Source organism: Streptomyces akebiae (genome assembly GCF_019599145.1).
GTDB classification, from domain to species: Bacteria; Actinomycetota; Actinomycetes; order Streptomycetales; family Streptomycetaceae; genus Streptomyces; species Streptomyces akebiae.
In genome coordinates this window covers 2,577,885-2,635,013 of sequence record NZ_CP080647.1, presented here as the reverse complement: position 1 = coordinate 2,635,013, position 57,129 = coordinate 2,577,885, and the positions used below count along the sequence as shown (strand labels likewise).

The following is a 57,129-nucleotide window of genomic DNA, read 5'->3' as shown; positions in this document are numbered from 1 at the left end:
ACCGCGAGTACATCCCGGCGAGCACCCCGTTCACCCACACCGCGTGCTCGGGCGCGAACGGCGCGTCCGCCGGCAGCACGGGCACCCCCCGCACCCCTGATCCGAGCCCGGCGAGGAACCCGGTGAGGTACTGCCGTTCCTGGGCGGAGAGGACGGGCGGTGGCGAGGGTTCGAGACCGAACGGGTTGGCACCCGGGGCGACCGCGGTCGGCACGGTCACCGACGCGGGCCCAGGAGGCGCCACCGGTACGGGGACCGCCGTCGGGGTGGGCACCGGCGCGGACGTCCCCGTGGGCTCGCTGTCGACGGGCGCCGGAACCCTCGCCGGCGCCGCGACCTTCGCCAGGGACACCGCGCACACCTTCAACTCCGGCTGGAACGACAGCGGATCCACCGCGTCGCTCGTCACCGCGTTGATGCTCAGGTACTCCCCGAACAGGTCGTTCCAGTGGAACGGCGCGAACACGCACCCGGGCATCACACGGTCGGAGACCACCGCCGGAAGGACGGCCCGACCCCGCCGCGAGGCGACCTCCACCGAGTCCCCGTCCCGCACGCCCAGTTCACCCGCGTCCTGCGGATGCACCTCCACGAACGGCCCGGGGTTCAGCCTGTTGAGCTTGGCGACCTTGCCCGTCTTCGTCAGCGTGTGCCACTGGTGCTGCAACCGCCCGGTGTTGAGCACGAACGGATAGTCGTCGTCCGGCATCTCGGCGGCCGGCAGGTGCGGCCGCGCGTGGAACACGGCCCGGCCACTGGCCGTCGGGAAGAGCAGCCCCCGGCCGGCCGGACCAGCACCGCCCGCACCGTCGCCGTCCGCCGCGCCGTCACCGCTCGCGTCACCGTTCCCCACCACGTAGCGGATCGGATTGCGCGCCGGCCCGTCCTCCGAAGCCGCGGGCCACTGCACGGACCCCGACCGCAGCCGGTCGTACGTCACGCCACGCAGGTCCCACCCGGTCTTCGGGTTCCACGCCTGCTTGATCTCCTCGAAGACCTGCTCGGCGCTGTCGTACGTGAAGCCCTTCTCGAAGCCCATCTCCCGGGCGACGGCCGCGATGATCCGCCAGTCGGCCATCGCCTCGCCCGGCGGGTCGGCGGCGGGCACGGCCAGCGTGAGGTTGCGCTCGCTGTTGACGAGGACGCCCTCGGACTCGGTCCACAGCGCGCCGGGCAGCACGACATCGGCGTACGCGTTGGTCTCGGTGTCCGCGAAGACGTCCTGGGTGACGACGAACTCGGCCGCTTCGAGCCCTTCGATGACGGTCCTGCGGTTGGCGACCGAGGCGACCGGGTTGGTGCAGATGATCCAGCAGGCCTTGATCTCCCCGTCGGCCATCTTCTGGAACATCTCGACCGTGCCCTTGCCGACACCGTCCGCGCGCAGTGAATCCGGCTCCAGCCCCCACAGTTCCTCGACGAACGCCCGCTCCTCGTCCACGAGCACGGACCGCTGACCGGGCAGTCCGGGCCCCATGTAGCCCATCTCGCGCCCGCCCATCGCGTTGGGCTGGCCGGTGAGCGAGAACGGGCCGCTGCCGGGGCGGCAGATCGCGCCGGTCGCCAGATGCAGATTGACGAGCGCGTTGGTGTTCCAGGTGCCGTGCGTGGACTGGTTGAGCCCCATGGTCCAGCAGCTCGTCCACTCGGCGGCCTCGCCGATCAGCCGGGCGGCCTCGCGGATGTCGTCCGCCGGGATGCCGGTGATCTCGGCGACGGCGTCCGGCGCGTAGTCGGCGAGGAAGTCGGGCATCGCCTCCCAGCCCTCGGTGTGGGCGGCGATGAAGTCGGGGTCGGTGTGCCCGTCCGCGTGCAGCAGGTGCAGCAGCCCGTTGAGGAGGGCGAGGTCCGTGCCCGGGCGTATCCGCAGGAAGAGGTCGGCCTTCTCGGCCGTCGCCGTGCGGCGTGGATCGACGACGATCAGTTTCGCGCCCGCCTTGACCCGGTCCATCATCCGGAGGAACAGGATGGGGTGGCAGTCCGCCATGTTGGAGCCGATGACGAGGAAGACGTCCGCCCTGTCGAGATCCTCGTAGGAGCCGGGCGGCCCGTCGGCGCCCAGCGACAGTTTGTAGCCGGTGCCGGCGCTCGCCATGCACAGCCGGGAGTTCGACTCGATCTGGTTGGTGCGGATGAAGCCCTTGGCCAGCTTGTTCGCGAGGTACTGGGCCTCCAGGCTCATCTGGCCGGAGACGTAGAACGCGAACGCGTCGGGTCCGTGCTCGTCGATGATCGCGCGCAGCCGCCGGGCGGTCTCGGCGATCGCGTCGGAGACGGGCGCGGGGACCGGTTCGTCGCCCCGGTCGTCGCGCACGAGGGCGGTGGTGAGGCGGCCGGGTGCGGCGAGCATGTCGGCGGTGGTCGCGCCCTTGGTGCAGAGGCGACCGAAGTTCGCCGGGTGGGACTTGTCGCCGGACGCCTTCAGGACCGTGCGTCGGCCGTCGGGACCCATCCCGACGTCCAGCAGCATGCCGCAGCCGACACCGCAGTACGAGCACACGGTCCGCACCTGGCTCGTGGTGCTCTGCGGGCCCTGTGCGGCCACGGGCGGCCCCTCTCTGTCGGCGTCCGGGGTGTCCGGTCGGTCGTCCGTTCGGCGGGCCGGTCGGTAGTCCGGTCGGTCCACCGGTCGCTGTCGGTGTGGCGGCCGGCGCTGTCCGGCGTGACCGCCCCTCGCTCTCCGGCGCGGTGGCCGGTCGCCCTCCGGTACGGCCGCCGGTCGGCTTCCGCTCAGTCTCCGGATCACCGCCCGGCAGGCTCGATCGTACGAATTGCCCGTTACGCCTGTGTCACATGATCTGATCATGAGGCGTTACGCCCGCCACACACGGCCGCGCAAGGGGCTGTGAGGGCGGGTTTCGGCCGTCGTCCGGAACGCAGGGGTCGCGGTCCGTGTCGCTGTTGGGCCGAACGGGTGACCATGCGTAAGAATTGGCCGATGCAGTCATTCAGTGCGAGCCAGGGGGAGGGCCGGTGAACAGGGTGAACAGCCACGATGTCACCGACGAACAGTGGGAGGGGCTCGCCCAGGTCGTGCCGTTGCGGGGCCGGGACGCATGGCCTTCCGCGGTCGGCCACCGGACCATACCGGAAGCCGAGACGGAGGCCCGACGCCGCTTCGTGGTGCTGCGCGTCAACGTCTTCGCGGACGCCCGCGAGGTCGCGGAGACGCTGATGGCGGGCGTTCCGGTGCTGTTGGACCTGTCGGGCGCGGAGGCCGACACCGCCAAGCGGGTGCTCGATTTCAGCACCGGCGTCGTCTTCGGCCTGGCGTCCGGAATGCACCGGGTCGACCGGAACGTGTTCCTTCTCACGCCACCGGGAACCGAGGTGCGGGGGCTGATGGAAGGCGCCGGGGTCCCCGGGGTGTGACGCGAGGCGTGCGGCGGTCCTGACTCTGGTGCCGGCGCTCCGGCGCTCCGGCGCTTCGGCGGGCCTTGGTCCAGGCGCGGCCGGGGAAGCCGGTTCCGGGCGCGCCGTGGGAGCGGGGCGCTTCCACGGCGGCGGGGCGCCCTCGTCCCGGGCGGGGCGCTCCCTCGATCGTAGGAAGATCCACTCGACGGAACGGTTTGCCTGAGGTGTGGGCCCCTAGTGTCCGCATATGACCGTGTCATCCCTGTCGCCGGTGGTGCCCGGCGTGGACGCCGGGGCGCGTCCGGAGCGGCCGAGCATCACCGAACTGCGGCTCTCCGCCTTCGCCGGGCACCGGAACACCTTCCTCCCGCTCGGCCCGCTGACCCTCCTCGCCGGGCGCAGCGGCAGCGGCAAGACCACCGCGCTCAGGGCGTACGAGGCGCTGGCCGTGCTCGGGGGCGGCGCCCGCCTCGACGAGGCGTTCCCCGACCCGCTGGGCTGCGTCCCCGAACGGGCCCGCCCCGACGCCCAGCGGCGCCGGGGCTTCCGCATCGGCTGCACGGCCGACGGCCCCGAAGGGCCCGTGCACCTCGATGTCGCCGTCCAGGCCGAGCCCGAACTCCGTGTGGTGGGCGAGCGGTTGACGTGCGGTGGGCTCACCCTGCTGGAGACGGCGCTCGTCGACCCGAGCCGCCCCGTGGTCCAGGCCGCCTGGCACACGGCCGGCTCCTCGCCGGTCACCCGCGGGCCCCTGCCCGACGACCGCCTCGGCACCGCGCTGCTCCCGCTCCGTGTCGCCGGCAAGACGGACGGACAGCGCCGGGTCCTCGCCGCCGCCGAGCAGATGGTGGTGGCCCTCCGCTCGGTCTACGCCTGTGACCCCCGCCCCGGCCGGATGCGCGCCGCCGTGCCGCGCGGCTCCGGCCGGCTGCTGCGGGGCTGCGACAACCTCGCCGACGTGCTGTGGCGTACGCGGACGGAGTGCGGCCGGCGGCACGCGCTGCTCGTCGGTGCCGTGCGCGACGGCTGCGCGGGGCCGGTCCTCGATCTGCTCGCCGAGCCGGTGAGGGACGGCGCGGTACGGGCGGTGCTGGACCGGGGGGACGGCGTGCGGACGGCCCTGGGCCTGCTCGGGGACGGCGAGTTGAGGTACCTCGCGCTGGCACTCGTGCTGTTCACCGGTCCCGGCGTGCTGGAGATCGACCAGGTCGCGGAGGTACCGGCGGCACTCCAGACGCTGACGGTCCTCGCCGACGGCTTCGACCGGGCGCTCGACCCCCGGCAGGCGGGGGAGTTGGTGCGGCTGGCGGCCCGGATGTGCGAGCGGGGGCACATCCGGCTCGTCGGCGCGGTGAGCGACGCCGCCTGGGCCGCCGGAGTGGCGGGGGCGACGGTGGTAGACCTGAACCGTGAAAGATCCTGAATCCGAGACGGGGCGAGGCCCTGGGCCCGAAGCCGTGCGAGAACCTGGACCCGCGACCGGGGCGGGTGCAGGACCCGCGACCGGGCCAGGCGCCGGATCCGCACCCCGACCCGCGACCGGGCCAGGTGCCGGACCCGAGCGGAAGCCTGATGTGGCGGCACTGCAGCGGCGGCTCGCCGAGTTCGCCGCCGCCCGCGACTGGCAGCCGTACCACACGCCCAAGAACCTGGTCTCCGCGCTGAGCGTCGAGGCGTCCGAACTGGTCGAGATCTTCCAGTGGTTGACGCCGGAGGAGTCGGCGCGGGTGATGTCGGACCCCGGTACCGCCCACCGCGTCACGGACGAGGTCGCCGACGTGCTCGCCTATCTGCTCCAGCTCTGTGAGGTGTTGGGGATCGATCCGTTGTCAGCGCTGGATGCGAAGATCGACCGCAACGAACGGAGATTTCCGGCGCCGGGGCAACCCTGAGGACGCTCGACACCGAGCACCCCCGTCCGGTTGTCACTCTCCGGAGTTGAAAGGTTGTCCATAGCCGACTTGTTATCCACAGATTTCGGGCTTCCTCTGGCTTTCTGTCTCAGTGGCCCTCACTGTGGGTAATGAACAGGCAGGAGTTCGGGCGGACGTGTGAGAGCGCGTCGGGGAAAGTCGGGGACAGCGCATGGATGCGGTGCGGCTCATCTTCGCGAGCAGGCGCGCTCTGGCGGGCAGCGTCGAGGGACCTCAGATCATGGCGGAGGCGTGGCAGTCCTATGCCCTCGCCCAGGCGATCGGGAGCCGCCTCGCGGTTTCGGGACCTCCCGAACTGCGCGGTGAGGCACTGGGGTTGACCGAGCTGGCCGGCAGCGGCTGCGGCATACTCGGCGCCCCGCCGCTCGGCGTGGGCGATTTACGCGCCGCCCAGCTCACCGAGTTGGGCGACGCCCACGAGTCGCTGCTGCGGCTCGGGGGCCTGCTGGGCGAGGTCGGCATCGCGCTCGTGGGTCTGGCGAGCGGAGCGGACGACGAGGCGACGTACTGGCAGTGCATGGAGGCGATCGACGCGGCGGACGAGGCGCGGGACCGGGTGCTGGAAATGCTGCGGCGCCTGGCCGTGAGAGACCAGGTGCTGTCGGAGAGAGACGCGGCGGCGGGGTGAGCCGTTCGGGAAGGGGCACCCCCTAGCTGTTCAGGGGCGCGGGGAACTGCGCGACCGCCCCCACCCACCCGCAGTCGAACAACGCAGCTCAGCGGCGGAAGAGGGGACGCGGCCCCCGAACACGGCGAGCGCCCGGCCGGGAAGGCGTGGCCGGGCGTCGGGTTCGCGGCTCGGAGAAGGTCAGGCGGGGTCGCTCTCCTCCGCGGCGGCGGCACGCGGCGCGGAGAACTCCGCGTCGAGCTGGGACAGGTCCGCGTTCAGGGCAGCCATCAGCTCCTCCATCTGCTGGAGCAGACCCTTTGGCTGCGCAGGCACGGCAGCCTGCTCCGGCACGGCTTCCTGGGACATGTGACGGCCTCCTCGGCCCTCGCCCCCTGAGGGGCACGTGGTGCGGGCGTCCCGGCAGCGGCCGCCGGCGACGGGTGCCGGGCGGTCCGGCTCCTCCCGAGCAACGATCACCGTTCCGGCCGGTCACTGACCCCGTCCGTCGCGGGAGCCGGGTTGACGGAATTTCACCCGACCGTGGCCCCAAGGCACTGGTGGGACCGGTGCCGTTGACCGGGGGGTCAGCGTGCAGGATGGAGGCATGGATCTTCGCATCTTCACCGAGCCCCAGCAGGGGGCGACCTATGACACCCTCCTCACCGTCGCCAAGGCCACCGAGGACCTCGGCTTCGACGCCTTCTTCCGCTCCGACCACTACCTCCGCATGGGTTCGTCGGACGGCCTGCCGGGACCCACCGACGCCTGGATCACCCTGGCCGGACTCGCCCGCGAGACCAAGCGCATCCGCCTCGGCACCCTGATGACTGCAGGAACCTTCCGCCTGCCGGGTGTGCTCGCCATCCAGGTCGCGCAGATCGACCAGATGTCCGGCGGCCGTGTCGAACTCGGCCTGGGCGCGGGTTGGTTCGAGGAGGAGCACAAGGCGTACGGCATCCCGTTCCCCAAGGAGAAGTTCGGCCGCCTGGAGGAGCAGCTGGCCATCGTCACCGGCCTGTGGGCCACCGAGGTCGGCAAGACGTTCTCGTACGAGGGCACCCACTACCAGCTGACCGACTCGCCCGCGCTGCCCAAGCCCGCGCAGGCCAAGCTGCCCGTCCTCGTCGGCGGCCACGGCGCGGTCCGCACCCCGCGGCTCGCCGCGCGGTACGCCGACGAGTTCAACATGCCGTTCGCGTCGATCGAGGACAGCGAGGTCCAGTTCGGCCGGGTCCGCAAGGCCGCCGAGGAGGCCGGCCGCAAGGGCGACGACCTCGTGTACTCGAACGCCCTGGTCGTCTGTGTGGGCAAGGACGACGCCGAGGTCGCCCGGCGCGCCGCCGCGATCGGCCGTGAGGTCGACGAGCTCAAGGCCAACGGCCTCGCCGGCTCCCCGGCCGAGGTCGTCGACAAGCTCGGCCGCTACCAGGCCATCGGCTCCCAGCGCGTCTACCTCCAGGTCCTCGACCTCGACGACCTGGACCACCTGGAGCTGATCTCCGGCCAGGTGCAGTCCCAGCTGTCGTAGACGCGGGATTCCGTCTCGCGCCCCGGAGGCGCGGGACGGTGCCGCCCGCGGCGGTCACAGCCGGGCCCCGGCCCCGGGGCCCGTTCCGATAACCGAAGCGTCTGGTTGTTGTGCAAAACGTTTTGGATATCTAGCTTGTGCCGCATGAGCGACGGAACGCCCCCTTCCGTCACCCGCCGCCGCCTCCTGGTGCGTGGCTGTGACGTGCTGCGCGTCCCGGTGGAGGGCGAGTGCGAGGTCCTGCCCGGGCGGGACATCGTGGTGGCGGACGGCGTCATCGTGGACGTACGGCCGACGGAGGCGCAGCGGCCGCTGGAGCCGGGCACGGAGGTCGTCGACGGGCGGGGGATGCTGGCCCTGCCCGGGTTGGTGAACGCGCACACGCACAGCCCGATGGTGCTGATGCGGGGCGCGGCCGAGGACGTCACGGTCGAGGGGTGGTTCAACGACCGCGTGTGGCCGATGGAGTCCAATCTGACCGCCGACGACGTGCGGGCCGGTGCGCTGCTGGCCTGTGCGGAGATGATCCGGTCGGGCGTCACCACCTTCGCGGACCACTACTTCTTCCCCGACCGCATCGCCGAGGCGGTGGCCGAGACCGGGCTGCGGGCCGACATCGCGCCCACCTACTTCAGCAGCGGTGGCGCGTCGGCGCTGGAGGCCGGCGTCGCGTTCGCCGAGGCCTGGCACGGCGGGTCCGACGGCCGGGTGACCGTCTCGCTCGGGCCGCACGCGCCGTACACCGTCGACGACCAGGACCTGCGGACCCTGGCCGACCACGCCCGGCGGCTCGGGGTGCGGATGCACATCCACGCCGCCGAGCACCTGGAGCAGACGGAGTCCAGCCTGGAGCGGCGTGGGATCACCCCCGTCCGGGTGCTGCACGACACCGGTGTCCTGGACGCGGGCGCCCTCATCGCGCACGGGTGCGGGATCGTCGAAGGGGATCTGCCGCTGCTGGCCGAGTACGCGGACAGGACCGCCGTGGCCTGCTGCCCCAAGGTGTATCTCAAGCACGCGCTGTCCCCGCTGACGCCGGTCCGCGACCTGCTGGGCGCCGGGATCACGGTGGCCGTCGGCACGGACGGGGCCGCCGGGCACAACACCCTCGACGTGTGGGAGGCGCTCCGGCTGGTGGCGCTCACGCAGAAGCAGGCGGTGCGGGACGCGACCTGGATGACGGTGTCCGACACCCTGCGGACGGCCGTGCGGGGCGGGGCCCGGGCCCTGGGGCTCCACGACCGGATCGGTGCGCTGGAGCCGGGCATGCGCGCCGACATCGTCCTCACCGACCTGTCCGGCCCACACTGCCGTCCACTGCACGACGCGCGTGCCGCGCTCGTCTACAGCGCCCGCGCCAGTGACGTCCGCACGGTGGTCGTCGACGGGCGGGTGCTGATGCGTGACGGACGGCTCCTCACCGTCGACGAGCCCGCGCTGCTCGCCGAGGCCGACGCGCGCGTGGCGCGGATCCTCGACACCTCCCACGGGAGGGCGGTGCAGCACTATGACCCGTGACACCGCCCATGACCGGTCCGCCGTGCGCCGGGCCGCCTCCATCAAGGACGTGGCCGCGGCGGCCGGGGTCAGCCCCACCACCGTCTCGCACGTGCTGAGCGGGAACCGTCCCGTCAACGAACAGACCGCCGCCCGGGTGCGGAGCGTCGTCAACCGGCTGGGGTACGTGCCGGCGTCGCTGGCCCGCAGCCTCCAGGCCGGTGCCACCTCCGTGATCGGCCTGCTGATCCCGGACATCAGCAACACCTTCTTCGCCGAGCTGGCCAAGGGCGCCGAGGACGCCGCCCACGACCTCGGGTACGGGCTGATCCTGTGCAACACCGAGTTCGACGCCGACCGCGAGGACCGCTACCTCGGCATGATCCGCAGCCGGTTCATCGACGGCATGGTGTACGCCTCCGGGTCGCCCCCGTCCCGGCGGCGGCTGGAGGCGCTGATGGGCAAGTTCCCCATCGCGCTCGCCGACGAGGAGGTGGAGGGCCTGAGCGGGGCGCTCATCGCCAGCGCCGACCACGAGGCGGGCGGGCGGCTGGTCGGCGAGCATCTGCGGGCGCTCGGCCACCGCCGGGCCCTGATGCTGACCGGCCCACGCGACCTGCGAAGCGGGGCGGCCCGCGCGCACGGCTTCCGCCAGGCCTTCCACGGCGATGTCGTCGAGCGGACGGGTGACTTCAAGGAGGAGTCCGGACACCGCCTCGTCGTCGAACTGCTCGACGACGGCGGGCTCGCGGACCGCACCGCCGTGTTCGCGGCCAACGACCTGATGGCGTTCGGCGCGCTCGCCGCGCTGCGGGAGGCCGGGCTGTCCGTGCCGGAGGACGTCTCCGTCGTCGGCTTTGACGACATCCGGGCCGCCTCGCTGATCAACCCGCCGCTGACCACCGTCCACCAGCCCGCCTACGACGTCGGGCGCACGGCCACCGCGCAACTCCTCCAGTACGTCTCCCGGGGCGAGGTCCCGCCCGCGTCCCGGCACACCCTCCCCGTGGAGCTGAAGGTGCGGGGGAGCACGGCGCCGCCCGCCGCCCGCTGAACCACGCCCACCGCGACCGGCCCCCTCACGATCGCGCCCACCACGAGCCACCCACCAAGAGCACACCCACCACGATCACGGTCGCCGCGACGCGCGGTCATGTCCCTGTGCCCCGAGACGCCCGGACGTGCCCCGAGGTGCCCGGACGTGCCCCGAGGTGCCCGGACACGGCTCCGAACACCTCCCGATCCCCCCGAGAGAAAGGCGGTTCGCCCATGCCAAGAGTCCTCGTCGTCGGCGAGTCCTGGTTCACGTACACCGTCCATCAGAAGGGCTTCGACGCCTTCCACACCGCCGAGTACACCGAGGGCGGTGGCGTCTTCCTCGACGCGCTGCGCTCACGCGGTCACGAGGTGACGTACGTGCCCGCGCACGAGATACCCACCCGGGTCCCGGACACCCCCGACGGCCTCGACGTGTTCGACGTCGTGGTCATCAGCGATGTCGGCGCGAACAGCTTCCAACTGCCGCCGGAGACCTTCAACCGGTCCGAGCCCGCGCCCGACCGCTCGGAGCTGGTGCGGGACTTCGTCGAGCGTGGCGGAGGTGTGCTGATGATCGGCGGCTATCTGACCTTCAGCGGCATCGACGCCCGTGCACGCTGGGGGCGTACGCCACTGGCCGCCGCCCTGCCGGTGACGATGCTCGACCGCGACGACCGGGTGGAGCTGACGGCCGGGGCCGTCCCCGAGGTGGTGGGCCCGCACCCGGTCGTCTCCGGACTCGACCGGACCTGGCCCGCGCTCCTCGGCCTCAACGAGGTCGCCGTACGACCGGACGCCGCGCTGCTCGCCGAGTGCGCCGGACATCCGCTGCTGGTGGTCGGCGGCCACGGAAGCGGCCGCTCGGCCGCCTTCACCTCCGACGTCGCGCCGCACTGGGCCCCGCCCCCGTTCCTGGAATGGGACGGCTACCCCGAACTGTGGGACCGCCTCGTCCGCTGGCTCGCGGGGGAGGAGCTGTGACGGCCGCCGAGGCCGCAGCGGAACCCGTCGGCGATCCCGGGGCCCTCGGCGATCCCGGGGCCGTCGGCACTCCCGCGACCGTCGGTACGTCCGCGACCGTCGGTACGTCCGCGACCGTCGGCACCCCCCACATCTCCGCCGCCCCGGGCGACTTCGCGCCGCTCGTGCTGATGCCCGGTGACCCGCGGCGGGCCCGGCGGATCGCCGAGACGGTGCTCGAGGACGCGCGGCTCGTCACCGAGGTGCGCGGCGTCCTCGGCTACACCGGCACGTACAGGGGCGTGCCGATGTCGGTGCTCGCCTCCGGCATGGGCATCCCGTCGGTGTCGATCTACGCGACGGAGTTGTTCCGGCACTACGGGGTCCGGCGGATCGTCCGGGTCGGCACGGCGGGCGCGCTGTCCACCTCGGTCGCCCTCCGGGACGTCGTCATCGCCTCCGCCGCGCACACCGACTCCAGCGTCAGCCGCCTCCTGGTGGACGGCGTGACCCTGTCCCTCGCCGCGTCCTACCGGTCGTTGCGCGCGGCCGTCGACGCGGCGGGCACCGTCGAACGGGAGGACCGGCACGGCCCGGACGCACCGCGAGGACGGGCCGGCTCCGGCGGCGGCTCCGGTGGCGGCTCCGGCGGCTCGGAACGCCCGGCCGTGCACATCGGCCCGGTGTTCTCCAGCGACCACTTCTACCTGGACCGGCCCGCGGTCCTCGACGCCCTCGAACGCCGGGGCACCCTCGCCGTCGAGATGGAGGCGGCCGGGCTGTACGCCGTGGCCGCGGCGGAGGGCGGCGAGGCGCTCGCCGTACTGACCGTGTCGGACCACGTCCGCACCGGCGAGGCCCTGTCCGCCGCGGACCGGGAGACCGGTTTCGACCGGGCCGTTCGCATCGCCGCGGCCGCACTGCTGCCCGACGGCTGAAATTCCCCTGGAAGAAATCAAACAGAAACCGTTCGACGTAGCCAAAACGTTTTGCACTTCTTACTGTCGCTGTCAGCGCGGAAAGCGAAAGCAGGGAAAATGATCAGGAGGTCGAGGATGATGAGAAGTTACGGACCGGGAGCCGCTGTCGCGGTGGCGGGAATGCTCGTGCTGAGCGCGTGCGGGGGATCGGGCTCGGACGATTCCGGGGCCGCGTCCTCCGGAAAGACCCGGATCAAATTGGTGGTCAATGGCGGGCTCGGCGACAAGTCGTTCTTCGACTCCGCGTACGAGGGGCTGAAGCGTGCCGAGAGCGAGCTCGACTACGAGTTGAAGGTGGTGGAACTGGGGCAGGACCGAACCAAGTGGGAGCCGGGATTCGAGGACGCGGCGGCGGCCGACGACTACGACATCCTCGCGGCCGGCACCTTCGACGTCACCGACTACATCGGTGAACTCGCCCCGCAGTATCCGGACAAGAAGTTCTGGGTGTTCGACTCCGCTGTCGACTACACCGGCAAGAACGGCTGTTCCAACAAGTGCGAGAACGTCTACTCGGTGACGTTCAAGCAGAACGAGGGCGGATATCTGGCCGGATTCCTCGCCGAGAAGCTGGTCGCGGAGAAAGCCCTCAAGGGCGCCGAATCCCTGAACAAGGTCGGCGTCGTCGGAGGCGTGAAGATCCCCGTCATCGAGGACTTCATCGTCGGATTCAAGGCCGGATTCAAGGCGGCGGGCGGGAAGAACTCCGACGTCCTCACCCAGTACGTCGGGGGCGACAAGCCCTTCGGCGACCCCGCCAAGGGCAAGGAGATCTCCACCGCGATGTACGGGCAGGGCGCCGCCCTCGTCTGGCCGGTCGCCGGGCTCTCCGGACTCGGCACCTTCGAGTCGGCCGCGAACGCCGGCCGCTACACCTTCGGCGTCGACTCCGACCAGTACCGGACCCTCACCGACAACGCCCAGAAGAACACCGTCGTCACCTCGATCCTCAAGAACGTCGGCAACGCCCTCTACCAGGCCGCCGAGGACGACAAGAAGGACGCCGTGAAGTACGGCGCGGTGGAGAGCGTCGGTCTCGCCGAGGACGCGGTCGGTTACGTCGACGACACCCACTTCCAGGAGATCGTGCCGGAGAAGATCCGCACCGAGCTGCAGGAGGCGGCCGACCGCGTGAAGTCCGGTTCCCTCACGGTCCCCAGCGCCTTCTGACCCCCGAACCCACCCCGAACGGCCTTGAGATGAACGAGTCATGGGACCCGGCCGGGCCCGCCGTCGCCACCCGCGCGGTCACCAAGACCTACGCCAACGGCGTCCGCGCGGTCCGGGGCGTCGACCTCGACGTACCGGCCGGCGAGATCCGCGCGGTCGTCGGCGAGAACGGCGCCGGCAAGTCCACGCTGATGAAGCTGTTCTACGGTCTGGAGCAGCCCACGTCCGGCGAGATCCTGATCGGCGGTCGGCCCCGCGTCCTGCGCGGCCCGGCAGCCGCGATCGCGCTCGGCGTGGGCATGGTCCACCAGAACCTGATGCTGGTGCCGTCCTTCACCGTCGCCCAGAACGTCGTCCTCGGCGTCGAGCCCGGCCGACGGGGTCTGGTCGACGCCAAGGCGGCCGTCGAGGCCACCGCCCGGCTCGCCGAGGAGGCCGGCCTCGCCGTCGACCCACTGGCCCGCATCGACGAGGTCTCGGTCGGCATGCGCCAGCGCGCCGAGATCCTCAAGGCGCTCCACCGCCGCGCCCGGACCCTGATCCTGGACGAGCCCACCGCCGTCCTCACCCCCCAGGAGACGGAGGACCTCTTCGCCGCCGTGCGACGCCTGCGCGACGGCGGGATGACCGTGCTGTTCATCTCCCACAAGCTGCGCGAGGTGCGGGAGATCAGCGACCGGGTGAGCGTGATGCGGGCCGGCGCCCTCGTCGGGACCGTCGCCACCGCGGACACCTCCGAGCGCGCACTCGCCGCGATGATGGTCGGCCGCGAGATGTCCCTCGACGTGGACCGGGCCCCGGCCCGGCGCGCCGGGACCACGCTGCGGGTGCGGGACCTGGGATACGCCGCCCCGACCGGTCGGTCCCTGCACGGCCTCGACTTCGATGTCGCCGCCGGCGAGATCGTCGGCGTGGCCGGCATCGAGGGCAACGGGCAGACCGAACTCGCCGAGATCCTCGCCGGGTTGCGCCGGCCGAGCACGGGGACCGTACGGGTCGGCGACACCGACACCGCCGGGCTGGACGTCGCGGGACACCGCCGGGCCGGCATCGGGTACGTCCCCGAGGACCGCCTCCACGACGGGGCCGCGCTCGACGAGTCCATCGCCGACAACCTCGTCGTCGACCGGCACGACCGCCCGCCCCTCGCCCGCCGCGGCGTGCTGCGCCCGGCAGCCGTGCGCGCCCACGCCGAGCGACTCGTCCAGGACTACGCGATCCGCACCCCCGACCCGTCCGTCCCGGTGCGCGCACTGTCCGGCGGCAACATGCAGAAGGTCGTCGTCGCCCGCGAACTCTCGGCCGGACCGAGGCTTCTGATCGCCTCCCAGGTCACGCGCGGCGTGGACATCGGCGCCATGCGCTTCATGTACGAGCGGCTGGTCGCCGCCCGCGACGGGGGCGCCGCGGTCCTCCTCATCTCCGCCGACCTCACCGAACTCCTCGCCCTCTCCGACCGGTTGCTCGTCCTCAGGGACGGCCGGCTCGTCGGCCGCTTCGACGACACGAGGGACCTCACGGAGAAGCGGGTCGGCCTCTACATGCTCGGCGTCGAGCACCACGCACGGGAACGGTTGAGAACCGGGTTGGACGACGACGGTTCCGGCGACTCGGGGAAGGCGGCGGCCTCGTGACCAGCACCCTCATCGAGAGCGAGGACCGCAGGGAGTACCGGACCACCCGGCGCCGCGGCCTCGTCGTCGACCTCAGCATGACCCTGGCGACCATCCTGGCCGCCCTCGTCATCGGCTTCCTCGTGATGCTCGCCACCGGCAAGGACCCGGTCGCCGCCTACGAGGCCCTGCTCACCGGCCCGTTGGAACGCTCCTTCCGCGTCGGCCGCTGGCTGGAGGACGCGACCACGCTCACCCTGCTCGGTCTGTCGGTGGCCATTCCCTTCCGGGCCCGGCAGATCAGCCTGGGCGCCGAGAGCCAGCTGTACGCGGGCGCCCTGGCGGCGGCCACGGTCGCGATCTTCCTGCCGCTGCCGCCCGTCGCCGCCGTGATCGTCCCGCTGGTCGCCGCGGCGGCGGCAGGGGCCGGCATGGGCTTCGTACCCGGGTCGATGAAGGCACGGCTCGGCGCCAACGAGATCGTCGCGACGCTGATGCTCAACGCCATCGTCGTCCGCGTCTACGACTACCTGGTGAACGGCCCGTTGAAGGAGTCCGGCAGCAGCGCCGTCCACTCGGAGCGCATCCAGCCGGACTCAGCCCTCACCCCGCTCAGCGAATGGCTCGGCATTCCCCTCGGCCGCGCCAACGTCGGCTTCCTGGTGATGCTGCTCACCGCCGTCGCCCTGTGGCTGCTCATCACCCGCACCCCGCTCGGCTACCGCATCCGGATGACCGGATCCAATCCGCACTTCGCCGAGTACGGCGGCATCCGGGTGCCCCGCGCCATCGAGTGGAGCTTCGTCATCGGCGGGGCCGTCGCGGGCCTGGCCGGAGCACATCTCGTGCAGGGCGTGTACGGGCGCCTCGAACCCGGGCTCGCCGGGAGCCTCGCCTTCGAGGGGATCGTGGTGGCGCTGCTCGCCCGGAACAACCCGCTGGTCGTCGTGGTCGCCGGCCTCTTCTACTCCTACCTGCGTGCCGGGGGAGACATCATGGAACAGCAGACGGACGTGGGCACGGAGATCGTCGTCGTGATCCAGGCGGTCATCGTCCTGCTGGTCACCGCCCAGGCCCTCCCGGACCTCCTCAAACGCCGCCTCGCACGCAGGCAGGCCGACACCTCGCGAGAGCAGGCGGGCGCCGCGCACGGGAAGGCGGGCACCCGATGAACTCCGTCCTCGACGTCGTCCTCAGCAGCGCCTTCCTCGCGGCCGTGCTGCGCGTGGCGACCCCCTACCTGCTCGCCGCCATGGGCGGACTCGTCGCCGAACGCGCCGGCATCAGCAACATCGCCCTGGAGGGCCAGATGCTGAGCGCCGCCTGCACGGGCGCGCTCGTCGCCGGCTACAGCGGATCGGTCGCGGCCGGCGCCCTCGCCGGCGTGACGGTGGCCGTCCTCCTCGGCCTCCTCCTCGCCGCGCTCCGGCTCGAACTGGGCGCCGACGCGATCATCGCGGGCATCGGCCTCAACCTGCTCGCGTCCGGCGCCACCGCCTACGCCGTCTTCACCCTCCTCGGCGACAAGGGCGGCACGTCCGGCCTGAAGAGCGGAACGCTTCCCACGGTCACCCTGCCGGGCATCGAGGACATCCCGGTGGTGGGGGACGTGCTGAGCGGCCAGAACATCCTGACCTGGCTGGCCTTCCTCGCGGCCCCCTTCGTCGCCTGGCTCTTCTACCGCACCCGCTTCGGCTTCCACCTCCGCGCGGTCGGCGAGATGCCGGACGCCGCCGCCTCGGTCGGCATCGCGGTGCGGCGCGTCCAGTACGCCGGCCTCGCCCTCAGTGGCGCGCTGGCCGGCCTCGCCGGGGTGTTCCTCAGCATGGGGTACGTCTCCTTCTTCGTCCGGGACATGACCGCCGGCCGCGGCTTCATCGCCCTCGCCGCGGTCTTCCTCGGCGGCCTGCGCCCCTGGGGCGTCTTCCTCGCCGCCCTCGGCTTCGGCGCCGCCGAGGCCCTGGCGGTACAACTCGGCACCCTCGACGTACCACCGCAGCTGGTGTCGACCATCCCGTACGCCATGACGCTCGTCGCCCTCGCGCTGTACGCGTGGCGCAGGAAGCGGCGGGGCGCGGGCGAGGTGGCTCCGGCCTCGCTCTGATCCCACCCCTCCCCAAGGTTCGGCCGACCGTGTGCGCAAGACGGTCGAGCGGTCCGTTGCTCCGGCCTGCCCGGAAGACCACCCTCACCCCACCCGGAAGGGACCCACCCATGCCCCGACACCGACAGCGGGCGCGCCGCAGACCCGTCGCGCTCGCCGGCCTCACGGCCGCCGCCCTCCTCGGCGGCCTCGCCTACGCCGGAGGCTTCGCGGCGGACGCCGCCCCCGCACCGGGCGGCCCCCGGAAGACCCAGAACGGTGTGACCCTCCTCGACACGCTCACCGTCCCCGCCGGAACGACCGGACTCGGTATGCCCTTCGGCGGCCTGTCCGGCATCGACTACGACCCGAAGACCCACACGTACGCCGCCCTCAGCGACGACCGCTCGGAGAACGGCAAGGCACGCTTCTACACACTCCGACTGCCCCTCAGCGGACAGAAGTTCGCCGAGGACAAGCCCACCCTGGACGCCCTGACCGTCCTCGACGACACCTCCGGCGATCCCTTCGCCGCCAAGGCCGTCGACCCGGAGGCCATCCGCTGGAACCCCGGTGGCAAGGGCCTGCTGTGGACCAGCGAGGGTGCCTCCGCCTCCGGGCAGCCGGCCTTCGTCCGCGAGACGTCCGCGTCCGGCGCGCACGTACGCGAACTGCCGCTGCCGAAGGCGTACGCCCCCGTCCGCGCGGAGTCGGGCACCCTCACCGCCGGTGTCCGCAACAACCAGGCCCTGGAGGGGCTGACCCTCTCCCCGGACGGCCGCAAGGCCGTCACGATCACCGAGAACGCGCTCGTCCAGGACGGCCCGGCGGCCGGACTGACCGCGAAGAGCCCCTCACGCCTGCTGGTCATGGACCGCCGCACCGGCAAGCCCGAGGCCGAACACGTCTACGAGGTCGACCCGATATCCGCCGCGCCCACCGCCCCGCTGCCGGCCCCCGTCGGCACCTACGCGGCGGACCGGGGTGTCTCGGAGATCCTCGCGATCAACAGGACCGACTACCTCACCGTCGAGCGCTCCTTCGCCTCCGGCGTGGGCTTCGCGATCCGCCTCTACTGGACCACCACACGCGGCGCGACGGACGTACACGGCGAGCAGAAACTGTCCGGCACGGAGCGACCCATGCCGAAGAAGCTGCTCTACGACTTCACCCTCTCCGGCACGGACGCCGACAACGTCGAGGGCATCACCTGGGGCCCGACCCTCCCCGACGGCTCCCGCACCCTCGTCCTCGTCGCCGACGACAACTTCGGCTTCAACGGCAGCGTCACCAAGTTCCACCTGCTGTCGCTGCGCCCCGGCACCCTGGCCGGCGGCGCCCCCGCCACCCCGAAGCAGCCGGACACCGTCGACGTCCAACTGCTCTCCTTCAACGACTTCCACGGCAACCTGGAGCCGCCCACGGGCCGCGACGCCACCCTCGGCTCCAAGCTGGACCCGAAGTCCACCCCGGTCGGCGGCTCCGAGTACCTGGCGACCCGGCTCGGACAGCTCCGTGAGGGCACCGACGCCTCCCTGACCGTCGCCGCGGGCGACATCATCGGCGCCAGCCCCTTCCTCTCCGGCCTCTTCCACGACGAACCGACCGTCGAGGCCATGGAGAAACTGCGCCTGGACGTCACCGGCGTCGGCAACCACGAGTTCGACGAGGGCACCGGGGAACTGCTGCGCATCCAGCACGGCGGCTGCCACCCCGAGGACGGCTGCTACATCGAGGACGAGCCGTACGACGGCTCCGCATTCCCCTGGCTCGCCGCCAACGTCCTCGACCGCACCACCGGCGAGCCGCTCCTCGCGCCCACCTGGGTCAAGGAGGTCGACGGCGTCAGGATCGGCTTCATCGGCATGACCCTGGAGGGCACCCCCGCGGTCACCGGCCAGTCCGGCATCACGTCCGTGCGCTTCACCGACGAGGTCGAGACCGCCGACGCCGCCGCCCGCGCGCTGCGCCGCCAGGGCGTCGAGGCGATCGTGGTCCTGCTCCACGAGGGCGGCGTCCAGGCCGGCTCCTACGGGCAGTGCGACGGCATCTCCGGTCCGATCGTCGACATCGCCGAGCACCTGGACCCGGCCATCGACGCCGTCGTCACCGGCCACACCCACCAGCCCTACATCTGCTCCCTCCCCGACCCCGCCGGCAACCCGCGCACGGTCACCTCGGCCTCCTCCTTCGGCCGCGTCGTCACCGAGACGCGCCTCCCGGTGGACCGCCGCACCGGCGACGTCGTACGCGAGCAGGTCGCCGCCATGAACCACCTGGTCACCCGCACCGGCACCAAGGACGCGGACCAGAGCGCCGTCATCGACAAGTGGAAGGCACTCTCCGCGCCGCTCGCCAACCGGGTCGTCGGCAGCGTCACCGCCGACATCACCCGCTCCGAGACCCGCGACGCCGAGTCGGACCTCGCCAACCTCGTCGCCGACGCCCAGCTGGCGGCGACATCGGCACCCGAACGGGGCGGGGCGCAGATCGCGTTGATGAACCCCGGTGGCGTACGGGCCGATCTCACCCACGCCACCTCGACGGGCGGCGAGGCACCCGGCGAGATCACCTACGCCGAGGCCTTCGCCGTCCAGCCCTTCGCCGGGTCCCTGGTGTCGGTGGACCTCACCGGAGCGCAGATCGAGAAGATCCTGGAGGAACAGTTCGACGACTCCGGGACCCGCGCGCCCACCCTGATGCTGGGTGTCTCCAAGGGCCTGACCTACTCGTACTCCCGCAGCGCCCCGGTCGGCGACCGCGTCGACCCCTCGTCGATCGAGCTCGACGGCGAGACCCTGGACCCGGACGCCACCTACCGGGTGACCGCCAACACCTTCCTCGCGGCGGGCGGCGACGGCTTCACCACCTTCGCCGAGGGCGGCAACACGGTCGGCGGCGGCGACGACATCACCGCCCTCACCGACTACCTCACCGCGAGGAGTCCCGTCGCCCCACCGGGCACCGACCGGGTCACCGAACTGCCCTGACGTCCGTACCCACGTCGTGGCCGCGGGGCCCGGCCGTGGCCACGACGTGGCGAAAATGCCTGAGTGGGCCCCGATCCTTCGCTGTACGTTGGGCGTCCATCAGACACCCACCATGAGGCCACTCCACCGTGTTCCTGACGATCAGTACCACCGGTACCCCAGAGCGCCCCGCGACCGATCTCGGTTTCCTGCTGCACAAGCATCCCGACAAGGCGCAGGCGTTCACCACCTCCTACGGCAAGGCGCACGTCCTCTACCCGGAGGCGGACGTCGAGCGGTGCACGGCCGCGCTGTTGTTGGAGGTGGACGCGGTGGCACTGGTCCGACGGGGCAAGGGCAAGGGCCGCGGCGGCGCCCCGGACGCGGCGCTCGCCCAGTACGTCAACGACCGCCCGTACGCGGCCTCCTCGCTGCTCGCCGTCGCGCTGAACGACGTCTTCTCCAGCGCCGTGCGCGGCCAGTGCAAGGCCCGCCCCGAGCTCCCGGAGCAGGTCCGCCCGCTGCGCGTCGAGATACCGGCGCTGCCCGCCCGCGGCGGGTCCGACCTCGTCGTCAAGCTCTTCGCGCCGCTCGGCTGGACCGTCACCGCCGAGGCGGTGCCGCTGGACGCCCAGTTCCCCGAGTGGGGCGCATCCCGCTACGTACGGCTCGTCCTGGAGTCGGAGTCGCTGACGCTCGCCGAGGCGCTGCGTCACCTCTACGTCCTGCTGCCGGTCCTCGACGACGCCAAGCACTACTGGGTGTCGTCCGACGAGGTCGACAAGCTGCTGCGGGCGGGCGAGGGCTGGCTCCCGGCCCACCCGGAGCACAAGCTGATCACCAGCCGCTATCTGTCCCGCCGCTGGTCGCTGACCCGGCAGGCCATGGAGCGCCTGGAACTCGTACGGCTGGCCGAGGCCGACGACAGCGAGGTCGAGGACATCGACAACGCCGTCGAGGAGCCCGTGGACGACGAGGCCGAGGAGAAGCCGACCCCGCTCGCCGTGCAGCGCCGGGACGCGATCATCGCCGCCCTCAAGGAAGCCGGGGCCGCCCGCGTCCTCGACCTGGGCTGCGGCCAGGGCCAGTTGCTGCAGGCGCTGCTCAAGGACGCCCGCTTCACCGAGATCGTCGGTACGGACGTGTCGATGCGCGCGCTCACCATCGCCTCCCGCCGCCTCAAGCTCGACCGGATGGGCGAGCGCCAGGCCTCGCGCGTCCAGCTCTTCCAGAGCTCCCTCTCCTACACCGACAAGCGCCTCAAGGGGTACGACGCCGCCGTGCTCTGCGAGGTCGTCGAACACCTCGACCTGCCCCGGCTCCCGGCCCTGGAGTACGCGGTGTTCGGCTCGGCCCGCCCTCGCACCGTCCTCGTGACCACTCCGAACGTCGAGTACAACGTCCGGTGGGAGACCCTGCCCGCCGGCCACGCCCGTCACGGGGACCACCGCTTCGAGTGGACCCGTGAGGAGTTCCGGACCTGGGCGGCCACGGTCGCCGAACGGCACGGCTACGACGTCGAGTTCGTCCCCGTCGGCCCCGACGACCCGGAGGTCGGCCCACCCACCCAGATGGGCGTGTTCACCGTCAGGACCACGGACGACGGGAACAACAGGAACGACAACAACGGCGAGAGCGGCGAGAACGGCAAGGGCGAGAAGGAGGCGAAGGCAGCATGAGCGAGACGACCGAAAGCACGGAAAGCACGGAAAGCACCGAGCGCACCGAGCGCACCGAGCGCACGGAGCGCACCGCGAAGGGGCGCACCCTGCCCGTCACCGACCTCTCCCTCGTGGTGCTGATCGGCGCCTCCGGCTCGGGCAAGTCCACGTTCGCCCGGCGCCACTTCAAGCCCACCGAGATCATCTCGTCCGACTTCTGCCGGGGCCTCGTCTCGGACGACGAGAACGACCAGAGCGCGACGAAGGACGCCTTCGACGTGCTCCACTACATCGCGGGCAAGCGCCTCGCGGCCGGCCGCCGTACCGTCGTCGACGCGACCAGCGTGCAGCAGGAGTCCCGCAGGCAGCTGATCGAACTGGCACGCAAGCACGACGTGCTGCCGATCGCCGTCGTGCTCGACGTACCGGAGGAGGTCTGCGCCCAGCGCAACGCGGCCCGCACCGACCGCGCCGACATGCCGCGTCGTGTCATCCAGCGCCACACCCGGGAACTCCGCCGCTCCCTCAGGCAACTGGAGCGCGAGGGCTTCCGCAAGGTGCACGTGCTGCGCGGGGTCGAGGAGGTCGACAACGCCACGGTCGTGACCGAGAAGCGCTTCAACGACCTCACCCACCTCACCGGCCCGTTCGACATCGTCGGCGACATCCACGGCTGCGCGAGTGAACTGGAGACGCTGCTCGGCACGTTGGGCTACGTCGACGGCGTCCACCCGGAGGGCCGTACGGCTGTCTTCGTCGGTGACCTGGTCGACCGGGGCCCGGACAGCCCGGCCGTGCTGCGCCGCGTGATGTCGATGGTCGGCTCCGGCAACGCGCTCTGTGTGCCCGGCAACCACGAGAACAAGTACGGCCGTTACCTCAAGGGCCGCAACGTCCAGCACACCCACGGGCTCGCCGAGACCATCGCGCAGATGGAGGACGAGAGCGAGGAGTTCAAGCAGGAGGTGCGGCAGTTCATCGACGGGCTCGTCAGCCACTACGTCCTCGACGGCGGGAAGCTGGTCGTCTGCCACGCCGGTCTGCCGGAGAAGTACCACGGCCGCACCTCCGGCCGGGTCCGCAGCCACGCCCTGTACGGCGACACCACGGGCGAGACCGACGAGTTCGGACTGCCGGTGCGCTACCCGTGGGCGGAGGACTACCGGGGGCGCGCTGCGGTGGTCTACGGCCACACCCCGGTGCCCACCGCAACCTGGCTGAACAACACCATCTGCCTCGACACGGGCGCCGTCTTCGGCGGCAAGCTCACCGCGCTGCGCTGGCCGGAGCGCGAACTCGTGGAGGTCCCGGCGGAGAAGGTCTGGTACGAGCCGGCCAGGCCGCTGGCCACCGAGGCGCCCGGCGGACACGAGGGCCGGCCGCTGGACCTGGCGGACGTGCGCGGCCGCCGGGTCATCGAGACCCGGCACGCGGGCCGGGTGTCGGTCCGCGAGGAGAACGCGGCCGCCGCCCTGGAGGTCATGAGCCGCTTCGCGGTCGACCCGCGTGTGCTGCCGTACCTGCCCCCGACCATGGCCCCGACCGCGACCTCGCGCGTCGACGGCTACCTGGAGCACCCGGCGGAGGCGTTCGCGCAGTACAAGGAGGACGGTGTCGCGCGGGTCGTGTGCGAGGAGAAGCACATGGGTTCGCGGGCGGTCGTCCTGGTCTGCCGTGACGCGGACGCGGCCCGCGCCCGCTTCGGGGGAGGGCTCACCGGCTCCCTCTACACCCGTACCGGCCGCCCGTTCTTCGACGACGAGGCGCGCACCGAGCTGGTCCTCGGCCGGATCCGCGAAGCCGTCACGGCGGCTGGGCTCTGGGACGAACTCGACACCGACTGGCTGCTGCTGGACGCCGAGCTGATGCCCTGGTCGCTGAAGGCGTCCGGGCTGCTGCGCACCCAGTACGCGGCCGTCGGCGCCGCCTCCGGCGCGGTGTTCCCGGGTGCGCTGACCGCCCTGGAGGGCGCGGCGGCACGCGGCGTCGACGTGGGTGACCTGCTGGGCAGGCAGCGTGAGCGGGCCACCGACGCGGCCGCGTTCACCGAGGCGTACCGGCGCTACTGCTGGCCCACCGAGGGGCTGGACGGCGTCCGGCTCGCCCCGTTCCAGATCCTCGCCGTGCAGGGCCGCAGCCTGGCCGCGCTCCCGCACGACGAGCAGTTGGCCCTCCTCGACCGGCTCGTGGAGTACGACGTCAGCGGCCTGCTGCAGACCACCCGGCGCCTCTTCGTCGACACCGGGGACGAGGCCTCGGTGCGGGCGGGCGTCGACTGGTGGCTGGAGATGACGGGCCGGGGCGGCGAGGGCATGGTCGTCAAACCGGTCGGGGCGCTCGTGCGCGACGGCCGGGGACGGCTGGTCCAGCCGGGCATCAAGTGCCGGGGCCGGGAGTACCTGCGGATCATCTACGGCCCGGAGTACACCCGCCCGGAGAACCTCGCCCGGCTGCGCGGGCGTTTCCTCAACCACAAGCGGTCCCTCGCCCTGCGCGAGTACGCCCTGGGCCTGGAGGCGCTGGACCGGCTCGCCGAGGGGGAGCCGCTGTGGCGGGTGCACGAGGCGGTGTTCGGGGTACTGGCCCTGGAGTCGGAGCCGGTCGACCCCCGGCTGTGAGACCGACGCCCGCCACGGACGGCCCTCGTCCGTGGCGGGCGGACCCGCGCCCGGGACGTGACATTGCGGCTGATAATGTCGCGAGCAGGCGTGGCCGTGTTCCGCGTTCGAGAGGTTCCGGCGGTGCTCGGGGGGACAGCGATCGCAGCCGATCGCAGGCGACCGCTGTCACCCGAGTCGGTCCCATCGGTCCCAGTCGAAGGTATGTGGGGTTTCCCATGCGTCGCACCACCACGCGGTCCGGAACACGGCCCGGAACGCGGTCCGGACGAGAGCTGTCGGCACTCGACGCCGCGTACGACGAGTGCCGCCGCCTGGTCCGCACGACCCGGCCCACCGAGTACGCCCTGATGCAGCTGATGCCGCCGGTGGCCCGCCCTGTCTCCTGGGCCCTGTACGCCGCCTTCGCTTTCGCCGACGATCTGCTGGACCGCTCCGCCGAGGCCCCCGAGGAGCGGGGCCGCCTGCTGCGGGAGTGGCGGGCCGCGCTGGAGGCGGACCTCGCGAGCGGGACCAGCGACGACCCGGTCCGGCTCGCCCTGACCGACGCGGTGTGGCACTGGGGGCTGGACCTCGGTGATCTGCTCGACGCCCTCGACGCGGTCCAGCGCGACGACGACCGTGAGTCCGTCGCGACCTGGGCGGAGTGGCGGGAGCGGGCCCACGCCCAGAACATGAGCTGGCCCGAACAACTCATGCGGATGCTGGTCCGCGTCGGACTCCCCGTCCCCGTGCGGCTGAGGGATCTGCCCGGCTTCACTCGGTTCGTGGAGGGGCTGTTCCTGACCGACATGCTCCGCGACCTCCCGGAGGACCTCGACGGCGGGCACGTGTGGTTCCCGACGGAGGTCCTCGACCGTTTCCAGGTCACCCGGGCGGAGCTGCTCGCCCGGGAGTGGACCCCCGCCGTCCGCCGACTCGTCGCCCACCTCGCCGACCAGGCCCGGGAATGGCTGGAGGATTCCCGTCGCGCGCTGCGGAACACGCTGCCGCTGGGCCCCGCCATCGTGCTCGACTCCGCCGTCGCGCTGTTCGGTGCCGAACTGGACGCGTTCGTCCGGGCCGGCTCGGCCGCCCTGCACCGGCAGGTACGGGTGCCCCGGCACATCGAGTGGCGGATCCTCGGTCCGGCGCGGGCGCGGGCGGCCGTGGTGTGGCGGCTGACGCTCCCGCCCGGCAGGGACGCGGCCGCCGAGGCGTCGAGGACGGCCGCGCACCGGCCCGCCGGTGTGTCGGGGGACGACTCGGCACCGGCTCTGCCCGCCGGGCCCGAACGGCACACCACGCGCATCGCCGAACCGCCGCTGCCCCCGCGCCCGCATCGCGACGGCGCCCGCCCGCCGGCCATAGCCGAGGCACACCTTCCCCAGCACGTGGCGATCGTCATGGACGGCAACGGGCGTTGGGCCACCGGGCTCGGGCTGCCCCGCGACGAGGGGCACCGGGCCGGAGCGGTCGCGCTGCGTGACGTGGTCCAGGGCGCGCTGGAGATCGGCCTCGCCCATCTGACGGTCTACGCCTTCTCCACCGAGAACTGGAAGCGGTCGCCCGACGAGGTCTCCAAGCTCTTCGCGATCATGCGCGCCGAGCTCCTCGACGGCGAACTGCTCGACCACGACGTACGCCTGCGCTGGGTGGGGTCCCCCGACGGCCTCCCGGAGGACGTGGTGGAAGTCCTCCGCGCCCAGGAGCACGCCACCCGCAACCGCACCGGCCTCACCCTCAACGTCTGCGTCAACTACGGCGGCCGTGCCGAACTCGCGCGGGCGGGCGCGTCGTTGGCCCGGGCCGCCCTCGCGGGTGAGGTCGATCCCGCCCGCGTCTCCGAGCAGCTCTTCGCCGCGCATCTGCCCCACCACGCACTGCCCGACGTCGACCTGCTGTGGCGCACCAGCGGCGAGATCCGCACCTCCAACTTCCTGCCCTGGCACGCCCACTACGCCGAACTCCACTTCACCGACCAGCCCTGGCCCGACGTCGACCGTCGCGACCTGTGGGAAGCGGTGGTCGCCTACACCCACCGCAAACGCCGCAAGGGCGCGGCGTCGGCCCCGGCCCCGGCGGAGGGGACGGAGTAGCTCCCGCCCACTTTCCCGCGCCCCTACAGGGCCGCAGGCCCCTGTAGGGGCGCGGGGAACGGCGCGAGAAGCCCCACCCACCCGCACCCGAAGAACCGGCCGACACGGGGGGCGCCCCCGGCGTCAGCCCACCAACCGCAACCGAACCCCCGCCACCCCCACCCGCACCGTCTGCCCCCACGTCAGCTCCAGCGCATCCCCCTCCATCCCGTCCCCGAACGCGATGAGCCGATCCGACTCGACCGTCAGACGGAGGTGGGAGGCCGCCGCCAACTGCCCCGCCACCAGGGACGTCCCGGTCGCCGGGGAGGGCCAGGCCTCGCGGACGAACCACAGGAGGCGGGCCTCGGCGGGGCCGGGAAGGGGCAGCGCGCTGGCCCGTTCCTGCCAGACGGACCGGATCCACCCGCTCGCCCCGGTCCCCGTCCCGACGAGCACCCCGGACGAGGCCTGGGGCTCGACGACACCCCTGTCGCCGTCGAGCCCCAGACGGTACCGGGCGGTCTGGTGCCCCGCCGCGCCGAGATAGATCTCGTTGAGCGCCACCAGCCGCTGTGTGTCGTCCGCGACGGCCTCGACCATCGTCAACTCGTCCATCGGGCAGTCGCGTCGGAGCGACGCGGACAGCAACTTCACCGCCTGCCCGGGCTGATGCCGCACCAGCACGCCCGGGTTGCGTCGCGGATCGGGGTTGATCCCCACCACCGGCTGCCCGGCGAGGTACTTCGCCACATTGGCCACCAGGCCGTCCTGTCCGACCACGACCACCACGTCCTCGGGGGCGAACAGGAACCGGTCCAGGTCGGCTCGCTCGACCCGGGCCTGACGCCACGTCAGCGGAATCGAAGAGGTGACCTCGGCCAGCGCCCCGCGTTCCCGCCGGTGCCGCTCGGCCACGTCCTCGATGTCCCGCCCCCGGGACCGCAGGAAGAAGGCGGCCTGCCCGTGCGTCCCGTGGCGGGCCACCAACTCCTCGTACTCGGTGGTGCGATGGACCAGCACCACCCGTGGCGCGAGACTCACGCCGGGTCCCCGCCGCCGTCCGATGCGCCGCCGAGCCTGGCCAGCAGCCCCGTCAGGACATCCGGCGACACCGTCACACTCTCGATCCGCGGCAGGTTCTCCGCGAGCCGTGTCCCGGTCAGCGCGTGCAGCGTCGCCGTGTCCACTTCGGCGTGCACCCGCAGCCATGCCGCCTGCGCCTCGGCCCGCGCCGCACCCACCTCCCGTGCGGCCCGCGCCTCCGCCTCGGCCAGCTTGACCTGCCGCACCGCCTCCGCCTCCGCGAGCCTCACGCCGCGCGCCGCCTCGGCGTCGGCCAGCCGGACACTCCGCGCCGCCTCCGCCTCGGCGAGCTTCACGGTCCGTTCGGCCTCCGCCTCCGTCAGCCGTACCGTCCGGGCCGCCTCCGCGCCCGCCTTCACCGCGTCCGCGGCGGCCCGCTCCTCCGCCTCCCGGCGCGCGTTGGTGCCCCGCTGCTCGACCAACTGCTCCTCGCGCCGGGCGAGTTCGATCTGGCTGGCCAGCTCGTTCTCGGCGATGGCCCGCTCCCGCTCGACGGCGACGGCCCGGCGCTCGTACGTCGCCCGGTCGGCCTCCTGCTGGATCTGCTCCCGGGCCGGTGTGCGCAGTGCCCGCTCCACCTCGGGCTCGGGCCGCAGCGCGACCACGCGGACGGCCACGATCTCGATGCCGGTGGCCGGCAGCCGGGGCTCGGCCGCCAGCCCGCCGGCCACCCGCTCCCGTACCGCCGCGACGCCGTCGACGAGGGCCGAGGCCAGCGTCGTACGGGCCAGGACGTCCAGCGCGTGCTGCTGGGCCGTCTCCGTCAGCAGGGTCGACAACTGCTCCAGGGGAGCGCCGCGCCAGACCCCTGTGTCGGGGTCGATGGAGAAATCGAGCCGGGCGGCGGCGATCGCCGGGTCGCTCACCCGGTACGTCACGGTCGCCTGCACCGCCACGTCCTGGAAGTCGGACGTACGGGCGTGGAAGGTCATCGCCAGTTCCCGGTCGTCCACCGGGACCTCGGAGAGCGCGGCGCTCAGTGACCGGTACCAGAAGCTCAGCCCCGGGCCGTCGTGCGCGAGCCGTCCGGAGCGGTGGTGACGGATGTGCGCGGTGGGCGCCCCGCGCAGATGCCGCCAGCCGAGCCGTCTGGTGATGTCGGCCATGGATGATCCCCCTCGTGACGGACTGATCGACTCGCGGCGACCGGTCGACGAACGATTGACGAACGATCGACGACGGAGCCCGATTAATGTCACTTAGACGATAACGAAGAGGCCTGCTTATCGTCAAGAGGACGAGATGGGAGGCGGGATGGAGGTGCCGGAAGGATTCCGATTCGGCCGACCGGAGGGTGAACACGCGCCCGAATGGTCAGGATGAGGGCATGGGATTCCATGTCGACTCCGAGGCCGGGCGCCTGCGCCGCGTCATCCTGCACCGGCCGGATCTTGAGCTCAAAAGGCTCACCCCCAGCAACAAGACCGCGCTGCTCTTCGATGACGTGCTGTGGGTGCGCCGGGCGCGCGCCGAGCACGACGGGTTCGCCGACGTGCTGCGCGACCGAGGCGTCGCCGTCCACCTCTTCGGCGACCTCCTGATCGACGTCATGCGGATTCCGCAGGCCCGGCAACTCGTTCTCGACCGCGTCTTCGACGAGAAGGAGTACGGCCCGCTCGCCACGGACCACCTCAGGGCCGCCTTCGAATCGCTGCCCGTGCGCGAGCTGGTCGAGGCGCTGATCGGCGGCATGACCAAACGCGAGTTCCTCGACGCGCACATGGAGCCGGCCTCCGTCCGCTTCCATGTCATGGAGCTGGACGAATTCCTTCTCGACCCGCTCCCCAACCACCTCTTCACCCGCGACACCTCCGCCTGGATCTACGACGGGGTCTCCATCAACGCCATGCGCTGGCCGGCCCGCCGGCGCGAGACCGTCCACTTCGAGGCGATCTACCGGCACCACCCGCTGTTCCGCGCCGAGACGTTCCATGTCTGGTCGGAGGGTCAGGCCGACTACCCGTCCACCATCGAGGGCGGCGACGTGCTCGTCATCGGCAACGGGGCCGTCCTCATCGGCATGAGCGAGCGCACCACCCCGCAGGCCGTCGAGATGCTCGCGCACAAGCTCTTCGCCGCCGGCTCCGCGCGGACCATCGTGGCCCTCGACATGCCCAAGCGCCGGGCCTTCATGCACCTCGACACCGTCATGACCATGGTCGACGGCGACACCTTCACCCAGTACGCCGGACTTGGCATGCTCCGCTCGTACACCATCGAACCCGGCGTCGGGGAGAAGGAGCTCAAGGTCACCGACCACCCGCCGGAGCACATGCACCGCGCGATCGCCGCCGCGCTCGGCCTCGACGCCGTCCGGGTGCTCACCGCCACACAGGACGTCCACGCCGCCGAGCGAGAGCAGTGGGACGACGGCTGCAACGTGCTCGCCGTCGAGCCCGGCGTCGTCGTCGCCTACGAGCGCAACGCCACCACCAACACGCATCTGCGCAAGCAGGGTATCGAGGTGATCGAGATCCCGGGCAGCGAGCTGGGGCGGGGGAGGGGCGGGCCGCGTTGCATGAGCTGCCCGGTGGAGAGATCCGCGGTGTAGGGATCCGCGACGCGGGGATCCGGGCGGCGCGGAGGGCACCGTATAGAAATGTGGAACATCGTATAGACTTCCAGTCTTCCTATCGCTGTCCCCGTCCCGTCGACCCAGGAGCGCCCCATGGCGACCGTTCCCCACGCCCTCGCCGGGCGCCACTTCCTCAAGGAGCTGGACTTCACCGCCGAGGAGTTCCGCGGGCTGATCGAGCTGGCCGTGGAGCTGAAGGCGGCCAAGAAGGCCGGGACGGAGACCCGGCACCTGCTGGGCAGGAACATCGCGCTCATCTTCGAGAAGACCTCGACGCGCACCCGCTGCGCGTTCGAGGTCGCCGCGGCCGACCAGGGCGCCCAAACGACCTACCTGGATCCGTCCGGCTCCCAGATGGGTCACAAGGAGTCGGTCAAGGACACCGCGCGGGTGCTCGGCCGGATGTTCGACGCGATCGAGTACCGGGGCGAGAGCCAGGCGAACGTCGAGGAGCTGGCGGCATACGCCGGAGTGCCGGTCTACAACGGGCTCACCGACGACTGGCACCCCACCCAGATGCTGGCCGACGTGATGACCATGACCGAGCACAGCGACAAGCCGCTCGACGAGATGGTCTTCGCCTACCTCGGCGACGCCCGCTTCAACATGGGCAACTCGTACCTGGTGACGGGGGCCCTGCTCGGCATGGACGTCCGGATCGTCGCCCCGCAGGCCTACTGGCCGGCCGAGGAGATCGTCACCCACGCCCGCAAGCTCGCCGAGATCAGCGGCGCGCGGATCACCCTCACCGAGCACGTCCACGACGGGGTCGAGCGTGCCGACTTCGTCGCCACCGACGTCTGGGTCTCCATGGGCGAGCCCAAGGAGGTCTGGGACGAGCGCATCGGGGCGCTCTCCCCGTACGCCGTGACCATGGACGTGCTGCGGGCCACCGGCAACGCGGACGTCAAGTTCCTGCACTGCCTGCCGGCCTTCCACGACCTCGGCACCAAGGTGGGCCGCGAGATCCACGAGCGGCACGGACTGGACTCGCTGGAGGTCACGGACGAGGTGTTCGAGTCGTCGCACTCCGTCGTCTTCGACGAGGCGGAGAACCGGCTGCACACGATCAAGGCGGTCCTGGTGGCGACCCTGGCCTGAGGCCGGTGCCCGGCGACGCCGGGCCGGGAACTACGCGTGCCGACGCCGCTGCGGCGGCACCGTCGGCAACCGGAACCACACCGCCTTGCCCGAGTCCGTGGGGCGGTGACCGCAGGCGGAGCTGAGGGCGCGGATCAGGAGCAGACCGCGTCCGTGCTCCTGCCAGGGGTCCGGGTCCAGGTGCCCCGGGGCGGTGAGGTCGCCCGGGGGAGCGGGATCGGGGTCGTGGACCTCCACCTTGCAGCCGCTCGGCACCAGCTCGACGACCAGCTCTATGGGGCCCTCCCCGGCGGCGTGCTCGATCGCGTTCGCGACCAGTTCCGCCGTGAGCAGCTCCGCCGTGTCGCAGTCCGCCCCGTGCTCCAGCTCGGTCAGCGCCGTCCGCACCAACGCGCGGGCCACGGGCACGGCCGCGGCGGTGTGCGGCAGCGCGATGCGCCAGGAGGCGGGGGCGGAGGGTTCTTGCAAGGCGGCGGATCCGTTCATGGAGCAGGTCATGGCTCGTCCTGCTTTCAACGTGACGAATGGTACGGCGCGGACCGGCGAAGCCGCTCGGCGGGCGCCGCGAGGGACCGTCGGCCCCGTTGACGGCGGTCTACCCACGCCAACGTCCGGCCGCGCCCGACCGAGCCCGTCGTTACCGGCTTGTCGAACGTCCGTGACCGAGTCACGGAGGCCCGCCCGCCCTCCTGGCGCCCTCGTGTCGCCCTGCCCCGGCCGAGGTCCCCCGCCCCTCTCGGCCGAGGTCCCCCGCCCCTCCCTGCCGAGGTGCCCCGCCCCTCCCGCGGCGGCCCGATCGGTCTATCGCGCACTCGTGACGATGGTCAGATATCAGTGATAACTTCATGAGGCAGGGAAGGAGCCGCAGCGCTGCGGCCAGCCCCCGAGGAGGCCGCCCGTATGAGTCCCTTCACCGGCTCCGCCGCCCGCACCTCCGACTGGCGGCATCTGCGGTGCGAGATCACCGACGGCGTCGCCACCGTCACCCTCGCCCGCCCGGAGAAGCTGAACGCCCTCACCTTCGGCGCCTACGCCGACCTGCGCGATCTGCTCGCCGAACTCTCCCGGGAGAGATCCGTACGGGCCCTGGTGCTGGCGGGCGCCGGCCGCGGCTTCTGCTCCGGCGGGGACGTCGACGAGATCATCGGCGCCACCCTCGCCATGGACACCGCCCAGCTGCTCGACTTCAACCGCATGACCGGGCAGGTCGTACGAGCCGTCCGCGAATGCCCCTTCCCCGTGATCGCCGCGGTGCACGGCGTGGCGGCGGGCGCCGGCGCGGTCCTCGCCCTGGCCGCCGACTTCCGGGTGGCCGATCCCACCGCCCGCTTCTCCTTCCTCTTCACCCGCGTGGGCCTCTCCGGCGGTGACATGGGCGCCGCCTACCTCCTGCCCCGCGTCGTCGGCCTCGGCCACGCCACCCGCCTCCTCATGCTCGGCGAACCCGTCCGTGCCGCCGAGGCCGAGCGGATCGGCCTCATCAGCCAACTCGCCGACGAGGGCGGCGCCGACGGTGCCGCGCGGACCCTGGCCCGCCGTCTGGCCGAGGGCCCGGCCCTGGCCCACGCCCAGACGAAGGCCCTGCTGACGGCCGAGCTGGACATGCCCCTGTCGGCCGCCGTGGAACTCGACGCGGCGACCCAGGCCCTGCTGATGACCGGCGAGGACTACAGGGAATTCCACGCGGCGTTCACGGAGAAGCGCCCCCCGAAATGGCAGGGCCGCTGATGCCACCCCCGCCGACCTCACCTGCGACGCCCACCCGCATAGCGATCATCGGCGGCGGCCCCGGCGGCCTCTACGCCGCCGCCCTCCTCAAGCGCCTCGACGCCACCCGCGAGATCACCCTCTGGGAACGCAACCCCCCGAACGACACCTTCGGCTTCGGCGTGGTCCTCTCCGACGAGACCCTCGGCGGCATAGAACACGCCGACCCCCAGGTCTACGAGGCACTACAGGCGCACTTCACCCGCTGGGACGACATCGACATCGTCCACCGAGGCACCCGCCACACCTCCTCAGGACACGGCTTCGCCGCCCTCGGCCGCCGCACCCTCCTCCAGGTCCTCCACGACCGCTGCCGCTCCCTCGGCGTGGACCTCCGCTTCGGCACGGAGGCCCCGTACCCCTCCTGGCTCTGCGAGACGTACGACCTGGTCATCGCTGCGGACGGCGTGCACAGCGCGACGCGCGAGGCGTACGCGGAGGTGTTCCGGCCGACCATCGAGACGCATCGCTGCCGCTACATCTGGCTCGCCGCCGACTTCGCCTTCGAGGCGTTCCGTTTCGAGATCGCCGAGACCGAGCACGGCGTGGCGCAGCTGCACGGCTACCCGTACGCGCCTGACGCGTCCACCGTCATCGTGGAGATGCGCGAGGAGGTGTGGCGGGCCGCCGGGCTGGACCGGGCGGACGAACGGGAGTCGGTCGAACGGTGCGCGAAGCTCTTCGCGGACGCGCTCGGCGGACGGCCCCTGCGCTCCAACAACTCCACCTGGACGACCTTCCGCACGGTCGTCAACGAGCGCTGGTCGCACGGCAACCTGGTCCTGCTCGGCGACGCCGCGCACACCGCGCACTTCTCCATCGGTTCGGGGACGAAGCTGGCCGTCGAGGACGCGCTGGCACTGGTGGCGTGTCTGGAGGAACAGCCCGATCAGGAGCGGGCGTTGAGGGCGTACGAGGAGGAACGGCGCCCGGTGGTCGCCTCCACCCAGCGTGCCGCGCGGGCCAGTCTGGAGTGGTTCGAGAACATCGGGCTCCATCTCGACCAGCCCTCCCGCCAGTTCGCCTTCAACCTCCTCACCCGCAGCCGCCGCGTCACCCACGACAACCTCCGCCTGCGTGACGCTCACTTCACCGGCGCGGTGGAGCGGGAGTTCGGCTGCCCGCCCGGCACACCGCCGATGTTCACCCCCTTCCGGCTGCGCGGGCTGACCCTGCGCAACCGGGTCGTCGTCTCCCCGATGGACATGTACTCGGCGACCGACGGCGTCCCCGGCGACTTCCACCTCGTGCATCTGGGCGCCCGCGCCCTCGGCGGCGCCGGGCTGGTGATGACCGAGATGGTGTGCGTCAGCCCCGAGGGGCGGATCACCCCGGGCTGCGCCGGGCTCTGGAACACCCGGCAGGCCGACGCATGGCGCCGCACGGTGAACTTCGTGCACGAGCAGGCGCCGGGCACGGCCATCGGGGTGCAGCTCGGCCACTCCGGTCGCAAGGGCTCGACCAAGCTGATGTGGGAGGGCATCGACGAACCGCTGGAGACCGGCAACTGGCCCCTGACCGCGGCCTCCCCGCTCCCGTACAAGCCGGGCAGCCAGACGCCGCGCGCCCTTTCTCGCGCCCAACTCACCGACATCCGGGAGCAGTTCGCCTCAGCCGCGCTCAGGGCCGCCCGCAGCGGTTTCGACCTCCTCGAACTCCACTGCGCCCACGGCTACTTGCTCTCCGGCTTCCTCTCACCGCTGACCAACCACCGCACCGACCGCTACGGCGGCTCGCTCGACCACCGGCTCCGCTACCCGCTCGAAGTCTTCGACGCCGTACGGGCGGTGTGGCCGGAGGAACGGCCCATGACCGTCCGCATCTCCGCGACCGACTGGGCGGACGGGGGCACCACCGGCGACGACGCCGTCGCGATCGCCCGTGCCTTCGCCGCGCACGGCGCCGACGCGATCGACGTCTCGACGGGGCAGGTCGTCGCCGACGAGCAGCCCCAGTACGGCCGCTCCTACCAGACCCCGTACGCGGACCGCATCCGGCACGAGGTGCGAGTTCCGGTGATCGCCGTCGGCGCCATCTCCTCCTGGGACGACGTCAACTCCCTGATCCTGGCCGGCCGCACCGACCTCTGCGCCCTGGCCCGACCCCACCTCTACGACCCCCACTGGACGCTCCACGCGGCCGCCGAACAGGGCTACGAGGGACCGGGCGCACCCTGGCCCGCCCCCTACCGGGCCGGCAGCCGCCGCCCCGCCACGGGCCGCACCGACGCCCCCAAACCCCGGCTCACCCTGTCGTAGGGGGCGACGAGAGGTCCACCATGCCCGCCGTCAGTGTCGCGCCGTCCACCGGGTCGACCAGGATGAACGACCCGGTGCGCCGTACCGCCGCGTAGTCGTCCACGGCCAACGGCTCGGCCGTGCGCAGGACGATCCGGCCGAGGTCGTTCGTGGTCAGCTCCGGGTGGCCGCCGAGGTCCTTGACGACGGCCTTGACGGTGCGGGTGGTGTGCCGGAGCAGTACGCGGTCTCCCACGCTCAGCGGTCGCTCGGCCAGATGGCAGACGGCGGCGCGGACGTCCCGCGTGAGCGTCGGCGTACCGGCCGCGGCCGTCGTGATCATGTCCCCTCGCGACACATCCCGCTGGTCCGCCAGCCGCACGCTGATCGACTGCGGCGCGTACGCGGCCTCCGCCGTCTCGCCGAGGACGTCGATGCCCGTGATCTCGGAGGTCTCACCGGACGGATGGACGGTCACCGGGTCACCGACCCGCAGCGTCCCCGACACCAACTGCCCCGCGTAGTGACGGACTTCGCCGTGCCGGATCACGTACTGCACGGGGAAGCGGGCCGGGGCGTCCGTCGCCTCCGCCCCCACCGGCACGGTCTCCAGGAACTCCAGGAGCGCCGGACCGTCGTACCAGTCCATCCGCCCGGACCGGTCGACGACGTTGTCACCGACGAGCGCGGAGACCGGGATCGACGTGAAGCCGGACAGTCCCAGCGCGTCGGCGTGCCGGGTGAAGTCGTCGACGATCCTGCGGAACTCCCGCTCCGCGTACCCGACGAGGTCCATCTTGTTGACGGCCAGCACGACGTGCGGCACCCGCAGCAGCGCCGCCACGGCCGCGTGCCGCCGGGTCTGCTCGACGACGCCGTTGCGCGCGTCGACGAGGACGATCGCCAGTTCGGCGGTGGAGGCGCCGGTGACCATGTTGCGGGTGTACTGCACGTGGCCGGGGGTGTCGGCGAGGATGAAGCGGCGGCGGGTGGTGGCGAAGTAGCGGTAGGCCACGTCGATGGTGATGCCCTGTTCGCGTTCGGCCCGCAGGCCGTCGGTGAGCAGCGCGAGGTCGGGGCCTGCCTGGCCGCGGTCGGCCGATACCCGTTCCACGGCCTCCAGTTGATCGGTGAGGATCGACTTGGAGTCGTGCAGCAGCCGGCCCACCAGGGTGGACTTGCCGTCGTCGACCGACCCGGCTGTCGCGAAGCGCAGCGTGTCGATGGTGGTGGTGCTCATGCCTAGAAGTACCCCTCGCGCTTACGGTCTTCCATCGCGGCCTCGGACATCTTGTCGTCGGCGCGGGTCGCGCCCCGCTCGGTGAGCCGGGAGGCCGCGATCTCGGTGATCACCTGGTCGAGCGTCACCGCGTCCGAATCGACGGCACCCGTGCAGGACATGTCGCCGACCGTCCGGTACCGCACCTGGCGCTTCTCGACGGTCTCGCCGTCCTTGGGGCCGCCCCACTCGCCGGCGGTCAGCCACATCCCGGCCCGCCGGAACACCTCGCGCTCGTGGGCGAAGTAGATCTCCGGCAGTTCGATGCCCTCGCGGGCGATGTACTGCCAGACGTCCAGCTCGGTCCAGTTGGAGAGCGGGAAGACGCGGACGTGCTCGCCGGGCGCGTGGCGGCCGTTGTAGAGGTTCCACAGCTCGGGGCGCTGACGGCGCGGGTCCCACTGGGAGAACTCGTCCCGCAGCGAGAACACCCGCTCCTTGGCGCGCGCCTTCTCCTCGTCCCGGCGGCCACCGCCGAAGACGGCGTCGAACTTCTCCGCCTGGATCTTCTCGGTCAGCGGCACGGTCTGCAGGGGGTTGCGGGTGCCGTCGGGGCGCTCGCGCAGGACCCCGCGGTCGATGTAGTCCTGGACGGAGGCCACGTGCAGCCGCAGTCCGTGGCGGGCCACGGTGCGGTCGCGGTAGTCGAGGACCTCGGGGAAGTTGTGTCCGGTGTCCACGTGCAGCAGCGAGAAGGGGACCGCCGCGGGCGCGAAGGCCTTCAGCGCCAGGTGCAGCATGACGATGGAGTCCTTGCCGCCGGAGAAGAGGACCACCGGCCGTTCGAACTCGCCCGCCACCTCGCGGAAGATGTGCACCGCCTCGGACTCCAGCGCGTCCAGGTGCGACAGGGTGTACGGGGTGCCGGTCATACGAGCCCCCGCTCCGCCAGCAGCGCGTACACGGCAGCGGCCGACTCGTCGGGCGTCTGGTCCTGCGTGGGAAGACAGAGCGCGGGGTCGACCGGCGGCTCGTAGGGGTCGTCGACGCCGGTGAGGCCCTTGAGCCGGCCCGCGGCCTGCCTTGCGTAGAGCCCCTTCACGTCGCGCTCGCTGCACACCTCGACGGGGGTGGCGACATGCACCTCGACGTACGGGGTGCCGCTCACGTCGTGGCGCTTGCGGACGGCCTCCCGGCTGTCGGCGTACGGCGCGATGACCGGCACCAGTGCCAGGACGCCGTTGCGGGCGAGTACCTCGGCGACCAGGCCGATGCGCTGCACGTTGGTGTTGCGGTCCGCGCGGGAGAAGCCCAGGCCGGCGGAGAGGAAGCGGCGGATCTCGTCACCGTCGAGGACCTCCACCCGGTGCCCCTCGGACCGCAGCCGGCCGGCGAGGACGCGGGCGATCGTGGTCTTGCCCGCACTCGGCAGTCCGGTGAGCCAGACCGTGGCTCCCCGGGCCTTGGCGGCCCTGGACGAGGTGGTCATGCGTGGGTTCCTTTCGCGGCGTCGGCGGCGATGCCGTGCCGTTGCTCGTGGAGGGAGGTGAAGAGGGACTCCCAGCGATGGTGGACGGAGTCCGGGCCGTAGGAGGCGGCCGTCAGGAGCGCGGCCACGCCCATGTCGGCGCGCAGCACCTCGTCGGCCATCAGCCTGGCCATGGCGTCGGCGAGCGCGTCGGGGTCCTCGGGCGCGACGAGCAGTCCGTCCACGCCGTGCGTCAGCACATCGGCCGGGCCGGTCGGGCAGTCGAAGCTCACCACGGGGAGGGCGTGGCTCATCGCCTCGATCATCACCATCGGCAGTCCCTCGAAGCGCGAACTGAGCACGTAGAAGGAGGCCTTGGCGAGTTCGTCGTCCAAGCGGTCGGTGTGTCCCATGAGGAACACGTGATTGTAGAGATGGTGTTCTTCGATGAGGTGGCGTAGTTCCGACTTCTTCTCGCCGCTGCCGTAAATTCTCAGCTGCCAGTCGGGGTGGGCCTCGACGAGCTTCGCCCAGGCCGGGATCAGCAGGTCGAAGCCCTTCTGCGGGAAGAGCCGGCCGGCCGCCACCGCGATCTTCGACGCGGGGTCGGCGGGGACCTGGTCGAGGGAGTGCACGGCGTTGGGGATGCGGACGACCCGGGTGCCGGGCAGGAGTTCGGCGTACTCGTCGCGGTCGCGTTCGGTCAGCACGGCGACCGCGGCGAAGCTCGGGTACGTCTCCTGGATGCGCCGCTGCACGTCCCGCTTGTGGGTGCCGAGGTTCATGTGCTCCTGGGCGACCCGGACCACACCGCCGGTGGCGTGTTCCGCGGCCAGGAAGTTGAGCGCGGGACGGGTGGTGACGAGGACTCCGTCGGTCAACGACCGCAGGTACGCGATGAGTCGGTCCTCGACGTACCGGTTGAAGTAGCGGTAGCCGAACTCGCCCTTGGGGATGTGCCGGGCGGGTGCCTCCAGTTGTTCGCCGCGCCTGCGGTCGCGCCAGCGGGCGAGGAGCCCGGTGGGCGGGGTGTGGACGCCCTCGCGCAGGTCGACGACGGTGGTGACCCGCACCCGGGGGTCGAGCGGGAACTGGAGGTCGTCGCGGCGGCGCAGGGCGCTGACGATCTCCACGGTCCAGCCCGCCGCCACCAGGGAGTTGGCCTGGTTCATCACCGTGCGGATGGTCCCGCCCCGGCCGTACGCGTGCAGCAGCAGATAGCGGATGCGGGGACGCCGGGGGAGTGGTCGAGGGTCGGTCATGCGGAGCCTCCCGTACGGCACTCCAGAGACAGGTTGTCCTTGATCGTGTAGTAGGGCCGCACCCGGAGGTCTCCGATGCGCTGCTCCGGATACACGAAGATCTTCTTCTTGCCGCGCACGTCGTCGAGGTGCTTCCCGGCACGCAGTTCGACCTCGCCGTCGGTGAGGTGGATGTCCCACTCCTCGACGGGCGCGTAGTCCGCGGCGGCGAGGTCGCCGACGGGCAGCTCTGTCTCGAAACGGTCGCCCTTGACGTCGGCGTCGTAGCGCAGCGTCCGGCTGGTGCGCGCGCGGCGGGTGAGGACGAGTTGCCAGGTCCCGTCCGCCGGGACCCCGTGGATGCGGCCGACGAGTCTGATGTGTCCGTCGCGCGGCCAGACCTCGGCTATCTCGGCGTGCGGCTTCACCGGCTGTAGCCCCACGCCTCGCACATGGGCCGCAGCAGGTCGGGGATGTCGTCCTCGGTGGGCAGCGCCCGCCCGGCCTGCACCTGACCGGTCCTGATCTTGTCCCGCCAGTCGCCGAGGCCCTTGACGACCTGGGCGTCGTCCTTCTTGCCGTAGTCGAGCATGGTGGGCTCGAAGTCGATGTCGAGGTACGCGCACAGGCCCCGCAGCTCCTTCTCGGCGTCGGCGGTGATGTCCTCGTAGCGCACGGTGTGGCCGCCGGTGGTGCCCTTGCGCGCCTTCTCGACGGCCTTCATGTAGCGCAGCGCGTCGGCGGCGGCCTCGTCGTAGGTGCGCTTGTCGGGGTCGCCCTCGTGCCAGGACTGGGCGATGGAGACCGGGTGGCGCAGCAGGAAGACGAAGCGGGCGTCCGGCCAGCAGTCCCGGATGCGCTCGTACACGAAGGCGTTGCTCGGGGTCTTCTCGACGATGAAGTCCTTGCCCGACTTGACCAGTTCGCGGTGCATGACCCGGTCCCACAGCAGATGCTCCAGGTCACCGCGCTCCAGGTCGAGGGCGCTCATGGCCTTCTGGGAGAGCTTGCTGCCGTAGCCGACCTCCAGGCGGCGTATGTGCAACTCGTGCGGCGAGTGCAGCCGCGGGTGCGCGTTCAGGAGCATGCGCAGCAGGGTGGAGCCCGAGCGCACGGGCGACATGATGAAGACCGGCCGCCTGAGCAGCCGGTCCGTGGCGAGGTCCTCGGGAGCCGGACATCGGTACACCGCCGTGGGCTTCTTCGCGGTCTGCTTCGGCGCCGTGGCCTTGGGCGCGGCGGGCGCGACCGGGGCGGCCTTGCGTACCTGCAGACCGGTGGTGGCGGTGAGGGCGCGATTCAGGTTGCGCATGAGACTCATGCGTCAGGATGGTAAGTAAAGATTATGAGAAGACTGGAGCAGTAACCTGAGGGTTCCCTGAGTGGGCAAAATTGTTACAGGTCTTTACGATCCGCTGCGCACGAACGCCTCTCCCGCGTCCCTCAGCCGTGCGTGCAAAGCCCGGAACACGGCCGCCGAGCGCACCCCCGGCCAGTCCGCGGGCAACAGTTCGGCGGGCAGTCCGGGGTCGGCGTACGGCAGATGGCGCCAGGAGTCCAGGGCCAGCAGATAGTCCCGGTAGGCCTCTTCCGGCCGGGTCTCGTCGCGCCGTTCCCAGTCGTGCAGCACGGGCGCGTGCCGGTCGAGGAACGCCTCGTGCTGCTTGGCGATCCCGGCCAGGTCCCACCACCGCGCCACCGCCTCGGCGGTCGCCGCGAACCCGAGGTGCTCGCCCCGGAACAGGTCCACGTACGGGTCGAGCCGCAGCCGGGTCAGGGTGTGACGGGTCTCCTCGTACAGCCGGGCCGGCGCGATCCACACGCCCGGCGCCGCCGTGCCGAAACCCAGTCCGGCCAGCCGGGAGCGCAGCACGTGCCGCTTCTGCCGCTCCGACTCCGGCACCGAGAACACGGCCAGCACCCAGCCCTCGTCCCGCTCGGGCGCCGTCGCGTAGATCCGCCGGTCGCCGTCCTCCAGGAGCTGCCGCGCGTCCCGCGACAGCGCGTACCCGGCCGCCCCCGTCGCGGTGCGGGCCGGCAGCAGCAGGCCGCGCCGCTTCAGCCGGGACACCGAGGAGCGGACGGAGGGTGCGTCGACACCGACCGCGGCGAGCAGCCGGATCAGCTCGGAGACGGGCACGGGGCCCGGCACCGAACGCCCGTAGGCGCCGTAGAGGGTGACGATGAGCGAACGTGGTGCGTGCTGTTCGGACACGTTGATCATTTTAGGTCTTCAGTATCACTGCTGGTCACCTAGGGTGCGCAGACGGAACCGCTGGAGTTTGCCGGTCGCCGTGCGCGGCAGCGCGTCCAGGAACACGAACTCGCGCGGACATTTGTACGGCGCCAGCTCCGACTTGAGGAAGGCGCGCAGCGCCTCGCCGTCCCGGCGCGCACCCGCCGCGACGACCACATGGGCGACGACGACCTGGCCGCGCGCCTCGTCCGGCCGTCCCACCACCGCCGTCTCCACCACGTCCGGATGGCGCATCAGCGCCTCCTCGACCTCGGGGCCCGCGATGTTGTACCCGGCCGAGATGATCATGTCGTCGGCGCGGGCGACATAGCGGAAGTACCCGTCCGGCTCACGGACGTACGTGTCGCCCGTGACGTTCCAGCCGTCGCGAACGTACTCCCGCTGCCGCTCGTCCGCCAGATATCGGCACCCGACCGGCCCACGCACCGCGAGCAGCCCCCGCTGCCCGTCGGGCACCGGCTTCCCCTCCGTGTCCTGCACCCGCGCCCGCCATCCCGGCACGGGCACGCCCGTCGTCCCCGGCCGTACGGCGTCGTCGGCCGCCGAGATGAAGATGTGCAGCAGCTCGGTCGCGCCGATGCCGTTGATGATCCGCAGCCCGGTCCGCTCGTGCCAGGACCGCCAGGTGGCCTCCGGCAGGTTCTCGCCCGCCGACACACACCGCCTGAGTGACGAGATGTCGTACCGGCCGGACAGTTCGCCGAGCATCGCGCGGTAGGCGGTCGGCGCGGTGAACAGCACCGACACCCCGTGCTCGGCGATCGCCGGCAGCAGCTGCTTGGGGCCCGCCTGTTCGAGCAGCAGCGCGCTGGCGCCGACCCGCATTGGGAAGACGACGAGACCGCCGAGGCCGAACGTGAAGCCGAGCGGGGGAGAACCCGTGAACACGTCGTCCGCCCGGGGCCGCAGCACATGGCTGGAGAAGGTGTCCGCGATCGCCAGCAGATCCCGGTGGAAGTGGACACACCCCTTGGGGCGCCCGGTCGTCCCGGACGTGAACGCGATCAGCGCCACGTCGTCGGCCGCCGTGTCCACCGCCTCGTACGGGCCGCGCGCCCCGTTCGCCGACGGCAGCCCGAGCAGGTCGTCGGGCCCGTCCCCGCCGAAGGTGGCGATCCTCAGCCCCGGGACGTCCGCCTGCACGAGGTCGTCCACATGCCGCACATCGCACAGCGCGAAGGACACCCGCGCCAGTTCGCAGATGGTCGCCAGCTCCTGCGGGCGCTGCTGCGCCAGCACCGTCACCGCGACCGCGCCCGCCTTGAGCACCGCCAGCCAGCACGCGGCCAGCAGGGGCGTGCTGGGCCCGCGCAGCAGGACCCGGTTGCCGGGGACCACCCCGAGGGTGGACGTGAGGGTGTGCGCGATCCGGTCGACACGGACCCGGAGTTCGCCGTAGGTCCAGGTCTCCCCGGCCGGCGTGCGGAACACGGGCCGCCCGGGCTCACCGCCGTCGAGCAGCTCGGCGGCGGCGTTCAGCCGGTCCGGATAGCGCAGCTCGGGGAGGTCGAACGACAGCTCGGGCCACTGGTCCGGCGGCGGGAGACGGTCCCGGGCGAAGGTGTCGACATGGGCGCTGACCCTGGAGTTCATGACGTTCGCCCCCTGCTGTGGTCCCTGCCGAAGTGGGCTCGCAATGGAGTGCCGGGCTGGCATGCCGTGGGTGGGCTCGCACCAGCGAGCGTATCGCCTTGGTGACGGCAGTCAACAGTTCGCGATAACCTCGGCGGTGGCCCCCTGGGGGAGAAGGGACGGGCAATGACCGCATTCTCGCTCGAAACGGCACAACTCGCTTGGCGCGCCGAGCTACGCGCGCTGGCCGTCGAACGCCTGCGCCCCCTGGCCGACAAGGGCGAGCCCGGCCACGTCAACCGCCCCCTCGTCGCGGAACTCGGCCGACTGGGGCTGCTCTCCCGGCTGTTCACCTCGGGGGCGCTCGACCTGTGCCTGATGCGGGAGTCGCTGGCGTACGTCTGCACCGAGGCGGAGACGGCGCTGGCCCTCCAGGGGCTGGGCGCCCACCCGGTGCACGCCCACGGCACCGAGGCGCAGCGGGCCCGTTGGCTGCCCCGGGTGAGCGACGGCGACGCGGTCGCGGCCTTCGCGCTCAGTGAGCCGGGCGCCGGATCGGACGCGGCCGCCCTCTCCCTGCGCGCGGAACCCGACGGCCCCGGCCGCTGGCGGCTCACCGGTGAGAAGTGCTGGATCTCCAACGCCCCCGAGGCCGACCTCTACACCGTCTTCGCCCGCACCACCCCGGACGCGGGCTCCCGCGGAGTGACCGCCTTCCTGCTCCCGGCCGACCGCCCCGGTCTCACCGGCACCCCCCTCGACATGCTCTCGCCGCACCCCATCGGCGCGCTGCGCCTCGACGCCGTCCCCGTCACCGCCGACGACGTGCTCGGCACCCCCGACCAGGGCTTCCACGTCGCCATGGCCACCCTCAACCTCTTCCGCCCGAGCGTCGGCGCCTTCGCGGTCGGCATGGCCGAGGCGGCCCTCGACGCCACACTCGCGCACACCGCCCGACGGGACGCGTTCGGCGGCAAGCTGAGGGACCTCCAGACCGTCTCCCACCAGGTCGCCGAGATGGCGCTGCGCACGGAGGCCGCCCGGCTCATGGTCTACGCGGCGGCGACGGCGTACGACTCGGGGGACCCGGACGTGCCACGACGGGCCGCGATGGCGAAGCTGCTGGCCACGGAGACCGCGCAGTACGTCGTCGACGCGGCCGTCCAGTTGCACGGGGCACGGGCGCTGCGGCGCGGCCATCTGCTCGAACACCTCTACCGGGAGGTTCGGGCGCCACGCATCTACGAAGGGGCGAGCGAGGTGCAACGGACGGTCATCGCCAAGGAGTTGTACCGGCGGACCGGGGCGCCGGGGAGGTCGGCATGAGCGCCGAGCGGGTGAACCCGGCCGGGCTGTCGCCGCCCACCGGCTTCTCCCACGCCGTCGTCGCCACCGGGAGCCGGGTCGTGTTCCTGGCGGGCCAGACCGCGCTGGACGCGGACGGCAAGGTCGTGGGGGAGACGCTGGAGGAGCAGTTCGAGCGGGCCCTGGGCAATCTGCTGGCCGCGCTGGAGGCGGCCGGCGGTACACCGGCCGACCTCGCCCGGGTCACGGTCTACGCGACGGATGTCGCCGACTATCGGCGCCGCGCTCCGCAACTGGGCCGTATCTGGAGGAGGTTGGCGGGCCGCGACTATCCCGCGATGGCGGTCGTCGGCGTCGTACGGCTCTGGGACGAGCGGGCGTGGGTGGAGCTGGACGGCTTCGCGGTCCTGCCGTAGCCCCGGTGGGGTGTCAGGCCGCGACCGCGAGCCGGCTCGGCGCGACGATGCTGCCGTCGGGCAGCAGCTCGCCGGTGTCGTCGAAGACGATCGCCCCGTTGCAGAGCAGGTTCCAGCCCTGTTCGGGGTGGAAGGCGACGATGCGCGCGGCGTCGCGGTCGGAGCTGTCGGCCGAGGGGCACAGGGGCTGGTGTGAACACATGGCGCGCCTCCACGTCGTGGTGAGTGCCGGCGGTGCGTCACCGCCTCGCACTACAGACCATGCCCGCGCCCGCAACTCATCGCCACACCCTCGCGCGAGACGTGACAGCACCCGGACGTGCCGTGACAGGACGCGGACATAACCCCGCCCGCGCGGATCGCGCGCGGTGGTGAGGACGGCGGAACGGCGCGCCGACAAAAGGGTGATGATCGCAAGAGCGGGCGAGAGCGGACGAGAGCGGCGGGTACCTCTGGAACCCGCTGGAACCCCGTCCAAGGAGGTACCCCATGCCCTTGTCCCCGGCCTTCGCGCGCGTCCCCCGGTTTCTCTGCGCGGCCACCGGCGCCGCGCTGCTGCTGCTCGCCGCGGCCCCGTCCGCCGGTGCCACGATCGAGCCGTTCGAGACGGTGACCATCGATCCCACCGGGCTCGTGGCCCCGGACGGCACCCTCACCCTGTCCGGCACCTACCGCTGTCTCGGCGGCAACGGTCCCGTCTTCGTCTCGTCCTCGCTCCGGCAGGGCGACAGCGACGTCCGCAAGGGGGTCGGCGGCACGTCGGCGGTGTGCGACGGCGCCGACCACGCCTGGACCAACACCGACAAGGCCGCCCCGGGCCGCTACCGGCCCGGCCCCGCCCGGGTGGAGGCCACCGTCACGGAGCTCTCGGGCAGCGGTCTGCCGCTGCCCAGGTTCCACGCCGTGCGGCAGCAGGACATCACCCTCGTCGAGGGCTGAGCCCCGCCGGCCGCCGGGCGCGGTCCGGTGACGCACGACGGACGCGAAGGCGGCCCCGGTGGTGGGTGGTGCACCGGAGCCGCCTTCTCCCTGTCCGGGCCCGCTACTTGAGCAGATGCACCCGCTGGGTCGTCAGGTCGTAGCGGGAGCCGACGACGGCCACCTCGCCCGCCTTCAGCTTGGCGGCGATGTCGGGGTCGGCCATGAGCTTGGAGCGGACGAGCCGCACGTTCGCGTCGATGGTCGCCGCGACCCGGGCGTCGCCGGTCACGCTGTGGTCGATGGCCGGAGCGATCTCGTCCGCGATGTACTGGATGCCGCTCGGCAGTTCCTCACCGCTCTCGTCCACCGCGACGGCCGCCTTCACGGCGCCACAGGACTGGTGACCGAGCACCACGACCAGCGGGATCTTCAGTTCGAGGACGCCGTACTTGACGCTGCCGAGTACGGACCGGTCCAGCACCTCGCCCGCGCTGCGCACGGTCATCAGGTCGCCGAGGCCCTGGTCGAAGACCAGCTCCGGGGGGACACGGGAGTCGATGCAGCCGAGGACGAGCGCGAAGGGCTGCTGACCGGTCGTCAGGGCCTTGCGCACGGCGTAGTCCTCGTCGGGGTGCTGCTCGTGGAAGGTCCGCCAGCGGCGGTTGCCCTTTGACAGCTCCGTCAGCGCCTCGTCCGCCGTCTTCGGCCGCGTACGGGTGGCGGCGGGGGACGAGGGGGTGGTGCGGGAGGAGCGGGACACGGGCTCGGCGTCGGCCGGGAACGCGCCGACCGCGAGGCCACCGCCGAGGACCGCGGTACCGGCCAGCGCGGCGCGCAGGAGGGAGCGTCGGCCGCGCGGCTTGACGTGGGATATCGGGGCGTCCGCGCCGGTGGCGGTCGCCTCGGCGTCGTCGCCTCTGTGGGGTGTTGCGTCAGAGTTCACGGGCAGGAACGTACGTCCGGGCTAAACACTCAAACGTTCAAGTTGCGGAATCATGGACGTGCGTTGATCAATCATGGCCGTCCCTTGAACCGTTCTTGGTCACTCCGAGAAGGGTTTTTGGACAGCCCGTCGCCTGCTGTTCGCCTACGGCGCGGGAGCGCTCTCCGCCCCGGCCTCAGGTCCGGTGCGCGAAGACCACCAGGTTCTCCGTGTAGTCCATGACCTTGCGGTCGTAGTCGCCCGCGCAGGTGATCAGCCGGACCTCGGGCCGGGACGCGTCGGCGTACACCCGCTCGTCGGGGAAGTCGTCCTTCTCGAACGTCTCCAGGGCGTCGACCACGAAGGACACCCTGGTCCGGTCCGAGCGCACCACGTGGAAGACGTCCCCCTTCTCCAGTTCGCCGAGCTCCGCGAAGACCGCCGGTGAGGTCGCCGTGTCGACGTGCCCGGCGATGATCGCGGTGCCCGTCTCCCCGGGGACGGCGCCCTCGGCGTGCCAGCCGACGAGGTTCACGTCGTCGGCGGGCGGGGCGTCGAGCTGCCCCGAGCGGCCGACGGAGAGGGGGACGAAGGGGGCGCTCACCCGGATCTCGGGGATGAGCAGACGGACCGGTTCGGCCCGGGGTGCCCGCCGGCGCCGGTCCGCCGGCCGCTCGGCGGGCGCGGCCTCCTCGTCGGAGGAGGCGGGCGCGGCCTGCGGGGCGTGGCGGGCGTCCGGCGGGCGGGAGGTGTCGGACGAGGAGTCCTCGCCGCCGAACAGGCTCACCGCCAGGATCAGCAGGACCACGCCGCACAACACGGTCAGATTGACGCGGGTGCCGGGGGGAGAAGGCTGGGCTGCCATCGGAACCACCTCACAGGTACGGCAGCAGAACGAAACAGACGGAAAGGACGGGCGGACGGGCCCGCACGCCGTAGGGAGGTACGGGGCCCGCACGCCGCGGGGAGGTACGGGGCTCGCACGCCGCGGGGAGGTACGGGGCTCGCAGCGCGGGGAGGTACGGGCCCGCACGCCGGAACGCCGGCCGGGCCGCCACACGACACACGGTGTGGCGGCCGCGGCCGCTATCGCGCCAGGTATCGCGCCCGGCATGGGCTCAGGCCACGCTTCCGGTGGTCTTCTTGCGACGCAGGGCGTACATGCCCGTACCGGCCACCGCGAGGACCGCCATCCCGCCCGCGGTCGCCGCCGGGGAGGCGAGCGCGCCGCCACCGGTGTGCATCCCGCCGCGCGGCTTGTCGTGGTCGCCCTTCCAGGCTCCCGCGTCCTCGCCGTCCTTCCAGGAACCCTTGCCGTGGTCGTCCTTCCACGAGTCCTTGGCCTGGTCGCCGTTCCAGGACTCCTTGGTGGACTCCTCCTTGTCGTAGCCACCGGCCCCGGGCTTGCCGGAGCGCTCGGAGCCCCACTCCTCGCCGCCTGCCGACGAGGTCAGGGCACCGCCACCCGTGTGAATCCCGCCGCGCGGGCCGTCGTGGCTGCTGTCCTTGCCGTGCTCCTTGCTGTAGCCATTGTCCTTGTGCTCCCACTCGTCACCGTCGGCGTACGCGCCGGGTGCGGTGACGGCGAGGACGGCGGCCGCCGCCCCGGTGACGAGCAGCATGCGGGCAGAACGCATCTGATGGTCCTTCCGCCGGCGGCCGGGCAGCTGGTGCTTCGTCAGCTGACTTGACCCGACCCCGACGTGATCCACCGTCAGTCGAATCGCACTCCGCCACCACTCGGGGCGCTCAGCCGGGTGAACCGGGGGGCCGGTCCCCGAATGCCTCCAGGATGCGTTCGGCGGCCAACGTCGCCGTCAACTCGCCGTCCCTGACCCGCTGTTCGAGGCCGGGCGCGAGGGAGCGTACGCCGGGGTGGGTGCGCAGCCGGCCGAGGAGCTCGTCGCGGACCATCGACCAGGTCCAGTCGATCTGCTGGTCCCGGCGCTTGGCGGTGAGGCGGCCGGTGGAGTCCAGGAGCGTGCGGTGCTGCTCCAGGCGCTCCCAGACGGTGTCCAGGCCGGTCGACTCGCGGGCGCTGCAGCTCAGCACCGGCGGCGTCCAGACCGCGTCCTTCCCGTGCATCAACCGCAGGGCGCCCGCCAGCTCCCGTGCCGCCGTGCGGGCGTCCCGCTCGTGAGGGCCGTCCGCCTTGTTGACGGCGAGCACGTCGGCCAGTTCCAGGACGCCCTTCTTGATGCCCTGGAGCTGGTCGCCGGTGCGGGCGAGCGTGAGGAGCAGGAAGGAGTCGACCATGTTCGCGACCGCCGTCTCGGACTGGCCGACCCCCACCGTCTCCACCAGCACCACGTCGTAGCCGGCCGCCTCCATCACCACCATCGACTCGCGGGTCGCCCTGGCCACCCCGCCGAGCGTCCCGGCCGTCGGCGAGGGCCGGACGAAGGCCGCCGGGTCGACGGCCAGCCGCTCCATCCGGGTCTTGTCGCCGAGGATCGAGCCGCCCGTACGGCTCGACGACGGGTCCACCGCCAGCACCGCCACCCGGTGTCCGAGCGAGGTCAGCATCGTGCCGAACGCGTCGATGAACGTGGACTTGCCGACGCCCGGCACCCCGCTGACCCCGATCCGCCGGGCCCGGCCGCTGTGCGGCAGCAGCGCGGTCAGCAGTTCCTGGGCCAGGGCGCGGTGCTGGGGCCGGGTGGACTCGACGAGGGTGATGGCGCGGGCGACGATCGCCCGCTTCCCGTCGAGCACACCCTCGGCGTAGGCGTCGACATCGATCACAGGTCGTGCCCGAGGTCGTCCGACAACCGCTTCACCAGGTCGTGGGCCGCGTCCGGGATCACCGTCCCGGGCGGGAAGACGGCCGCCGCTCCCATCGACAGGAGCGTGGGCACGTCCTGGGGCGGGATCACCCCGCCGACCACGATCATGATGTCCTCCCGCCCCTCCTCGGCCAGCTGCTCCTTGAGCGCCGGTACGAGGGTGAGGTGCCCCGCGGCCAGCGACGACACCCCGACGATGTGGACGTCCGCCTCGACAGCCTGACGGGCCACCTCGGCCGGGGTCTGGAACAACGGGCCGACGTCCACGTCGAAGCCGAGGTCGGCGAAGGCGGTCGCGATCACCTTCTGGCCCCGGTCGTGGCCGTCCTGGCCCATCTTGGCGACCAGGATGCGCGGTCGGCGGCCCTCGGCCTCGGCGAAGGACTCCACGAGACTCCGGGTGCGCTCCACGTTCGGGGACTCCCCGGCTTCGTTGCGGTACACGCCGGAGATCGTACGGATCTGGCTCGCGTGCCTGCCGTACACCTTCTCCAGGGCGTCGGAGATCTCGCCGACCGTGGCCTTGGCGCGGGCCGCGCGCACGGCCAGCTCCAGCAGGTTGCCCTCGCCGCCGGCCGCCCGGGTGAGCGCGTCCAGCGCGTCCTGGCAGGCGGTCTCGTCGCGCTCCGCGCGCAACCGCCGCAGCTTCTCGATCTGCTGGGACCGGACGGAGGAGTTGTCGACCTTGAGGACGTCGATCTGCTCGTCGCTGTCGACCCGGTACTTGTTGACGCCGATGACCGGCTGCCGTCCGGAGTCGATCCGCGCCTGGGTGCGGGCCGCGGCCTCCTCGATGCGCAGCTTGGGGATGCCCGCGTCGATGGCCTTGGCCATGCCGCCCGCCTGCTCGACCTCCTGGATGTGCTGCCAGGCCCGGCGGGCGAGGTCGTACGTCAGCTTCTCCACGTAGGCGCTGCCGCCCCACGGGTCGATCACGCGGGTGGTGCCGGACTCCTGCTGGATGAGGAGCTGGGTGTTGCGGGCGATGCGCGCGGAGAAGTCGGTCGGCAGGGCCAGGGCCTCGTCCAGCGCGTTGGTGTGCAGCGACTGGGTGTGGCCCTGCGTGGCCGCCATCGCCTCCACACAGGTACGGGTGACGTTGTTGAAGACGTCCTGCGCGGTCAGAGACCAGCCCGAGGTCTGCGAATGGGTGCGCAGCGACAGCGACTTGCTGTTCTTCGGGTCGAACTGCCTGACCAGCTTGGCCCACAGCAGACGGGCCGCGCGCAGCTTGGCGACCTCCATGAAGAAGTTCATGCCGATCGCCCAGAAGAACGACAGCCGGGGCGCGAACGCGTCCACGTCCAGGCCGGCCTCCCGGCCCGCCCGGATGTACTCGACGCCGTCCGCAAGCGTGTACGCCAGCTCCAGGTCGGCCGTCGCGCCCGCTTCCTGGATGTGGTAGCCGGAGATCGAGATGGAGTTGTAGCGGGGCATCTTCTGCGAGGTGAAGGCGAAGATGTCGGAGATGATCCGCATCGACGGCTTCGGCGGATAGATGTAGGTGTTGCGGACCATGAACTCCTTGAGGATGTCGTTCTGGATGGTCCCGGCCAGCTTCTCGGGCGGTACGCCCTGCTCCTCGGCCGCCACGATGTAGAGCGCGAGCACGGGCAGCACCGCGCCGTTCATCGTCATCGACACGGTCATCCGGTCGAGCGGGATGCCGTCGAAAAGCTGGCGCATGTCGAGGATCGAGTCGATCGCCACGCCCGCCATGCCGACGTCACCGGTCACCCGCGGGTGGTCGCTGTCGTAGCCCCGGTGGGTGGGCAGGTCGAAGGCGACCGACAGGCCCTTCTGACCGGCCGCCAGGTTGCGGCGGTAGAAGGCGTTCGACTCCTCGGCCGTGGAGAAGCCCGCGTACTGGCGGATCGTCCAGGGCTGGTTGACGTACATCGTCGGGTACGGGCCGCGCAGATACGGTGCCATGCCCGGGTAGGTGTCCAGGAAGTCCAGGCCCTCCAGGTCCCGCCCCGTGTAGAGCGGCTTGACCGGGATGCCCTCCGGGGTCTCCCACAGCGGCTCGTCACCGCCGGCCGTCTTCTCAACCGCCGTACGCCACTCGTCGGCGCCGCCGTCGACGGACGGGGAACCCAGCTCGATCCCGGTGAAGTCGGGGACGGAGGGGCCGGAAGGGGCGGACATCAGGACACTCCCATGCGGTCGAGGGTGGCGGACAGGACGGCCACGGCGTCACAGCCCGCGAAGACGTACGCGTCGACATCGGCGTACTGCCCGGGGCGGCCGGCGAGGAACACGTGCGTGGCGCCGGTGGCCTTCAGCCCGGCGGCCTCGGTCGCGGCGCGCTCCTCGTACAGGGCGTCGCTGGAGCACAGGCAGACCTCGGTGGCGCCGCTCTCCTCGAACGTGCCCTCCGTGACGGGCTCGATGCCGCCCGCCTGGAAGAGGTTGGCGGCGAAGGTGAGCCGGGCGGTGTGGGCGGCGGCCGGACCGAGGGCGGCCAGGTAGATCCGGGGGCGGGAGCCCGTCGCGGCGAGGTGGGTGTCCGACCGGGCCCGCAGTGCCTCGTACGCCTCGTCGCGCGTGACGCGGGGGAGACCGCCGGAGAGCGGCTCGGGAGCGGGCCCGCGGACGACCGGCTTCTCGGCCAGGTGCGGGAACTCGCTGACACCGGTGACCGGTTCGCGCCGCCTGGCGAGCTTGTCGCCGCGCGCCGCCCAGGTGGCGGCGAGGTCCCCGCCCAGCTCTCCCGAGCGCAACGCGGCCGCCTGGCCGCCGAGTCGCTCGATCCGCTGGAAGAACTCCCAGCCCGCGTGGGCGAGTTCGTCGGTGAGCCGTTCCACGTACCAGGAGCCGCCCGCCGGATCGATCACCCGGGCGAGGTGGGACTCCTCGATCAGGATCGTCGAGGTGTTGCGGGCGATGCGCCGCGCGAACGCGTCCGGCAGGCCCAGCCTGTGGTCGAAGGGCAGTACGGTGACGGAGTCGGCGCCGCCCGCGCCGGCGGCCAGCGTGGCGATGGTCGTGCGCAGCATGTTCACCCACGGGTCGCGGCGCGTCATCATCACCGTCGAGGTCACCGCGTGCTGGGTCTGCGCCCCGGCGGCGGGCACCCCGCACACCTCGGCCACCCGGGCCCAGAGGCGGCGCGCGGCGCGCAGCTTGGCGATCGTCAGGAACTGGTCGGCAGTGGCCGCGTAGCGGAACTCCAGCTGCCCACAGGCCTGTTCGACGCTCAGCCCGCCCCCGGTCAGCTCCCGCAGGTACGCGACACCGGTCGCGAGCGAGGCGCCCAGCTCCTGCGCCGCCGAGCCACCGGCCTCGTGGTACGGCAGGGCGTCCACGGTCAGGGCGCGCAGCCCCGGGTACTCCTCGGCGCACCGGCGGGCGAGGTCGACCACGGGTGCGACGTCGTAGGTCTGTCCGGTGCGGGCCTCGTGGCCGAGGGGATCCGCGCCCAGGTTGCCGCGCGCCGCCGCCCCGGTGACACCCCGCTCGGTGTACAGCCGCAGCAACTCCCTTGCGGCGCCTTCCACTTCGGCACCCGCGTCCAGGACGACGGGCGCGAGGTCGAGGTGGACGCCGTCGAGGACCCGGCCGAGCGACTCCACCGGGAAGCCGCCCCCGCCGAGCACCAGCCACAGGGAGGTGACGCCGTTCTCCAGATCCGACAGCACCGCCTCGCCGTCCGCCGCCGTGTGCCGCTGGCGTACGTCCCAGCCGCCGACGGAGGTGCCGGCGGCCCGTCCTCCTCGTACGAAGGGCGCGAAGCCGGGGTGGCCGGAGGGCGGCGCGGTGTCGTGCGCGGTGTAGAGAGGACGGGTGCGCAGCCCGTCCTCCAGCGCGGTGGACAGGGCTTCCTCGGCCTGAGCGCCCTCGACGTCCTTGCCCGACTTGCGCAGCACGCCCGCAACGAGGCGCTGCCACTGCTCGTGGGTTGCGTCAGGGAACTCGGCGGCCAGCTCAAGCCCGTCGTCAGGCAGGACCGTCATGCTCGGATGCTAGGCCAGAGGTACAAAGGAGCAGCAGGGGGCACGGCTGTGACCTTGCCCTCTCCTGGCGGCCACTGAACGATATCGAGCGACATCGAGCGACATGTAGCGTCGTCGAGCGGCGCCGAACGACACCTGAACACGGCGGAGGCGTGCGCCGTACCTCGTGCCGAGCGGCCCGTGCGCCCCCACGGCACAGTCACCGGGCCGACCGAGGACAGGAGCGACCCCATGGCCGAGAAGTACTTCACCGTGTCCGGCATGAGCTGTGGCCACTGCGCCGCGAGTGTCACCGAGGAGGTCGTCGCGGTGCCCGGCGTCACCGAGGTCGATGTCGACGTACGGGCCGGCCTGGTGACCGTGCGCGGGGAGAAGGTCGACGACGCGGCGGTGCGCACCGCGATCGTCGAGGCGGGCTACGAGGTCGCGGAGGTCGTACGGCGGGCAGCGGCCTGAACGCTCGGCGGCTCGTGGTGCGCAAGGGAAGGCCGCCCGCCGGGACTTCACCGACGACCTCCTGCACGGCCGCGGCGACCAGGGCCAACTCGCCGCCCACTCCGAACGGTCCGGCCCGCGCCTGTCCCGCGCCTGCGCGGTCGCCGTGGCCGGGGGCCCGGAAAAGTACGACGCGACCGACCCCGTGCTCCGGGAGGTGGCGGCCGACCTGTTCGCCGGACGACGTCCTCACCCACCTCGCCAGGCGCTCCTGAGCCGCCATCGGCCGCGTCCAGGTCGCCATCGGCCGCTCCCGGCCCGGCACCGTCGGTATCGGCCACAGCTACGAGGAGGCCCTCAACGTCCTGGACGTGGACCAGCGCATGGGCCTCGACGAACCGCTGCCGCGCGCCTTGGACCTGCTGGTCTTTCCCGTACTGGCCCGGGACCGGGAGGCCCTCGTCGACCTGGTGAGCAGCGCACTGTGCCTGCTGGAGCAGGCGCGCGGCGGGGCCCGCCCTCTGCTCGACACGCTCACGGCGTGCTTCGACGCGGGTCGCGTGGCCGCCTCGACCGCCCGGCGGCTCTCCCTGGGCGTGCGCGCCCGCACCTGCCGGCCGACCCGCGGCCGCACCCTCACCGGCGTCGACCCGACCGACCCCGTCGACCGCTGCACGCTCCAGACCGCGGTCATCGGCGCCCGCCTCCCCGACTGGCGGACCGGACCCCTGAGTTCCACCGAGACGGCGCCCCGGGCGCGCCCGTTCCGCTGGGCGGTGGCCGTGCGTCCCCTTCGCCGGAATCGCCAGGCGCGCACATGAGAACCACCTGTCACTCGGCTGTCATGTGGTTATCGCGTGGCTGTCGCATGGCTTTCGTCGACAGATTTATCTGACGAAGCAGATACTGTTTCGTCAGATGTACCGGCCGCTCAGGCAGCCCCGTGCCCCTCGGGCCCCGCGTTCATCGAGCCCCCACCCCCACAGAGAAAGGGCACCCCCCGTGACCAGCCTTCCCAGCCGACGACGTCTCCTGGTGACCGGAGCGGGCACCGCGCTCGGTCTCGGCGCGCTCGGCGCCACCGCGTCGTCGGCCTCGGCCGCCCCCGCCGAATCGACGCGCGGCTCCGTGGCCGAGGACACCAGGACCCTCGACGAGCTGTACCGGGACGCGATCGCAGAAGGCGGCAAGCTCGTCGTCTACGCGGGCGGCGACCTCGCCGACTCGGGCAGCGGCGCCAACGCCCGGGCCGCCTTCCGCCAGCGGTTCCCCGAGATCGACCTCCAGCTGATCGTCGACTACAGCAAGTACCACGACGTCCGCGTGGACAACCAGTTCGCCACCGACACCCTGGTCCCCGACGTCGTACAGCTGCAGACCCTGCACGACTTCACCCGCTGGAAGCGCGAGGGACGACTGCTGCGCTACAAGCCCGCCGGGTTCGGCAAGCTGTACAAGAAGTTCCGGGACCCCGACGGCGCCTGGGTCGCCGGCGCGGTCATCGCCTTCAGCTACGTCTACGACGTGGTGGCGGCCGGAGCGAACGCGCCGAGGACCCCGCTGGATCTGGTCGACCCGCGCTGGAAGAACGCGATCGCCTCGTCCTACCCGCACGACGACGACGCGGTGCTCTACCTCTACGCCCTCTACGCGCAGACCTACGGCTGGGACTGGGTGGCCGCACTCGCCGCCCAGCAGCCGCAGTTCGCCCGGGGCTCGTTCTCGCCCAGCACCGCGATCAACAACAAGCGGGCGGTCGTGGGGGTCGGTACGGGTAGCAGCCCGACCAGCACCGGCCCGATCCGCATGGGGTTGTCCGAGGGGCATCCGTTCATGGCGTGGGGCCAGCGCATCGCGATCCTCAAGCAGGCCGCCAACCCGACCGCGGCCAAGCTCTTCCTGAGCTGGCAGATCTCGACCGAGCGTCAGAGCTCGGGCGGTTGGTCGGTACGCACGGACGTCGCCCCGCCCGCCGGTCTGAAGCCGATCTGGGAGTACCCCGAGGCCAACGTGGACGGTTTCCCCCGCTTCATGGAGGACCGCGCAGCTGTCGAGCGGTGGAAGCAGACGTTCGCCCTCTACTTCGGCGAGGTCAAGGGCGACCCGACGCCCGGCTGGCCCGGCCTGCACCCCGGCCGCTGAACCCCTCCTCTCCTCCGGCCGCGGTCGGCGCCTCCGCCAGCCTTCATGCCGACCAGGGTGGCGAAGCGCCCGGGTCCGTCGCTCCGACGGACCCGGGCGCCTGCTCGCGGCATCGCTGACGGGGTGCGCGCACTGTGCCGGGCGGCGGGTGGGAGGCGACGCTCCACTACCCGGTCCTCGTGCGGGTCATCTCACCGCCGGCGCCGCTCGGCTCATCGCACCTCCTTCGCGTACGGCGCGACCGTGATCCGGTCGATCAGCGGGGCGTAGCGGGAGCGGAGCAGCACACCGGGGAAGGTGTCCGAGGCGTAGGTGGTGCCGTCGAAATTGGGGAGTTCCTCGGAGCGGAAGGTGAGCGTGTTCTGACCCTTCTTCAGCTGGACGGGGACGGTCAGCTCCCAGAAGTTGTTCTGGTGGAAGGTGTGCGGGAAGGTGACCCGCCGCGTCTGACCACCGTTGACGGCGAGGTCGGCGTGGCGGGCGAGCGGGTCCGGGTTGTAGTGGGTGGCCGGCGACTGCTCGGGGTTGGAGTAGCGGATGCGCAGCGCGTGAGTGCCCGCCCGGTCCGCGGTGACGGTGAACGTGGCGGTGTTGCCGTTGCCGGGGTCGCCGCCGATTCCGGTGATCGCGGTGCCGCCCGTGGCCAGGGAGAGGGGGCTGAGAGCGGCCGAGCCGGCGAGTTCGGCGTCCTTGGCCTCGTACGTACGCGTCGGGAGCGCGCCCTCGGTGGCGGTGACCGTGAGACGGTCGACGAGAGTGGTGGACGAACTCCCGGTCACCGTCACCTTGTTGACGCCCCCGGAGAGGGAGACCGCGACGCTGTTGCCGCCCTTGTCCAGCCGCAGGACGTCCTGGCCGTTGACGGCGACCCGGGCGCCCGACCCCTTCAGGGTGTCGACCCGGAGGGTGGCCTCGCGGTCGGCGGGGGAGTACACCCAGAACGTGGCGGTCCCCTTCTTCGGGAGCCGGGCCGCGCCCGATCCGGTGGCCGCCCGCTTCGGCGGGTCGTAGACGGGACGTGCCCCGCCGCCCAGCCAGGCGAGTTCGCCCTCGTACACCTGGGTGCGGGCGGAGGCGTCGGGCAGGGTGAGGACGAGGCGGTCGACGATGGCGTCGCCCTTGGTGGCGCGCTCGCCGTCGGCGCTCCTCGCGGCGAGCGTCAGGGTGTGCTTGCCCTTGGTGAGACGGACCGTGGTGTCGGTGTGGTCCCACACCACCCACTTGTATCCCAGCGGGAGATGCAGCTCCTGCTCGTCGTCCGACCCGCCGTCGACGCGGAGGAAGACATGGGTGGGACCCTGGTCCTTGACCTTGTCGAAGGTGTTGAGGGAGTTGGCGAAGACGCTCAGGTCGTAGGTGCCGTCCTCGGGCACGTCCACGGTGAAGTCGAGCGTCATGTCCGAACCGGTGCGCAGGCCGCCGACGTTGTAGCCGCCCGAGGTGTAGAACTTCGACACGTCGCGCGGGGAGCCCTCGGGGCCGTTCTTCGAGTAGCCGGACCCGGTGTGGGCGGCGTCCTCCGCCTCGTACGAGTGCTGCCAGCGCACGGGCGCGTCCTGGGTGGCCCTGGCCTTCCCGACGGGGCTGAGCACGATCTCGTACGCCGAGGACTCCTTCAGGGACGGCAGGGTGCCGTCGCCGAAGTCGACGG

General features: G+C 72.0%; 48 protein-coding genes (2 of these 48 running past the window's edge). 27 read left to right on the top strand and 21 right to left on the bottom strand.

The genetic code is table 11. The features are described from left to right. Positions 1-2,545, bottom strand: the 5' portion of a protein-coding gene (locus tag K1J60_RS11340; protein WP_220646115.1) for a molybdopterin-dependent oxidoreductase. 1,721 nt of this gene lie to the left of the window's left edge; the window shows 2,545 of its 4,266 coding nt (coding positions 1-2,545); the start codon lies at positions 2,543-2,545; its stop codon lies off the left edge, out of view. Between the two features lie 437 nt (positions 2,546-2,982). Between K1J60_RS11340 and K1J60_RS11335 the strand changes: the two genes are divergently transcribed. The 4 genes from K1J60_RS11335 (at position 2,983) to K1J60_RS11320 (ending at position 5,916) form a co-directional block, all read left to right on the top strand. Further along, positions 2,983-3,372 carry a cell division protein SepF gene (locus tag K1J60_RS11335; protein ID WP_033525281.1) on the top strand — a complete coding sequence of 130 codons (390 nt, stop codon included), beginning with the start codon at positions 2,983-2,985 and terminating at the stop codon, positions 3,370-3,372. A gap of 229 nt (positions 3,373-3,601) precedes the next feature. Next, entirely contained in the window at positions 3,602-4,777 is a 1,176-nt protein-coding gene (locus K1J60_RS11330) for an AAA family ATPase (protein ID WP_220646114.1), read from the top strand. Between the two features lie 151 nt (positions 4,778-4,928). After that, a complete protein-coding gene (locus tag K1J60_RS11325; protein ID WP_220646113.1) occupies positions 4,929-5,246 on the top strand; it encodes a nucleotide pyrophosphohydrolase in 318 nt (105 codons plus the stop codon). Between the two features lie 193 nt (positions 5,247-5,439). After that, the gene (locus K1J60_RS11320) at positions 5,440-5,916 is read left to right on the top strand and encodes a DUF6099 family protein (protein ID WP_033525220.1); all 477 of its coding nucleotides are present in this window, start codon (positions 5,440-5,442) and stop codon (positions 5,914-5,916) included. Positions 5,917-6,096: 180 nt separating this feature from the next. Here the strand turns inward: K1J60_RS11320 and K1J60_RS11315 are convergent, their stop codons facing one another. Next, complete coding sequence (locus K1J60_RS11315) at positions 6,097-6,264, bottom strand: hypothetical protein (RefSeq protein WP_192829562.1); 168 nt, start codon at positions 6,262-6,264, stop codon at positions 6,097-6,099. Between the two features lie 238 nt (positions 6,265-6,502). On the opposite strand from K1J60_RS11315, the gene K1J60_RS11310 reads away from it, so the two are divergent. The 13 genes from K1J60_RS11310 to uppS all read left to right on the top strand — a co-directional run bounded on the left by K1J60_RS11310 (position 6,503) and on the right by uppS (position 26,093). Then, the gene (locus tag K1J60_RS11310) at positions 6,503-7,426 is read left to right on the top strand and encodes an LLM class F420-dependent oxidoreductase (protein ID WP_220646112.1); all 924 of its coding nucleotides are present in this window, start codon (positions 6,503-6,505) and stop codon (positions 7,424-7,426) included. Positions 7,427-7,570: 144 nt separating this feature from the next. After that, entirely contained in the window at positions 7,571-8,944 is a 1,374-nt protein-coding gene (locus K1J60_RS11305; protein WP_220646111.1) for an amidohydrolase, read from the top strand. After that, positions 8,934-9,977, top strand: a complete 1,044-nt coding sequence (locus tag K1J60_RS11300; RefSeq protein ID WP_220646110.1) for a LacI family DNA-binding transcriptional regulator — start codon at positions 8,934-8,936, stop codon at positions 9,975-9,977. Before K1J60_RS11305 ends, K1J60_RS11300 begins: the two co-directional genes overlap by 11 nt. Positions 9,978-10,192: 215 nt before the next feature. Beyond that, a complete protein-coding gene (locus K1J60_RS11295; RefSeq protein WP_220646109.1) occupies positions 10,193-10,942 on the top strand; it encodes a glutamine amidotransferase in 750 nt (249 codons plus the stop codon). Next, entirely contained in the window at positions 10,939-11,859 is a 921-nt protein-coding gene (locus K1J60_RS11290; RefSeq protein WP_259407679.1) for a purine-nucleoside phosphorylase, read from the top strand. Before K1J60_RS11295 ends, K1J60_RS11290 begins: the two co-directional genes overlap by 4 nt. Before the next feature lie 117 nt (positions 11,860-11,976). Beyond that, a complete protein-coding gene (locus K1J60_RS11285) occupies positions 11,977-13,071 on the top strand; it encodes a BMP family lipoprotein (protein ID WP_220646108.1) in 1,095 nt (364 codons plus the stop codon). A 29-nt stretch (positions 13,072-13,100) separates the two neighbouring features. Continuing rightward, entirely contained in the window at positions 13,101-14,705 is a 1,605-nt protein-coding gene (locus tag K1J60_RS11280) for an ABC transporter ATP-binding protein (protein WP_220646107.1), read from the top strand. After that, entirely contained in the window at positions 14,702-15,856 is a 1,155-nt protein-coding gene (locus K1J60_RS11275; protein WP_259407678.1) for an ABC transporter permease, read from the top strand. The genes K1J60_RS11280 and K1J60_RS11275 overlap by 4 nt, the downstream gene beginning before the upstream one ends. Next, positions 15,853-16,788 carry an ABC transporter permease gene (locus tag K1J60_RS11270; RefSeq protein ID WP_220646106.1) on the top strand — a complete coding sequence of 312 codons (936 nt, stop codon included), beginning with the start codon at positions 15,853-15,855 and terminating at the stop codon, positions 16,786-16,788. The genes K1J60_RS11275 and K1J60_RS11270 overlap by 4 nt, the downstream gene beginning before the upstream one ends. 110 nt (positions 16,789-16,898) lie before the next feature. Then, the gene (locus K1J60_RS11265; RefSeq protein ID WP_220646105.1) at positions 16,899-19,757 is read left to right on the top strand and encodes an esterase-like activity of phytase family protein; all 2,859 of its coding nucleotides are present in this window, start codon (positions 16,899-16,901) and stop codon (positions 19,755-19,757) included. A gap of 128 nt (positions 19,758-19,885) precedes the next feature. Further along, complete coding sequence (locus K1J60_RS11260; RefSeq protein WP_220646104.1) at positions 19,886-21,415, top strand: 3' terminal RNA ribose 2'-O-methyltransferase Hen1; 1,530 nt, start codon at positions 19,886-19,888, stop codon at positions 21,413-21,415. Beyond that, on the top strand, positions 21,412-24,015 hold the full coding sequence (locus K1J60_RS11255; protein WP_259407677.1) for a polynucleotide kinase-phosphatase: 2,604 nt from the start codon (positions 21,412-21,414) through the stop codon (positions 24,013-24,015). The genes K1J60_RS11260 and K1J60_RS11255 overlap by 4 nt, the downstream gene beginning before the upstream one ends. Positions 24,016-24,233: 218 nt before the next feature. Next, entirely contained in the window at positions 24,234-26,093 is a 1,860-nt protein-coding gene (gene uppS / locus K1J60_RS11250; protein WP_220646103.1) for a polyprenyl diphosphate synthase, read from the top strand. 123 nt (positions 26,094-26,216) lie between these two features. Here the strand turns inward: uppS and K1J60_RS11245 are convergent, their stop codons facing one another. Together K1J60_RS11245 and K1J60_RS11240 are read right to left on the bottom strand one after the other, a co-directional pair. Continuing rightward, positions 26,217-27,116 (bottom strand): NAD(+)/NADH kinase, encoded by a 900-nt coding sequence (locus K1J60_RS11245; protein WP_220646102.1) that lies wholly within the window; start codon positions 27,114-27,116, stop codon positions 26,217-26,219. Continuing rightward, on the bottom strand, positions 27,113-28,264 hold the full coding sequence (locus K1J60_RS11240) for an SPFH domain-containing protein (protein WP_220646101.1): 1,152 nt from the start codon (positions 28,262-28,264) through the stop codon (positions 27,113-27,115). Before K1J60_RS11240 ends, K1J60_RS11245 begins: the two co-directional genes overlap by 4 nt. A 221-nt stretch (positions 28,265-28,485) precedes the next feature. Here K1J60_RS11240 and K1J60_RS11235 point away from each other — a divergent pair, with 221 nt between their 5' ends. After that, positions 28,486-29,709 carry an arginine deiminase gene (locus K1J60_RS11235; RefSeq protein ID WP_220646100.1) on the top strand — a complete coding sequence of 408 codons (1,224 nt, stop codon included), beginning with the start codon at positions 28,486-28,488 and terminating at the stop codon, positions 29,707-29,709. Positions 29,710-29,826: 117 nt separating this feature from the next. Further along, positions 29,827-30,834: an ornithine carbamoyltransferase gene (gene argF / locus K1J60_RS11230; RefSeq protein WP_220646099.1), complete on the top strand. Its 1,008-nt coding sequence runs from the start codon at positions 29,827-29,829 to the stop codon at positions 30,832-30,834. 30 nt (positions 30,835-30,864) lie between these two features. Here argF and K1J60_RS11225 read toward each other — a convergent pair whose 3' ends face one another. Next, positions 30,865-31,320, bottom strand: coding sequence for an ATP-binding protein (locus K1J60_RS11225; RefSeq protein ID WP_398683183.1), 456 nt, complete (start codon positions 31,318-31,320; stop codon positions 30,865-30,867). A gap of 414 nt (positions 31,321-31,734) precedes the next feature. Between K1J60_RS11225 and K1J60_RS11220 the strand changes: the two genes are divergently transcribed. Together K1J60_RS11220 and K1J60_RS11215 are read left to right on the top strand one after the other, a co-directional pair. After that, on the top strand, positions 31,735-32,562 hold the full coding sequence (locus tag K1J60_RS11220) for an enoyl-CoA hydratase family protein (RefSeq protein WP_220646097.1): 828 nt from the start codon (positions 31,735-31,737) through the stop codon (positions 32,560-32,562). Continuing rightward, positions 32,547-34,859: a bifunctional salicylyl-CoA 5-hydroxylase/oxidoreductase gene (locus tag K1J60_RS11215; protein WP_220646096.1), complete on the top strand. Its 2,313-nt coding sequence runs from the start codon at positions 32,547-32,549 to the stop codon at positions 34,857-34,859. The genes K1J60_RS11220 and K1J60_RS11215 overlap by 16 nt, the downstream gene beginning before the upstream one ends. Here K1J60_RS11215 and K1J60_RS11210 read toward each other — a convergent pair. The 8 genes from K1J60_RS11210 to K1J60_RS11175 all read right to left on the bottom strand — a co-directional run bounded on the left by K1J60_RS11210 (position 34,846) and on the right by K1J60_RS11175 (position 42,616). Then, positions 34,846-36,078, bottom strand: a complete 1,233-nt coding sequence (locus K1J60_RS11210) for a sulfate adenylyltransferase subunit 1 (RefSeq protein WP_220646095.1) — start codon at positions 36,076-36,078, stop codon at positions 34,846-34,848. The two genes, K1J60_RS11215 and K1J60_RS11210, sit on opposite strands and share 14 nt — an antisense overlap. 2 nt (positions 36,079-36,080) lie before the next feature. Continuing rightward, positions 36,081-36,989, bottom strand: a complete 909-nt coding sequence (cysD, locus tag K1J60_RS11205; protein WP_220646094.1) for a sulfate adenylyltransferase subunit CysD — start codon at positions 36,987-36,989, stop codon at positions 36,081-36,083. Then, a complete protein-coding gene (cysC, locus tag K1J60_RS11200; RefSeq protein WP_220646093.1) occupies positions 36,986-37,546 on the bottom strand; it encodes an adenylyl-sulfate kinase in 561 nt (186 codons plus the stop codon). Before cysC ends, cysD begins: the two co-directional genes overlap by 4 nt. After that, the gene (locus K1J60_RS11195) at positions 37,543-38,787 is read right to left on the bottom strand and encodes a glycosyltransferase family 4 protein (RefSeq protein WP_220646092.1); all 1,245 of its coding nucleotides are present in this window, start codon (positions 38,785-38,787) and stop codon (positions 37,543-37,545) included. Before K1J60_RS11195 ends, cysC begins: the two co-directional genes overlap by 4 nt. Further along, positions 38,784-39,194: a hypothetical protein gene (locus K1J60_RS11190; RefSeq protein WP_259407676.1), complete on the bottom strand. Its 411-nt coding sequence runs from the start codon at positions 39,192-39,194 to the stop codon at positions 38,784-38,786. Before K1J60_RS11190 ends, K1J60_RS11195 begins: the two co-directional genes overlap by 4 nt. Continuing rightward, complete coding sequence (locus K1J60_RS11185) at positions 39,191-40,087, bottom strand: sulfotransferase family protein (protein WP_220646090.1); 897 nt, start codon at positions 40,085-40,087, stop codon at positions 39,191-39,193. Before K1J60_RS11185 ends, K1J60_RS11190 begins: the two co-directional genes overlap by 4 nt. Before the next feature lie 84 nt (positions 40,088-40,171). Beyond that, complete coding sequence (locus tag K1J60_RS11180; RefSeq protein ID WP_220646089.1) at positions 40,172-40,990, bottom strand: PaaX family transcriptional regulator; 819 nt, start codon at positions 40,988-40,990, stop codon at positions 40,172-40,174. 15 nt (positions 40,991-41,005) lie between these two features. Further along, complete coding sequence (locus K1J60_RS11175) at positions 41,006-42,616, bottom strand: AMP-binding protein (RefSeq protein ID WP_259407675.1); 1,611 nt, start codon at positions 42,614-42,616, stop codon at positions 41,006-41,008. 165 nt (positions 42,617-42,781) lie between these two features. On the opposite strand from K1J60_RS11175, the gene K1J60_RS11170 reads away from it, so the two are divergent. Beyond that, a complete protein-coding gene (locus K1J60_RS11170; protein WP_220646087.1) occupies positions 42,782-43,921 on the top strand; it encodes an acyl-CoA dehydrogenase family protein in 1,140 nt (379 codons plus the stop codon). Further along, on the top strand, positions 43,918-44,316 hold the full coding sequence (locus K1J60_RS11165) for a RidA family protein (RefSeq protein ID WP_220646086.1): 399 nt from the start codon (positions 43,918-43,920) through the stop codon (positions 44,314-44,316). Before K1J60_RS11170 ends, K1J60_RS11165 begins: the two co-directional genes overlap by 4 nt. Before the next feature lie 13 nt (positions 44,317-44,329). Here K1J60_RS11165 and K1J60_RS11160 read toward each other — a convergent pair whose 3' ends face one another. Next, the gene (locus tag K1J60_RS11160; protein WP_220646085.1) at positions 44,330-44,518 is read right to left on the bottom strand and encodes a DUF5999 family protein; all 189 of its coding nucleotides are present in this window, start codon (positions 44,516-44,518) and stop codon (positions 44,330-44,332) included. A gap of 287 nt (positions 44,519-44,805) precedes the next feature. Between K1J60_RS11160 and K1J60_RS11155 the strand changes: the two genes are divergently transcribed. Next, positions 44,806-45,255: a DUF6299 family protein gene (locus K1J60_RS11155; RefSeq protein WP_220646084.1), complete on the top strand. Its 450-nt coding sequence runs from the start codon at positions 44,806-44,808 to the stop codon at positions 45,253-45,255. A 103-nt stretch (positions 45,256-45,358) separates the two neighbouring features. Here K1J60_RS11155 and K1J60_RS11150 read toward each other — a convergent pair whose 3' ends face one another. From K1J60_RS11150 to K1J60_RS11125, 6 genes are all read right to left on the bottom strand, one after another. Beyond that, positions 45,359-46,180: a carbonic anhydrase gene (locus K1J60_RS11150; protein WP_220646083.1), complete on the bottom strand. Its 822-nt coding sequence runs from the start codon at positions 46,178-46,180 to the stop codon at positions 45,359-45,361. 175 nt (positions 46,181-46,355) lie between these two features. Beyond that, on the bottom strand, positions 46,356-47,024 hold the full coding sequence (locus K1J60_RS11145; protein ID WP_220646082.1) for a class F sortase: 669 nt from the start codon (positions 47,022-47,024) through the stop codon (positions 46,356-46,358). Between the two features lie 253 nt (positions 47,025-47,277). Then, on the bottom strand, positions 47,278-47,796 hold the full coding sequence (locus tag K1J60_RS11140; RefSeq protein WP_220646081.1) for a hypothetical protein: 519 nt from the start codon (positions 47,794-47,796) through the stop codon (positions 47,278-47,280). Between the two features lie 112 nt (positions 47,797-47,908). Then, positions 47,909-48,904 carry a methylmalonyl Co-A mutase-associated GTPase MeaB gene (gene meaB, locus K1J60_RS11135; protein WP_220646080.1) on the bottom strand — a complete coding sequence of 332 codons (996 nt, stop codon included), beginning with the start codon at positions 48,902-48,904 and terminating at the stop codon, positions 47,909-47,911. Further along, on the bottom strand, positions 48,901-51,093 hold the full coding sequence (gene scpA / locus K1J60_RS11130) for a methylmalonyl-CoA mutase (protein ID WP_220646079.1): 2,193 nt from the start codon (positions 51,091-51,093) through the stop codon (positions 48,901-48,903). The genes meaB and scpA overlap by 4 nt, the downstream gene beginning before the upstream one ends. Next, a complete protein-coding gene (locus K1J60_RS11125; protein ID WP_220646078.1) occupies positions 51,093-52,901 on the bottom strand; it encodes a methylmalonyl-CoA mutase subunit beta in 1,809 nt (602 codons plus the stop codon). Before K1J60_RS11125 ends, scpA begins: the two co-directional genes overlap by 1 nt. Before the next feature lie 231 nt (positions 52,902-53,132). On the opposite strand from K1J60_RS11125, the gene K1J60_RS11120 reads away from it, so the two are divergent. The 3 genes from K1J60_RS11120 (at position 53,133) to K1J60_RS11110 (ending at position 55,478) form a co-directional block, all read left to right on the top strand. After that, positions 53,133-53,357, top strand: coding sequence for a heavy-metal-associated domain-containing protein (locus K1J60_RS11120; protein WP_220646077.1), 225 nt, complete (start codon positions 53,133-53,135; stop codon positions 53,355-53,357). 350 nt (positions 53,358-53,707) lie between these two features. Then, entirely contained in the window at positions 53,708-54,157 is a 450-nt protein-coding gene (locus K1J60_RS45745; RefSeq protein WP_259407674.1) for a helix-turn-helix domain-containing protein, read from the top strand. 181 nt (positions 54,158-54,338) lie between these two features. Then, on the top strand, positions 54,339-55,478 hold the full coding sequence (locus tag K1J60_RS11110; protein ID WP_220646076.1) for an ABC transporter substrate-binding protein: 1,140 nt from the start codon (positions 54,339-54,341) through the stop codon (positions 55,476-55,478). 212 nt (positions 55,479-55,690) lie between these two features. On the opposite strand, the gene K1J60_RS11105 is transcribed toward K1J60_RS11110, so the two are convergent. After that, positions 55,691-57,129 carry the end of a LamG-like jellyroll fold domain-containing protein gene (locus K1J60_RS11105; RefSeq protein WP_220646075.1) on the bottom strand. 2,215 nt of this gene lie beyond the right edge of the window, so the window shows 1,439 of its 3,654 coding nt (coding positions 2,216-3,654); the start codon falls outside the window, past its right edge; it ends in the stop codon at positions 55,691-55,693.

Excerpts from the sequence above, each read along its gene's own strand:
- K1J60_RS11270 (WP_220646106.1), top strand. The coding sequence starts at position 15,853 with ATGAACTCCGTCCTCGACGTCGTCCTCAGCAGCGCCTTCCTCGCGGCC.
- K1J60_RS11120 (WP_220646077.1), top strand. The coding sequence starts at position 53,133 with ATGGCCGAGAAGTACTTCACCGTGTCCGGCATGAGCTGTGGCCACTGC.
- K1J60_RS11255 (WP_259407677.1), top strand. The coding sequence starts at position 21,412 with ATGAGCGAGACGACCGAAAGCACGGAAAGCACGGAAAGCACCGAGCGC.
- K1J60_RS11330 (WP_220646114.1), top strand. The coding sequence starts at position 3,602 with ATGACCGTGTCATCCCTGTCGCCGGTGGTGCCCGGCGTGGACGCCGGG.
- K1J60_RS11195 (WP_220646092.1), bottom strand. The coding sequence starts at position 38,787 with ATGACCGACCCTCGACCACTCCCCCGGCGTCCCCGCATCCGCTATCTG.
- scpA (WP_220646079.1), bottom strand. The coding sequence starts at position 51,093 with ATGTCCGCCCCTTCCGGCCCCTCCGTCCCCGACTTCACCGGGATCGAG.
- K1J60_RS11145 (WP_220646082.1), bottom strand. The coding sequence starts at position 47,024 with ATGGCAGCCCAGCCTTCTCCCCCCGGCACCCGCGTCAATCTGACCGTG.
- K1J60_RS11295 (WP_220646109.1), top strand. The coding sequence starts at position 10,193 with ATGCCAAGAGTCCTCGTCGTCGGCGAGTCCTGGTTCACGTACACCGTC.
- K1J60_RS11165 (WP_220646086.1), top strand. The coding sequence starts at position 43,918 with ATGAGCGCCGAGCGGGTGAACCCGGCCGGGCTGTCGCCGCCCACCGGC.
- K1J60_RS11185 (WP_220646090.1), bottom strand. The coding sequence starts at position 40,087 with ATGAGTCTCATGCGCAACCTGAATCGCGCCCTCACCGCCACCACCGGT.
- K1J60_RS11180 (WP_220646089.1), bottom strand. The coding sequence starts at position 40,990 with ATGATCAACGTGTCCGAACAGCACGCACCACGTTCGCTCATCGTCACC.
- K1J60_RS11320 (WP_033525220.1), top strand. The coding sequence starts at position 5,440 with ATGGATGCGGTGCGGCTCATCTTCGCGAGCAGGCGCGCTCTGGCGGGC.
- K1J60_RS11225 (WP_398683183.1), bottom strand. The coding sequence starts at position 31,320 with ATGAACGGATCCGCCGCCTTGCAAGAACCCTCCGCCCCCGCCTCCTGG.
- K1J60_RS11215 (WP_220646096.1), top strand. The coding sequence starts at position 32,547 with ATGGCAGGGCCGCTGATGCCACCCCCGCCGACCTCACCTGCGACGCCC.
- K1J60_RS11125 (WP_220646078.1), bottom strand. The coding sequence starts at position 52,901 with ATGACGGTCCTGCCTGACGACGGGCTTGAGCTGGCCGCCGAGTTCCCT.
- argF (WP_220646099.1), top strand. The coding sequence starts at position 29,827 with ATGGCGACCGTTCCCCACGCCCTCGCCGGGCGCCACTTCCTCAAGGAG.
- cysC (WP_220646093.1), bottom strand. The coding sequence starts at position 37,546 with ATGACCACCTCGTCCAGGGCCGCCAAGGCCCGGGGAGCCACGGTCTGG.
- K1J60_RS11305 (WP_220646111.1), top strand. The coding sequence starts at position 7,571 with ATGAGCGACGGAACGCCCCCTTCCGTCACCCGCCGCCGCCTCCTGGTG.
- K1J60_RS11280 (WP_220646107.1), top strand. The coding sequence starts at position 13,101 with ATGAACGAGTCATGGGACCCGGCCGGGCCCGCCGTCGCCACCCGCGCG.
- K1J60_RS11160 (WP_220646085.1), bottom strand. The coding sequence starts at position 44,518 with ATGTGTTCACACCAGCCCCTGTGCCCCTCGGCCGACAGCTCCGACCGC.
- K1J60_RS11285 (WP_220646108.1), top strand. The coding sequence starts at position 11,977 with ATGATGAGAAGTTACGGACCGGGAGCCGCTGTCGCGGTGGCGGGAATG.
- K1J60_RS11315 (WP_192829562.1), bottom strand. The coding sequence starts at position 6,264 with ATGTCCCAGGAAGCCGTGCCGGAGCAGGCTGCCGTGCCTGCGCAGCCA.
- K1J60_RS11310 (WP_220646112.1), top strand. The coding sequence starts at position 6,503 with ATGGATCTTCGCATCTTCACCGAGCCCCAGCAGGGGGCGACCTATGAC.
- K1J60_RS11175 (WP_259407675.1), bottom strand. The coding sequence starts at position 42,616 with ATGAACTCCAGGGTCAGCGCCCATGTCGACACCTTCGCCCGGGACCGT.
- K1J60_RS11265 (WP_220646105.1), top strand. The coding sequence starts at position 16,899 with ATGCCCCGACACCGACAGCGGGCGCGCCGCAGACCCGTCGCGCTCGCC.
- K1J60_RS11235 (WP_220646100.1), top strand. The coding sequence starts at position 28,486 with ATGGGATTCCATGTCGACTCCGAGGCCGGGCGCCTGCGCCGCGTCATC.
- K1J60_RS11300 (WP_220646110.1), top strand. The coding sequence starts at position 8,934 with ATGACCCGTGACACCGCCCATGACCGGTCCGCCGTGCGCCGGGCCGCC.
- K1J60_RS11240 (WP_220646101.1), bottom strand. The coding sequence starts at position 28,264 with ATGGCCGACATCACCAGACGGCTCGGCTGGCGGCATCTGCGCGGGGCG.
- K1J60_RS11170 (WP_220646087.1), top strand. The coding sequence starts at position 42,782 with ATGACCGCATTCTCGCTCGAAACGGCACAACTCGCTTGGCGCGCCGAG.
- K1J60_RS11140 (WP_220646081.1), bottom strand. The coding sequence starts at position 47,796 with ATGCGTTCTGCCCGCATGCTGCTCGTCACCGGGGCGGCGGCCGCCGTC.
- K1J60_RS11155 (WP_220646084.1), top strand. The coding sequence starts at position 44,806 with ATGCCCTTGTCCCCGGCCTTCGCGCGCGTCCCCCGGTTTCTCTGCGCG.
- cysD (WP_220646094.1), bottom strand. The coding sequence starts at position 36,989 with ATGACCGGCACCCCGTACACCCTGTCGCACCTGGACGCGCTGGAGTCC.
- K1J60_RS11210 (WP_220646095.1), bottom strand. The coding sequence starts at position 36,078 with ATGAGCACCACCACCATCGACACGCTGCGCTTCGCGACAGCCGGGTCG.
- uppS (WP_220646103.1), top strand. The coding sequence starts at position 24,234 with ATGCGTCGCACCACCACGCGGTCCGGAACACGGCCCGGAACGCGGTCC.
- K1J60_RS11220 (WP_220646097.1), top strand. The coding sequence starts at position 31,735 with ATGAGTCCCTTCACCGGCTCCGCCGCCCGCACCTCCGACTGGCGGCAT.